Annotated in this window: 66 protein-coding genes (1 of these 66 running past the window's edge); 53 read left to right on the top strand and 13 right to left on the bottom strand. The window is 32.5% G+C overall.

What is annotated here, in order from left to right; genetic code table 11:
- Positions 1–72 precede the first annotated feature (72 nt).
- The 3 genes from CD135_RS02345 to CD135_RS02355 all read left to right on the top strand — a co-directional run bounded on the left by CD135_RS02345 (position 73) and on the right by CD135_RS02355 (position 3,737).
- Positions 73–753: an ABC transporter ATP-binding protein gene (locus CD135_RS02345; RefSeq protein WP_103268740.1), complete on the top strand. Its 681-nt coding sequence runs from the start codon at positions 73–75 to the stop codon at positions 751–753.
- A 170-nt stretch (positions 754–923) separates the two neighbouring features.
- Positions 924–2,315, top strand: a complete 1,392-nt coding sequence (locus CD135_RS02350) for an L-cystine transporter (protein WP_064204602.1) — start codon at positions 924–926, stop codon at positions 2,313–2,315.
- A 258-nt stretch (positions 2,316–2,573) separates the two neighbouring features.
- The gene (locus tag CD135_RS02355; RefSeq protein ID WP_103268741.1) at positions 2,574–3,737 is read left to right on the top strand and encodes an acyl-CoA dehydrogenase family protein; all 1,164 of its coding nucleotides are present in this window, start codon (positions 2,574–2,576) and stop codon (positions 3,735–3,737) included.
- A 69-nt stretch (positions 3,738–3,806) separates the two neighbouring features.
- Here CD135_RS02355 and CD135_RS02360 read toward each other — a convergent pair whose 3' ends face one another.
- Complete coding sequence (locus CD135_RS02360) at positions 3,807–4,745, bottom strand: EamA family transporter (RefSeq protein WP_082892494.1); 939 nt, start codon at positions 4,743–4,745, stop codon at positions 3,807–3,809.
- Between the two features lie 145 nt (positions 4,746–4,890).
- Between CD135_RS02360 and CD135_RS02365 the strand changes: the two genes are divergently transcribed.
- Together CD135_RS02365 and CD135_RS02370 are read left to right on the top strand one after the other, a co-directional pair.
- Entirely contained in the window at positions 4,891–5,262 is a 372-nt protein-coding gene (locus CD135_RS02365; RefSeq protein ID WP_017000934.1) for a YbaN family protein, read from the top strand.
- Positions 5,263–5,388: 126 nt separating this feature from the next.
- Positions 5,389–6,327 carry an ABC transporter substrate-binding protein gene (locus CD135_RS02370; RefSeq protein ID WP_064204600.1) on the top strand — a complete coding sequence of 313 codons (939 nt, stop codon included), beginning with the start codon at positions 5,389–5,391 and terminating at the stop codon, positions 6,325–6,327.
- Positions 6,328–6,453: 126 nt separating this feature from the next.
- Here CD135_RS02370 and CD135_RS02375 read toward each other — a convergent pair whose 3' ends face one another.
- Positions 6,454–7,962: a sodium:solute symporter family protein gene (locus tag CD135_RS02375; RefSeq protein ID WP_103268742.1), complete on the bottom strand. Its 1,509-nt coding sequence runs from the start codon at positions 7,960–7,962 to the stop codon at positions 6,454–6,456.
- A gap of 29 nt (positions 7,963–7,991) precedes the next feature.
- On the bottom strand, positions 7,992–8,861 hold the full coding sequence (locus CD135_RS02380; protein ID WP_103268743.1) for an N-acetylneuraminate lyase: 870 nt from the start codon (positions 8,859–8,861) through the stop codon (positions 7,992–7,994).
- A 152-nt stretch (positions 8,862–9,013) separates the two neighbouring features.
- Here CD135_RS02380 and CD135_RS02385 point away from each other — a divergent pair, with 152 nt between their 5' ends.
- The 5 genes from CD135_RS02385 to CD135_RS02405 all read left to right on the top strand — a co-directional run bounded on the left by CD135_RS02385 (position 9,014) and on the right by CD135_RS02405 (position 12,594).
- A complete protein-coding gene (locus CD135_RS02385) occupies positions 9,014–9,700 on the top strand; it encodes a FadR/GntR family transcriptional regulator (RefSeq protein ID WP_103268744.1) in 687 nt (228 codons plus the stop codon).
- A complete protein-coding gene (locus tag CD135_RS02390; RefSeq protein WP_017000349.1) occupies positions 9,697–10,344 on the top strand; it encodes a FadR/GntR family transcriptional regulator in 648 nt (215 codons plus the stop codon). The genes CD135_RS02385 and CD135_RS02390 overlap by 4 nt, the downstream gene beginning before the upstream one ends.
- 1 nt (position 10,345) lies before the next feature.
- Positions 10,346–11,203 (top strand): ROK family protein, encoded by an 858-nt coding sequence (locus CD135_RS02395; protein ID WP_103268745.1) that lies wholly within the window; start codon positions 10,346–10,348, stop codon positions 11,201–11,203.
- 73 nt (positions 11,204–11,276) lie between these two features.
- A complete protein-coding gene (locus CD135_RS02400; RefSeq protein WP_103268746.1) occupies positions 11,277–11,828 on the top strand; it encodes a biotin transporter BioY in 552 nt (183 codons plus the stop codon).
- A gap of 13 nt (positions 11,829–11,841) precedes the next feature.
- A complete protein-coding gene (locus CD135_RS02405) occupies positions 11,842–12,594 on the top strand; it encodes a GNAT family N-acetyltransferase (RefSeq protein ID WP_103268747.1) in 753 nt (250 codons plus the stop codon).
- A 73-nt stretch (positions 12,595–12,667) separates the two neighbouring features.
- Here the strand turns inward: CD135_RS02405 and fdhD are convergent, their stop codons facing one another.
- Positions 12,668–13,459, bottom strand: coding sequence for a formate dehydrogenase accessory sulfurtransferase FdhD (fdhD, locus tag CD135_RS02410; protein WP_103268748.1), 792 nt, complete (start codon positions 13,457–13,459; stop codon positions 12,668–12,670).
- A 272-nt stretch (positions 13,460–13,731) separates the two neighbouring features.
- Between fdhD and modA the strand changes: the two genes are divergently transcribed.
- From modA to CD135_RS02475, 13 genes are all read left to right on the top strand, one after another.
- On the top strand, positions 13,732–14,511 hold the full coding sequence (gene modA / locus CD135_RS02415) for a molybdate ABC transporter substrate-binding protein (protein WP_037539351.1): 780 nt from the start codon (positions 13,732–13,734) through the stop codon (positions 14,509–14,511).
- 10 nt (positions 14,512–14,521) lie between these two features.
- A complete protein-coding gene (gene modB / locus CD135_RS02420; protein ID WP_017000343.1) occupies positions 14,522–15,190 on the top strand; it encodes a molybdate ABC transporter permease subunit in 669 nt (222 codons plus the stop codon).
- Between the two features lie 6 nt (positions 15,191–15,196).
- The gene (locus CD135_RS02425) at positions 15,197–15,796 is read left to right on the top strand and encodes an ATP-binding cassette domain-containing protein (RefSeq protein WP_064204592.1); all 600 of its coding nucleotides are present in this window, start codon (positions 15,197–15,199) and stop codon (positions 15,794–15,796) included.
- A gap of 168 nt (positions 15,797–15,964) precedes the next feature.
- Positions 15,965–19,636, top strand: coding sequence for a nitrate reductase subunit alpha (locus tag CD135_RS02430; protein WP_103268749.1), 3,672 nt, complete (start codon positions 15,965–15,967; stop codon positions 19,634–19,636).
- Positions 19,626–21,182, top strand: a complete 1,557-nt coding sequence (narH, locus tag CD135_RS02435) for a nitrate reductase subunit beta (RefSeq protein ID WP_103268750.1) — start codon at positions 19,626–19,628, stop codon at positions 21,180–21,182. Before CD135_RS02430 ends, narH begins: the two co-directional genes overlap by 11 nt.
- Positions 21,175–21,750, top strand: coding sequence for a nitrate reductase molybdenum cofactor assembly chaperone (gene narJ, locus CD135_RS02440; RefSeq protein ID WP_017000339.1), 576 nt, complete (start codon positions 21,175–21,177; stop codon positions 21,748–21,750). The genes narH and narJ overlap by 8 nt, the downstream gene beginning before the upstream one ends.
- Positions 21,743–22,423 (top strand): respiratory nitrate reductase subunit gamma, encoded by a 681-nt coding sequence (gene narI / locus CD135_RS02445; protein WP_103268751.1) that lies wholly within the window; start codon positions 21,743–21,745, stop codon positions 22,421–22,423. The genes narJ and narI overlap by 8 nt, the downstream gene beginning before the upstream one ends.
- A 34-nt stretch (positions 22,424–22,457) precedes the next feature.
- Positions 22,458–22,901 carry a nitrate respiration regulation accessory nitrate sensor NreA gene (gene nreA / locus CD135_RS02450; RefSeq protein ID WP_017000337.1) on the top strand — a complete coding sequence of 148 codons (444 nt, stop codon included), beginning with the start codon at positions 22,458–22,460 and terminating at the stop codon, positions 22,899–22,901.
- Positions 22,898–23,932, top strand: a complete 1,035-nt coding sequence (locus CD135_RS02455; RefSeq protein WP_017000336.1) for a sensor histidine kinase — start codon at positions 22,898–22,900, stop codon at positions 23,930–23,932. The genes nreA and CD135_RS02455 overlap by 4 nt, the downstream gene beginning before the upstream one ends.
- Positions 23,933–23,948: 16 nt before the next feature.
- Positions 23,949–24,602: a nitrate respiration regulation response regulator NreC gene (gene nreC / locus CD135_RS02460; protein ID WP_017000335.1), complete on the top strand. Its 654-nt coding sequence runs from the start codon at positions 23,949–23,951 to the stop codon at positions 24,600–24,602.
- A 505-nt stretch (positions 24,603–25,107) separates the two neighbouring features.
- Positions 25,108–26,268: a nitrate/nitrite transporter gene (locus tag CD135_RS02465; protein WP_016998773.1), complete on the top strand. Its 1,161-nt coding sequence runs from the start codon at positions 25,108–25,110 to the stop codon at positions 26,266–26,268.
- A gap of 192 nt (positions 26,269–26,460) precedes the next feature.
- Entirely contained in the window at positions 26,461–27,462 is a 1,002-nt protein-coding gene (locus CD135_RS02470) for a ThiF family adenylyltransferase (RefSeq protein ID WP_103268752.1), read from the top strand.
- Positions 27,463–27,473: 11 nt separating this feature from the next.
- Entirely contained in the window at positions 27,474–27,974 is a 501-nt protein-coding gene (locus tag CD135_RS02475; protein WP_103268753.1) for a MogA/MoaB family molybdenum cofactor biosynthesis protein, read from the top strand.
- Between the two features lies 1 nt (position 27,975).
- Here CD135_RS02475 and moaC read toward each other — a convergent pair whose 3' ends face one another.
- A complete protein-coding gene (gene moaC, locus CD135_RS02480) occupies positions 27,976–28,455 on the bottom strand; it encodes a cyclic pyranopterin monophosphate synthase MoaC (RefSeq protein WP_016998776.1) in 480 nt (159 codons plus the stop codon).
- A gap of 69 nt (positions 28,456–28,524) precedes the next feature.
- On the opposite strand from moaC, the gene CD135_RS02485 reads away from it, so the two are divergent.
- Genes CD135_RS02485 through moaA form a run of 6 tightly spaced genes read left to right on the top strand, consistent with a single transcriptional unit; the run spans position 28,525 to position 32,583 of the window.
- Positions 28,525–29,784, top strand: a complete 1,260-nt coding sequence (locus CD135_RS02485; RefSeq protein WP_103268754.1) for a molybdopterin molybdotransferase MoeA — start codon at positions 28,525–28,527, stop codon at positions 29,782–29,784.
- Positions 29,781–30,245 (top strand): molybdopterin-guanine dinucleotide biosynthesis protein B, encoded by a 465-nt coding sequence (mobB, locus tag CD135_RS02490; RefSeq protein ID WP_103268755.1) that lies wholly within the window; start codon positions 29,781–29,783, stop codon positions 30,243–30,245. Before CD135_RS02485 ends, mobB begins: the two co-directional genes overlap by 4 nt.
- Before the next feature lie 8 nt (positions 30,246–30,253).
- The gene (locus CD135_RS02495; protein WP_103268784.1) at positions 30,254–30,700 is read left to right on the top strand and encodes a molybdenum cofactor biosynthesis protein MoaE; all 447 of its coding nucleotides are present in this window, start codon (positions 30,254–30,256) and stop codon (positions 30,698–30,700) included.
- 2 nt (positions 30,701–30,702) lie between these two features.
- The gene (gene moaD / locus CD135_RS02500; protein WP_016998780.1) at positions 30,703–30,936 is read left to right on the top strand and encodes a molybdopterin converting factor subunit 1; all 234 of its coding nucleotides are present in this window, start codon (positions 30,703–30,705) and stop codon (positions 30,934–30,936) included.
- Between the two features lie 7 nt (positions 30,937–30,943).
- Positions 30,944–31,534 carry a molybdenum cofactor guanylyltransferase MobA gene (gene mobA / locus CD135_RS02505; RefSeq protein WP_103268756.1) on the top strand — a complete coding sequence of 197 codons (591 nt, stop codon included), beginning with the start codon at positions 30,944–30,946 and terminating at the stop codon, positions 31,532–31,534.
- A gap of 26 nt (positions 31,535–31,560) precedes the next feature.
- Positions 31,561–32,583, top strand: coding sequence for a GTP 3',8-cyclase MoaA (moaA, locus tag CD135_RS02510; RefSeq protein ID WP_103268757.1), 1,023 nt, complete (start codon positions 31,561–31,563; stop codon positions 32,581–32,583).
- 68 nt (positions 32,584–32,651) lie between these two features.
- On the opposite strand, the gene CD135_RS02515 is transcribed toward moaA, so the two are convergent.
- Complete coding sequence (locus CD135_RS02515) at positions 32,652–33,692, bottom strand: SDR family oxidoreductase (protein ID WP_103268758.1); 1,041 nt, start codon at positions 33,690–33,692, stop codon at positions 32,652–32,654.
- A 150-nt stretch (positions 33,693–33,842) separates the two neighbouring features.
- Between CD135_RS02515 and CD135_RS02520 the strand changes: the two genes are divergently transcribed.
- Complete coding sequence (locus CD135_RS02520; RefSeq protein ID WP_016998784.1) at positions 33,843–35,042, top strand: putative multidrug effflux MFS transporter TcaB; 1,200 nt, start codon at positions 33,843–33,845, stop codon at positions 35,040–35,042.
- Positions 35,043–35,133: 91 nt separating this feature from the next.
- Here CD135_RS02520 and CD135_RS02525 read toward each other — a convergent pair whose 3' ends face one another.
- On the bottom strand, positions 35,134–35,391 hold the full coding sequence (locus CD135_RS02525) for a hypothetical protein (protein ID WP_016998785.1): 258 nt from the start codon (positions 35,389–35,391) through the stop codon (positions 35,134–35,136).
- A gap of 129 nt (positions 35,392–35,520) precedes the next feature.
- Here CD135_RS02525 and CD135_RS02530 point away from each other — a divergent pair, with 129 nt between their 5' ends.
- The 3 genes from CD135_RS02530 to CD135_RS02540 all read left to right on the top strand — a co-directional run bounded on the left by CD135_RS02530 (position 35,521) and on the right by CD135_RS02540 (position 41,414).
- Positions 35,521–36,771, top strand: a complete 1,251-nt coding sequence (locus CD135_RS02530) for a lipid II:glycine glycyltransferase FemX (protein ID WP_026023597.1) — start codon at positions 35,521–35,523, stop codon at positions 36,769–36,771.
- Positions 36,772–36,887: 116 nt separating this feature from the next.
- Positions 36,888–40,061: an efflux RND transporter permease subunit gene (locus CD135_RS02535; RefSeq protein WP_103268759.1), complete on the top strand. Its 3,174-nt coding sequence runs from the start codon at positions 36,888–36,890 to the stop codon at positions 40,059–40,061.
- Positions 40,062–40,256: 195 nt separating this feature from the next.
- Positions 40,257–41,414, top strand: coding sequence for an aminotransferase class I/II-fold pyridoxal phosphate-dependent enzyme (locus CD135_RS02540; protein ID WP_103268760.1), 1,158 nt, complete (start codon positions 40,257–40,259; stop codon positions 41,412–41,414).
- A 51-nt stretch (positions 41,415–41,465) separates the two neighbouring features.
- Here the strand turns inward: CD135_RS02540 and mspA are convergent, their stop codons facing one another.
- Together mspA and CD135_RS02550 are read right to left on the bottom strand one after the other, a co-directional pair.
- The gene (gene mspA, locus CD135_RS02545; protein WP_016998789.1) at positions 41,466–41,786 is read right to left on the bottom strand and encodes a membrane stabilizing protein MspA; all 321 of its coding nucleotides are present in this window, start codon (positions 41,784–41,786) and stop codon (positions 41,466–41,468) included.
- Positions 41,787–41,801: 15 nt separating this feature from the next.
- Entirely contained in the window at positions 41,802–41,969 is a 168-nt protein-coding gene (locus CD135_RS02550; protein WP_016998790.1) for an SE1832 family protein, read from the bottom strand.
- 50 nt (positions 41,970–42,019) lie between these two features.
- On the opposite strand from CD135_RS02550, the gene ybaK reads away from it, so the two are divergent.
- Both ybaK and CD135_RS02560 read left to right on the top strand, forming a co-directional pair.
- Positions 42,020–42,502, top strand: coding sequence for a Cys-tRNA(Pro) deacylase (gene ybaK / locus CD135_RS02555; RefSeq protein ID WP_016998791.1), 483 nt, complete (start codon positions 42,020–42,022; stop codon positions 42,500–42,502).
- A gap of 103 nt (positions 42,503–42,605) precedes the next feature.
- Complete coding sequence (locus CD135_RS02560; RefSeq protein ID WP_103268761.1) at positions 42,606–43,517, top strand: AEC family transporter; 912 nt, start codon at positions 42,606–42,608, stop codon at positions 43,515–43,517.
- Between the two features lie 87 nt (positions 43,518–43,604).
- Here the strand turns inward: CD135_RS02560 and CD135_RS02565 are convergent, their stop codons facing one another.
- The 3 genes from CD135_RS02565 to CD135_RS02575 all read right to left on the bottom strand — a co-directional run bounded on the left by CD135_RS02565 (position 43,605) and on the right by CD135_RS02575 (position 46,306).
- On the bottom strand, positions 43,605–44,390 hold the full coding sequence (locus CD135_RS02565) for a glucose 1-dehydrogenase (protein ID WP_103268762.1): 786 nt from the start codon (positions 44,388–44,390) through the stop codon (positions 43,605–43,607).
- 27 nt (positions 44,391–44,417) lie between these two features.
- Positions 44,418–45,275 (bottom strand): GRP family sugar transporter, encoded by an 858-nt coding sequence (locus tag CD135_RS02570; RefSeq protein WP_016998794.1) that lies wholly within the window; start codon positions 45,273–45,275, stop codon positions 44,418–44,420.
- Positions 45,276–45,439: 164 nt separating this feature from the next.
- Complete coding sequence (locus CD135_RS02575) at positions 45,440–46,306, bottom strand: GNAT family N-acetyltransferase (RefSeq protein WP_103268763.1); 867 nt, start codon at positions 46,304–46,306, stop codon at positions 45,440–45,442.
- A 143-nt stretch (positions 46,307–46,449) separates the two neighbouring features.
- Here CD135_RS02575 and CD135_RS02580 point away from each other — a divergent pair, with 143 nt between their 5' ends.
- The gene (locus CD135_RS02580) at positions 46,450–48,585 is read left to right on the top strand and encodes a DNA topoisomerase III (protein ID WP_103268764.1); all 2,136 of its coding nucleotides are present in this window, start codon (positions 46,450–46,452) and stop codon (positions 48,583–48,585) included.
- A gap of 206 nt (positions 48,586–48,791) precedes the next feature.
- Positions 48,792–50,126 carry an NCS2 family permease gene (locus CD135_RS02585; RefSeq protein ID WP_016998797.1) on the top strand — a complete coding sequence of 445 codons (1,335 nt, stop codon included), beginning with the start codon at positions 48,792–48,794 and terminating at the stop codon, positions 50,124–50,126.
- Positions 50,127–50,157: 31 nt separating this feature from the next.
- On the opposite strand, the gene CD135_RS02590 is transcribed toward CD135_RS02585, so the two are convergent.
- Entirely contained in the window at positions 50,158–50,526 is a 369-nt protein-coding gene (locus tag CD135_RS02590) for a hypothetical protein (RefSeq protein WP_016998798.1), read from the bottom strand.
- Positions 50,527–50,839: 313 nt separating this feature from the next.
- Here CD135_RS02590 and rpsJ point away from each other — a divergent pair, with 313 nt between their 5' ends.
- The 16 genes from rpsJ to rpsH all read left to right on the top strand — a co-directional run.
- Positions 50,840–51,148, top strand: a complete 309-nt coding sequence (gene rpsJ, locus CD135_RS02595) for a 30S ribosomal protein S10 (protein ID WP_103268765.1) — start codon at positions 50,840–50,842, stop codon at positions 51,146–51,148.
- Between the two features lie 32 nt (positions 51,149–51,180).
- Positions 51,181–51,843 carry a 50S ribosomal protein L3 gene (rplC, locus tag CD135_RS02600; RefSeq protein WP_103268766.1) on the top strand — a complete coding sequence of 221 codons (663 nt, stop codon included), beginning with the start codon at positions 51,181–51,183 and terminating at the stop codon, positions 51,841–51,843.
- Positions 51,844–51,872: 29 nt separating this feature from the next.
- A complete protein-coding gene (gene rplD / locus CD135_RS02605; protein ID WP_064204194.1) occupies positions 51,873–52,496 on the top strand; it encodes a 50S ribosomal protein L4 in 624 nt (207 codons plus the stop codon).
- Positions 52,496–52,774: a 50S ribosomal protein L23 gene (rplW, locus tag CD135_RS02610; RefSeq protein WP_103268767.1), complete on the top strand. Its 279-nt coding sequence runs from the start codon at positions 52,496–52,498 to the stop codon at positions 52,772–52,774. The genes rplD and rplW overlap by 1 nt, the downstream gene beginning before the upstream one ends.
- Positions 52,775–52,806: 32 nt before the next feature.
- Positions 52,807–53,640: a 50S ribosomal protein L2 gene (gene rplB / locus CD135_RS02615; protein ID WP_016998803.1), complete on the top strand. Its 834-nt coding sequence runs from the start codon at positions 52,807–52,809 to the stop codon at positions 53,638–53,640.
- Between the two features lie 63 nt (positions 53,641–53,703).
- Entirely contained in the window at positions 53,704–53,982 is a 279-nt protein-coding gene (gene rpsS, locus CD135_RS02620; protein WP_016998804.1) for a 30S ribosomal protein S19, read from the top strand.
- Between the two features lie 25 nt (positions 53,983–54,007).
- A complete protein-coding gene (rplV, locus tag CD135_RS02625; protein WP_016998805.1) occupies positions 54,008–54,373 on the top strand; it encodes a 50S ribosomal protein L22 in 366 nt (121 codons plus the stop codon).
- 28 nt (positions 54,374–54,401) lie between these two features.
- Positions 54,402–55,055 carry a 30S ribosomal protein S3 gene (gene rpsC / locus CD135_RS02630; protein WP_103268768.1) on the top strand — a complete coding sequence of 218 codons (654 nt, stop codon included), beginning with the start codon at positions 54,402–54,404 and terminating at the stop codon, positions 55,053–55,055.
- A gap of 2 nt (positions 55,056–55,057) precedes the next feature.
- Positions 55,058–55,492, top strand: coding sequence for a 50S ribosomal protein L16 (gene rplP / locus CD135_RS02635; protein WP_103268769.1), 435 nt, complete (start codon positions 55,058–55,060; stop codon positions 55,490–55,492).
- Positions 55,482–55,697, top strand: coding sequence for a 50S ribosomal protein L29 (rpmC, locus tag CD135_RS02640; protein ID WP_103268770.1), 216 nt, complete (start codon positions 55,482–55,484; stop codon positions 55,695–55,697). The genes rplP and rpmC overlap by 11 nt, the downstream gene beginning before the upstream one ends.
- Before the next feature lie 23 nt (positions 55,698–55,720).
- Entirely contained in the window at positions 55,721–55,984 is a 264-nt protein-coding gene (gene rpsQ, locus CD135_RS02645) for a 30S ribosomal protein S17 (protein ID WP_103268771.1), read from the top strand.
- A gap of 33 nt (positions 55,985–56,017) precedes the next feature.
- Positions 56,018–56,386: a 50S ribosomal protein L14 gene (gene rplN / locus CD135_RS02650; protein WP_016998810.1), complete on the top strand. Its 369-nt coding sequence runs from the start codon at positions 56,018–56,020 to the stop codon at positions 56,384–56,386.
- Between the two features lie 43 nt (positions 56,387–56,429).
- Complete coding sequence (gene rplX, locus CD135_RS02655; protein WP_064204193.1) at positions 56,430–56,750, top strand: 50S ribosomal protein L24; 321 nt, start codon at positions 56,430–56,432, stop codon at positions 56,748–56,750.
- Positions 56,751–56,775: 25 nt separating this feature from the next.
- Positions 56,776–57,315, top strand: coding sequence for a 50S ribosomal protein L5 (gene rplE, locus CD135_RS02660; RefSeq protein WP_016998811.1), 540 nt, complete (start codon positions 56,776–56,778; stop codon positions 57,313–57,315).
- A gap of 27 nt (positions 57,316–57,342) precedes the next feature.
- Positions 57,343–57,528, top strand: coding sequence for a type Z 30S ribosomal protein S14 (locus tag CD135_RS02665; protein WP_016998812.1), 186 nt, complete (start codon positions 57,343–57,345; stop codon positions 57,526–57,528).
- Positions 57,529–57,558: 30 nt separating this feature from the next.
- Positions 57,559–57,671 carry the start of a 30S ribosomal protein S8 gene (gene rpsH, locus CD135_RS02670; protein WP_016998813.1) on the top strand. The gene runs 286 nt beyond the window's last position, so the window shows 113 of its 399 coding nt (coding positions 1–113); its start codon is at positions 57,559–57,561; its stop codon lies off the right edge, out of view.

Raw genomic sequence — 57,671 nt, forward strand, 5'->3', positions numbered from 1 at the left:
ATTTATGGCTTTATTATGGGCAATAGCTATAAATATTGTATATGTATTTATACAAATATAGGTGGTGTATTGATGATTAAGATTAAAAACCTCAATAAAAATTATAAAAATAAACATATATTTAGCGATTTTAGTACAGAATTCAACGATAAGACATTAACTGTTTTACTAGGTGAAAATGGTGCTGGTAAATCTACTTTGCTGAGAATGATTGCTTCCCTTGAACAACCTACTAGTGGTGATATATTTTATTTTGGAAAAAAATTAAATAATCGACAAATAAAAAATAAAATAGGTTATATACCTCAAGACATTGCTTTGTTTGAACATATGACTGTTAATGAAAACATTAAATTCTTTAAAGCTTTGTATAAAAAGTCAATTACTGATGAACAAATAACAACTTACTGTGAAAAATTAAATTTGACTGAAAGACAGTCAAAAGTTTCTTCTTTATCAGGTGGAACTAAAAGAAAAGTCAATTTGTTAATTGGGTTGTTAGGTAATCCAAATATATTAATTTTAGATGAGCCGACTGTCGGTATAGATTTAAAATCAAGATATGACATACATCACTTATTAAATAGTCTAAAGTCATCATGCTTAATTATTTTAACAACGCACCATTTAGACGAAGTAGAATCAATAGCAGATGAAATTAAATTAATTGGCAAAGATCCTTTCTATAGAAATGTACTTGAGGAAAAAGGTTGGCAATTTGAAGATAGCTTAGAAGAGCTAAATAACGCATAATAAATCAAGCTTTGTAAATGCAACGGATATAAATTAGTTAGAACTTTTTGATTTTAGTTTTTATATAAAATCAGAATTTTTAAAATACTAATTATCTTGTTGCATTTACTTTTTTTTACGTGTATTCTTATTTAGTATATCGGAATTAAAAGAATTAGGAGGAAAACTAAATGGAAACATTATGGGTAATCATAAATATTGTTGTTTTCTTAATATTTATAGGGGTATTAGCCTACTTAAGTAAAAAACACGTGAAGTTTTCTAAGCGTGTATTAATAGGTTTAGGCATCGGGATATTATTAGGTTTAGTATTACATTTGATTTATGGCGTAGATTCTAAAGTGACAGAAAATACAGCTTCGTGGCTAGATGTAATCGGTACTGGTTACATTAAACTACTACAAATGATTGTAATGCCATTAATATTCATTTCAATCGTTTCTGCTTTTACGAAAATAGCTATAGGACAAAATTTTGCTAAAGTTGGTGCATGGATATTTACATTCTTAATAGGTACCGTTGCAGTTGCAGCTTTAGTTGGCGTTATATATGCAATGATATTTAATTTAGATGCATCACAAATAGACATGGGTGATGTTGAAAATAGTCGAGGACAAGAAATTCAACAAACATCGGACGATATGGAAGCAAACAATTTACCAAGCCAAATTATAGAGCTATTACCAGCTAATCCATTTTTAGACTTCACAGGTGCTAGAGGAACATCTACAATAGCTGTTGTAATATTTGCTGGTTTCGTTGGATTTAGCTTTTTACGTGTGATGAGAAAAGAACCGGAAAAAGGTAACTTACTTAAAAGAGGTGTCGATGCTATTTACGCTTTAGTAATGGGTATTGTGACATTTGTATTAAGATTAACTCCATATGGTATTTTAGCTATTATGACAAAAACAGTTATGACAAGTAATTTTGAAGCGGTTTGGACGTTAGGAAAATTTGTATTAGCTTCTTACGCTGCTTTAATAACGATGTTTATTATTCACTTAATTCTAGTAACAGTAGTTGGTTTAAATCCTTCTACTTATGTTAAAAAAACAGGCGAAACATTATTATTTGCATTTACATCTAGATCAAGTGCGGGTACGTTACCATTAAACGTGCAAACGCAAACTCAACGTTTAGGTGTACCTGAAGGAGTAGCAAACTTTGCTGGTTCATTCGGGTTATCAATAGGACAGAATGGTTGTGCAGGTATTTATCCAGCGATGCTCGCAATTATGATTGCGCCAAGTGCAGGTGTAGATATAGACTTACCGTTCATATTGTCAGTAATTGGCGTCGTTGTAATCAGTTCATTTGGTGTAGCTGGTGTAGGTGGAGGCGCAACATTTGCGGCAATTCTCGTATTATCTACATTAAATTTACCTATTGCATTAGCAGGGGTTTTAATTTCAGTAGAGCCATTAATTGACATGGGTAGAACAGCTTTAAACGTTAATGATTCTATGCTAGCAGGCACAGCGACAGCTAAACTAACTGGTCAATTAGATGAAGATAAATATAATGATCAAGACTTTGATGAACTAGGTGAATCATATTAAATCATTAAAATGAGAAATAATAGTGTTCTCAATGTATTCATTTAGTGCTAATTTAATTTTTGGGCTGGGGCATAAATACATGTCTCAGCCTTATTCATTATAATGACAGTAGTTGACAAGGTGGGACTACGAATTCTTTTTAATAAAATGAGATTTCTATCCCACTCTCTTTTATGCTTTAAACTTATCTATATAGTCGGATATGTATTGAAAGCATATTATGACAGTGATAAAGTGATACTAAGGAGCGTGAAAACGATGAGCAGAGATTTATTTATTAAAACAGAGTTTCAACAAAAATGGATTAATAAAATTGAAAATCATAAAGAGGCTTTACAAAAACATGCTGAAGAAAATGATTTACACTCAAAATTTCCTTATGAAAATATTAATTGGTTGATTAAAGAAGGTTACACAAAAACAGTATTGCCAAAATCGTATGGTGGAGAGGGTGCGACACCTGAAGATGTTATTATATTACAAGAAACTTTAGGCAAAATTGATGGTGCAACAGCTTTATCGATAGGATGGCATATGGGTGTCGTTGGCCAAATATATTCAGAAAATTTATGGGATAAAGAAATCATGGATGAATTTGCTGAAGAAGTTCTAAATGGTGCAATCGTTAATAGGGCGGTTAGTGAAGCAGATACGGGAAGTCCAACTCGTGGTGCTAGACCCAGTACAAATGCTAAATTAGTAGGTGACGAGTATATTATAAATGGTGTGAAAACTTTTACGACAATGAGCCAAAGATTGACTCACTTTTTAGTCGGAGCTTTTATACCTGAAAAAGAAGCTCTAGGATTTTTCTTAATACCTAGGGAAACTGAAGGATTAACAATTGCAGAAAATTGGAACATGGTAGGTATGCGTGCTACAGAAAGCCATGATCTAGTATTAGACGATGTGAAAATAGATAAAAAATATTTAGTAGAAGTATCTAAAGGTCCACGTGGCGCCGTACCAAATCCTTGGAACCTTCATATACCAGCTGTTTATTTAGGAATTGCACAGGCTGCACGTGATTATGCTGTTGATTTTGCAAACGAGTATAGTCCAGGTAGCATAGAAGGTGTTATTGCTGATATACCAGCAGTTGAGCAAAATATAGGAAACATGGAATTAGAGCTTACAACAGCACGCCATTATATTTATAGTGTAATCGATAAATATCAAAATCCACCTATAACAAACGCACGAATTAATGAAGAAATAGGTGCAGCAAAGCATGTTGTCGTTAATCACGCAATTAAAATTATTGATAGCGCCATGAGAATTGTTGGTGCCAAAAGTTTAGAGATGGAACGCCCATTGCAAAGATATTATAGAGATATTAGAGCTGGCCTTCATAACCCGCCAATGGATGATATTACTATTAAAAAGTTAGCTAAACAAGCACGAGAAGAAAGAACAAAATAAGAGAAGAAAATTTAACGCTCAACTCCATTTAATCTATTTAAGGAGATGAGCGTTATTGGTATTTTATGTTTATAAAGCTTTATTAACTTTATACTTTTTACGTTTTTTGCGTCTAGGTTTCATACCAATCGACATATAAAGTACTACTGTTAAAATGATAATCATACCGATTAATTGCCATAATCCAAATGAAACTTTTAACCAAATAACTGAAGAGATAACTGCAGTAACAGGTTCCATCACACCAAATAATGCTGTAGTTTGAGGACTTATGTATTTAACACTTTCTAGATACATCCAAAAAGCAAACATTGTTCCAAAAGTGATGACAAAAATAAAATATAAAACGCCTTTTAAATCGAGTAAATGCCAAGGAAATGAAAAGTCTAAATTAATGATAGATAAAGCTATACCGCCAATAAACATGGACCAACCGATAACTACTAGCGAAGGCCAATTAATGAATAATTTAGTAGCATAAACTGTATAAAAAGCTGCTGCACATGCAGTTAATAATCCCCAAACAACTGCATTACTTGGAACAGAAAGGGTAGAAAAATTACCATTAGTCAATAATAAACTTGTTCCAAATAATGAACATAAAATAATCGTAATATCTGCAATTCTAAATTTACTTTTTCTAGTTAGCAGTAAATAAATAAGAATGACTACAGGAGCTAGAAATTGTAATAATGTTGCCACAGCTACGTTACCTTTGTCTATCGTTGCCATAAATGTATATTGGACGCCTAACATACCAAATAAAGCATAGATAATAAGCTGAAATAATGAATGTTTTACTTTAAATATATGCATTAAAGGTTGTCGTTGAATAAGTTTAGCTATTAATAACAAGAAGAAACCACTCAGTGTTAAACGAACAGCTACAAACAATGAAACAGGTAAATGATAATCTGTAAATAATTTTTCTGTAACTGTTCCACCTATACCCCAGAAAGAAGCACCAAATAAGACAAGTAAAGTGCCTTTTAGCTGTTCATTTTTCAATATAAATCCCTCAATTCTAATCTTTTATAATTATTTTATTGTATCATTTGAAATTTAAACCAACAATATTCAAATAACTTTTACTTGCTTTTTTAACTTAGGCGTTCTTATAATGTACATAATCATTCTAAAGAGAGGTAGTTAAATGAAATATGTTTACATGTCGATCGGGATACTTGCAACTGCGCTCGGGTTTTTAGGCGCTGTATTGCCTTTACTACCAACTACTCCTTTTATTTTATTAGCAGTTTTTTGTTTCGCAAAAAGCTCTGAACGTTTTCATAAATGGCTTATAAATACTAAAGTATATAAAGAATATGTTGAAGATTTTCAAAAATATAGAGGATATACATTGAAAAAGAAATTCGAATTACTTATTAGTGTATATATTGTGGTTGGTTTTTCTATATGGATGGTTGATAACTTTTATATCAGAATAGGGTTATGTATAATGTTATTCTTCCAAACAGTAGTCTTATTCACTTTGGTGAAAACATTACCTGCCAAAAATAAATAAATTTTTAAACTACCTTTTTGTAAGGTAGTTTTTTTTATTTATTTAAAAATTCTTATTGATATATTTTGGAAAACAATATATAATTGCTTTATTGCAAATGATAATCGTTATCAACAGGAGGGTATTATGAAAAAGTTATTAACATTAGTTTTGGCTTTAGCTTTGATTGTAGCAGCATGCGGGAACAAATCAGAAGATAAAGAAGACAAAAGTAAAAATGATACAAAATCTAGTAATGATACAGTGAGTTACACATTGGATGATGGTAAAAAAATTGATATACCAAAAGATCCTAAAAGAATTGTCGTATTAGCTCCGTCTTATGTTGGTGGATTTTTACATTTAGGCGTTAAACCAGTAGGAGTTCCAGCATCAACAGATCAAACAAGTGTGTTAAAAGATAAAATTAAAGGCATTGAAAAAGTAAGTGAAGATAATGTTGAACAAGTAGCAAAATTAAAACCAGATTTAATCATTACATATAACCAAGATAAAAATTTAAACAAATATAAAAAGATTGCAGCAACTATTCCATATGACTACAACAAACACAATTATTTAGATATGCAAGTTGAACTAGGTAAACTTGTAAACAAAGAAGATGAAGCAAAAAAATGGGTAGAAAAATGGAAGAAACAAACTGCTAAAGATGGTAAAGAAATTAAAGAGAAAATCGGTGAAGATACAACTGTATCTGTAATCGAAGCTTTCCAAAAAGATATATACAGCTACGGTGAAAACTGGGGTAGAGGTACAGAAGTACTTTACCAAGCATTTGGTCTAAAAATGCCTGAAAGCGTTGAGAAAGACGTTAAAAAAGATGGATGGAAGAAAATTTCACAAGAAGAAATTGAAAAATATTCTGGAGATTATTTATTCTTACCATTAACAAAAGGACAAGAAAAACCAGAATTTATTAATACTGAATCATACAAATCTATACCTGCTGTTAAGAATGATAAAGTAATAGAAATTGATGCTCAAACTTTCTGGTATAATGATCCGTATTCATTAGAAGTACAACGTGAATTCTTAAAGAAAGAATTATTAAAAAAAGCTGATTAATCAACTTTAAGTCGTAAAATTAAACTTATAAATAATATTAAAACAGTGGAGCCCGAGACAAATTAATGTCCCGGACTCCACTGTTTTATATTTTTTAGTACTTTAGTTTAATTTATTATAATCGAACTATTTAGTTTCTTTTACGTATTGATCATTTATCGTATATATTGTTAAGCCTTTAATATTCTTAGTTTGTTTGTAGAATGGTAAGCTCGCAAGATAACCTACGATAAATGCAATAAAGAATCCTATTACTGATACTGTAAATGGTGTGATATCCGTTTTACCAATAAAGTACGAAGCAATTGCTGCAACGATTAAACCGATAATAACACCGATTGAGTTTGCTTTTTTAGTAAAGATACCTACAGCGAATACCCCTGCAATTGGTACACCAAATAGTCCTGTTACTAATAGGAATAGATCCCATGTTTCATTAGTTTCTTGATTGATTAAATATAATGAAGCTAATGTACCGAATACACCTGCTATTATAATGATGATTCTAGCTAAAAGTACATCATTTTTAGAATCATTATTTTTAGAAAATCTTTGTTTTAAATCGACAACGACACATGCTGAAATCGAGTTTAAACTAGATGAAATTGTTGATTGAGCAGCTGCAAATATCGCTGCAATTAATAGACCACCAACAAACGGCGGAATTTGTGTCAAAATGAAATAAGGTACTAATGCGGATGTGTTAAATCCTTCTGGTAAAGCTGCTGTATTATTATAGAAAGAATATAATACAGTTCCCATTCCATAGAAAATCGGAATTGTGATAAATGCTAGTAAACCGTTAGTCCAAAGTGACTGATTTGTTGAAGCTACAGAACCTGTTGTTTGATAACGTTGAACGATATCTTGACTGGCCGTATATTGGTGTAAGTTATTAAATATGGAACCAATAAAGATGATAGGTATAGCAGCTGCTGCGCCCCCAAGTTTCCAATTATCCATAGATATAAATTTCTTGTCTTGTACTGCTTCTTGAGCTACTGTTGCAAAGTTGCCATCAATTTGAAACGCACCTAAGAAGATAATTGCTACTGCGCCACCGATCAGAATAATACCTTGTATAACATCGCTCCAAATAACACCTTCGATACCGCCCATAAATGTATAAATCATACATAATAGACCTACCAATGCGGCGATTAAATAAGGATTAATATCAGAAACGGCTGTAATTGCTAATGTTGGTAAGTAAATAACGATTGCGACACGTCCAACATGGAATAATGTGAAAGCCAATGAGCCAATAACTCTTATAATAACGCCAAAACGTTCTTCTAAATATTCATAAGCAGTTGTTACATCTAATTTTCTAAAGAAAGGTATATAGAAATAGATAAGTAACGGTATGATTGCAATAATTGCGATATTCCCGGCAGCATACGACCAATCTGTATTAAACGCACGCTCTGGTGTACCCATATATGTGATGGCACTTAATGTAGTTGCATATATTGAAAAACCTACAGCCCAAGACGGTACTTTACCTTTTGCTTTAAAGAACGCCTCTGTATCTTGTCCGGCTCTCTTAGTAAAGTATACCCCGACTAATAGTGTTCCCAATAGATAAAGTATCAATGCGACCCAGTTTGCTGTACCAAAACCTACTTCATTCATGTATGACATCCCCTTTGTTCATCAATAAATTATAAGTTGTATTTTGAAACGAGTGATTTAACTTTTTCTAATCCCTCATTATCTAAAGGTGCTAAAGGTCTTTTTACTTCTCCAGCTTCAATTCCTTTAGCTGATAATACTGCTTTTAATGTAGGGTATATTCCTAAAGCAAGTACTTGTTCGATGATATCGTTTGTTTCATGTTGAATATCATAAGCTTCTTGAATGTTACCTTGTTTAGCTAATTCGAAAATTTTTCTTGCTCTCTGACCATTAATGTTGTAAGTAGAACCAATTGCGCCATCTACTCCAGATATAGCTGCTTGAATAAGCATTTCATCAAAACCAGATAAAATTAATTTATCAGGGAATGCTTTTCTAATTCTTTCTAATAAGAAGAAGTCAGCAGCAGTATATTTAATACCGATTACTTTTTCATTTTCAAAAAGCTCTTCAAACTGTTGAATGGATAAATTCACGCCAGTAAGCGCAGGAATTGAATAAATAATCATGTCATTTCCAGTCGCTTCGATAATTGCATTATAGTAATATTTAATTTCTTCAAAACTAAATGGGTAATAAAATGGTGTAACTGCTGATAATGCATCATAGCCAAGAGAAGTAGCAAATTTACCTAATTCGATTGATTCATTTAAATCTAATGCACCAACTTGAGCGATTAATTTAATTTCATCTCCAGCTTCATCTTTAACAATTTCGAATACTCGCTTTTTTTGCTCTGTGTTTATTAAGAAATTTTCCCCAGAACTACCATTGATATACAAACCATCAATACCTTGAACGTCGATATTTTGACGTACAATTTGTCTCAAACCTGATTCTAAAATATTTCCTTCTTTATCAAATGGTACTAGTAACGCTGAATATAAGCCTTTCATCATTAAAAACTCCTTTTTTATTTTTATAATTGATAATATTGTCAGACCAATTTATAATTATATTGTAAGCGATTGCATCATTAAGTGTCAATTGTTTTTATAAAACTAGATTTTTGTATGATAAAATAAACTTTAAAAAGGGGGGAGATACAATGATGAAAAGAACATCTTTAGTGGACGTAGCAGTTGAAAAATTAAAAGAATATATAACAATTCATCAATTTGAAAATGGTGATAAACTCCCTTCTGAAAAATTACTCATTGAAAAATTAGGTGTTAGTAGAACAGTAGTAAGAGAAGCAGTTAGTAGGTTACAACAAAGTGGTTTAATAGAAGTTAAATCTGGAAGTGGTATGTATATAACTGAAAAAGATAAGCATCTATCTATGCTTTTTGAGTCTCACATGAAAGTTCATGGATTCAAAATTAAAGAATTATTAGAAGTACGTAAAATTATAGAATTAGGTGCTATACGTTTAATTATCGAAGGAAAATTAAACGTAGACTCTCAAAAGTTGAAAGATATTAATAAGAAATATTATGACTCTATAAAACAAGCTGATCAATTGGCGCTATATGATTCGATTTTTCATGAAACCATCATTTTATTTACTAAAAATCAAACGCTTATTTCTATGAGTAAAGTTATTAAAGAATATTTTTCAAAGAATCAATTCAATAAAGTCGTAGTACAAGAAGATATAGAAAAATCTTTTTACGAACATGGTAAGATTATAGAAGCTATAGAATCGTTAAATTTAATTTTAGCGCATGAAATAATGAATAACCATCTTTCAAGAGTGTTTGAATGGATAGAAGATTTGGAGCGTAAATCATGAGTAATTTAAATAAAATAGAAGTACAAAGTTTAAAGGAACAAGTTTTACAAGAAATTAAACAATATATTTTATCAAATGGCTTAACTATGGGCGACAAATTACCTACAGAAAGAGCGCTTACTGAAATGTATGGTGTAAGCCGTTCTGTTGTACGAGAAGCACTTAGTTATTTAGAACATACAGGTGTTATAGAAACGGTTCAAGGTAGAGGTACAGTCATTAAAGCACCTGATGTAACGAGCTTAGTAGAAGGTTTTTTATTTAGTTTTCAAGTTGCAAATGGCTCGAAACAAGATTTATTATCTTTAAGAATTATTTTTGAATGTGCAGCTATAGAAGAAATTATTAAAAATAATAAAGATATTGAATTATTGTCTCAAATAGTAAATGAGGATGTAAAGAATCATTATGAGAATGATCGTAAATTCCATCAAGCAATTTTACATTCGACTGGTAACGCACTATTTGAACAGTTGAGTACAGTCGTACAATCATACTTTTATCATATTGAAAATCAACAGCAAGAAATTGACTATAAAGAAACATCTCAAACACATAAACGTATCGTAGAAGCAATCCATAATAAAGACATCACAACTGCAAAAGAATTAATGACTAAGCATTTATCACTTAAGGAGGGCTAACATGAAAATAGCTATAGATATAGGTGGAACTTATATAAAATCTGGAGTAATAGATGAAGCACAAAAACTTCATGGTTATCAAAAAGTCAAAACACCGGAAAATATTCAAAACGAAATACTTAATGAAGTTAAAAATATTATAGAAATGTATGTGAAGGACTTCGAGTTGAATAATCCCAAAGTAGGTATTTCAACAGCAGGAGTGGTTGACTCTGAAAAAGGTGTGATTACTTATGCAGGCCCGACAATACCTGGATATAATGGAACAAACTTTAAAGAGTCATTGGCATATATCACTCATAATGTTGAGATTCACAATGATGTGTCTTGTGCGTTGTTAGGGGAATTATCTGAGCATGATGGTAATACTCAATCATTATTTTTAATGACAATTGGTACTGGAATAGGAGGCGCTTATTACGAAGATAAATTATTAGAAGGTGCGAATTATAAAGCATGTGAAATTGGTTATTTATTATATGATGAAGAGACAAATACAACGTATGAAGACCGTGCTTCAACAAATGCTTTAAAATCAATAATTAATAAGCAATATAGAGAACCTGTTTCTGTAGAACAGTTATTTGAGTTGGCATATAGCGATGATGAAAAAGCAATGACTATATTAAAGAACTGGGCTAAAAAAGTCGCAGAAGGAATTGCACAAGTTCAAATAGTATTTGATCCTGAGATTATACTTATTGGTGGAGGTATCTCTAAACAAGAGGAGAAGCTGATTGATTTAATTGAACCATATATAAATCAATATTTACCAGAAGATTATGGGCATGCACGTATTGAAACAACTTCAAAAGGTAATGACTCTGCTTTATATGGGGCTGTAGCACTTTTTAATTGATTGTTAACTTGATATTTATTTTGGTTAACAATGTGATATAATATATCTTATCTTATTAATAGGAGTGAAAATTTTGAAGACAAAAGATATCGTTATTATCGCAATGTTTACCGCATTTATAGCTATGCTAGCATTTATACCACCAATTCCGTTACCCTTTATGCCAGTTCCAATAGCTTTTCAAAATACAGGCATCATGTTGGCTGGGTGTCTATTAGGGTATAAAAGAGGTACGCTTAGTGTAGTTATATTTTTATTATTAGTGGCAGTCGGATTACCTATTTTAACTGGAGGAAGAGGCGGATTAGGTGTATTTTTCGGTCCATCAGCAGGCTACATATTAGGATACCCGTTTATTACATTTCTTATTGGTTACTTTATCGATATAAAATGGAAAAAATTAACATTTGTTTACGTACTTATCATTAATATAGTAATAGGTGTACTATTATTGAATTTAATCGGTGGATTTATGATGGGGGAATTCATGAATATCTCTATTTCTAAGAGATATATTTTCGCAGCTACATTCTTGCCAGGAGATATCGTTAAAGCTATTTTAACAACTATGTTATTATTTAGTTTAAAACATATACCTGAAATTAAAAGGATAAGAAATAGTTAAGAGGTGAAGTAATGTGATATCGTTTAAAGATATAATTACTGACGGCGATATTTTAGAAACTACAAATCGATATATTCACTATCAAACTTTGCATAAAAGAATACAATATGATTCAAATAAAATAGTTTATAAAATTATGCCTGATTTACATACCTTTAAAAAAGATGAACAAATGTTAAAAGTATTACATGATCAACATAAGCAACCATTTTTAAAATTTGTATTCCCAGAAAATGAGCGACTTGAGGAACCATTAAGTTCATATTTAACTTATAGAGGTTATGAGTATAGTTGGATAGAATTATATGTAGTTACACCTCAAAAATTATTAAAAGAACCACATGATGATATAGAAGTAATGCCTACAGATGAAGATAATATTGTAGATTTTTTAAATATTTCTTATGAATTTGATAAAAAGTTTGGAACAGACTATGCAGAATTGAAAGTAGAAGATAATAAAAAGCAATTTAATTCGGACAATCCTATACAAGTCATTTCTTATTATAAAGGGAAACCAGCTGGGATTTTACTAATATGGGATAATGAAGCATATGTCGAACTAGATAGCTTTACTGTTAGAGAACCAATGAGAAGACTAGGTATAGGATCACAAATGCAATCATTTGTAGCGAATTATGCGAAAGGGAAATCCGTAATACTCGTTGCAGATGGTGAAGATACTGCAAAAGATATGTATAAAGCACAAGGTTATCAATATGGTGGATTCCAATATGAAGCTTTAAAAGAATTTACAGTAGAATAAAAAGTACAAAATGCTCTTTCTTTAAAATGCAGTTATGCATTTTTGAAAGAGCATTATTCATGTAAACTAGTAGTTAATCTATTTCTAGTCGTTCTGGGTGAGAATATACGTTAAAGCTACCATCTCTTATAAAACCTATAGCTGTTATGTTAAGATCATTAGCTATTTCAATAGCTAAATTAGTTGGTGCTGATTTGGAAAGTATAACACCAACGCCAATCTTTGCTGCTTTTATTAATATTTCCGAGGAAATACGACCGCTAAAAATAAGCACTTTATTTCTTACAGGTATATCTTCTTGGATGCAGTATCCATATAATTTATCTAGCGCATTGTGTCGACCAATGTCAGCTCGATGTTCATAAAACATGTCGCCATCACTAATAGCAGCGTTATGCAATCCACCTGTTTGTTGGAAAATTTTACTTTCTGTTTGAAGTTGGTCCATCATACTAAGAATTTGATTCGGCTTTATTTTTATTTTTGAATTCGATATTTTAGCAGTTAAAGCATCATTGTTAAAATAAAAAGAGCGACTTTTACCACAACAAGATGAAATCATACGTTGTGTGAATTTATTATCTTTAAGATTTATTTTTTTATTTAGTTCTACATGAGCAAAACCTTTCGAATCATCTATTGAAATTTGCATTAAATCACTTTTTTTGAATATAACGCCTTCTGAAGCTAAAAATCCTAGAACAAGTTCTTTGAGGTTTTTCGGTGAGCAAATTATTGTAGCAAATTCTTCACCATTAACCATAATGGTAATCGGAAATTCAGTGACATAATCATCTGTAGTTTCTCTTAATTCTTGATGTTCATATCTTAAAATGGGTTGGTTAAAAGTCATATTCTGCTCCATATATATTCCTCACTTTAATTATCGATTTATTTATGATTACTATTTTACTGTGAAGAATGAACTTTTAAAAGAAGAAAGCTTTTACATAACTTACGTTATATTCTAAAAATTAAATTAATTTAGGTTAGGTAAAGCCCTAAATTGTCAATCATATTACCCTGAAAATTAATTTGATTATTCTATTTAATACATATTTGTGAAAAAATATATAAGGAACTTTCATTAATCGATTGAAAGGTGTAAATTAAGTTTATACATATTTTGAAACGGAGATGAATGAGAAAATGAAGAAGGCCTTACTATTGATTCTGACATTACTACTTGTCTTAGCTGGATGTAGTTCAGAATCAAATCAGGACAAAGCTAGAAAAGAAAATGCTGACAAAACATTTACTGTTGCAGCAGCAGCGAGTTTAACAGATGTTACAAAAGCATTAGAAAAAGAATTTAAGAAAGAACATCCTAAAACAAAAATTAAATTTAACTATGGTGGGTCAGGTAGTCTTCGTAAACAAGTTGAAGCTGGCGCAGATGTCGATGTCATGATGTCAGCTAATACTTCTGATATCGATAAATTAAAAGATGAAGATAAAGTTTCTGAAGTTTATGATTATGCTGAAAATAAATTAATCATTATAAAATATAAAAACTCTCCAATTAAAAATTTAAAAGATATCAGTTCACCCAAAAAAATATCTCTTGGTGAAGAAAAAAGTGTACCAGCAGGTCAGTATGCAATTGAATATATGAAAAAAGAAGATATATATAATGGCATGACGAGTACTTTTGTATTTGCAAAAGATGTTAAACAAGTACTAAATTATGTACAAAATGAAAATGCAGAAGCAGGCTTTGTTTATGCTACAGATATTTATAAAGGTAAAAATGAAAAAGTGAAAAATATTGAAAAATTGTCTGATGCACCTTTAGACAGACCTATTGTTTATAGAGCAGGTCTTGTAACGGATAATAAAGAAGCAAAAGAATGGTTTGAATTCTTAAAAACAAAAGAAGCCAAACAAATATTTAAAGATTATCACTTTGAAGAATAGGAGATAAATTATGCCAGATTTAACACCACTTTGGATATCAATTAAAGTATCGTTAATCAGTACTATTATTGTATGCATATTAGGGATTTTTCTGGCGAAATTAATGCATAGATATAAAGGTAAAATGCGTCCTATTATTGAAAGTATTATTATGTTACCAATCGTTTTACCACCTACTGTGATGGGGTTTATATTATTGATTATATTTTCTAAAAACAAATTGTTTGGTGGCATTTTAGATGAAGTCTTTCATGTTCAAATTATATTTACATGGGTTGGAGCTGTCATAGCAGCTGTTATCGTAAGTTTGCCTTTAATGTATCAACACGTAATAAATGGATTTCAATCTATCAATCCTAAAATGTTAAACTCTGCGAGAACAATGGGAGCTAGCGAAAGTAAGATTTTTAGACAGATTATTTTACCATTATCAAAGCGAGCAATATTTTCAGGTATTGTAATGAGCTTTGCAAGAGCATTAGGTGAATTTGGTGCAACTTTAATGATCGCTGGCTATATACCTGGATTAACGAATACATTACCTTTAGAAATATATTTCTTAGTTCAAGCAGGAGAAGAACATAAAGCCTGGATATGGGTGCTTGTATTGATTGCATTTGCTATTTGCGTTATTAGCACTATTAACATATTGAACCAGAAGAATCATAAATGGGAGTAGATATTAGTGATTGATATTCAAATTAAAAAGCATTTCAAAACGCGAACGATTGAAATGAACGTTCAATCTAATGAACCTAAAATATACGCAATAGTAGGTAAGTCGGGAATAGGTAAAACGACGATGTTAAATATAATAGCAGGTTTGAATGAAGCGGATGACTGTAAGATTAAAGTTAACCACAATTTATTAAGTGATCATCACCATTTAGTAAAAGTACAAGATAGAAATATAGGTTATTTATTCCAAGATTATCAACTTTTTCCCCATATGACGGTAAATGAAAACATTCATTTTATGACAAGTCAAAATGAAAATACAAAACAATTAATTAAACATTTGCGAATTGAACATTGCTTAAAGCAATATCCTTCAACATTATCGGGTGGAGAATCACAACGCGTTGCACTTTGTAGAGTTTTAAGTGTGAAACCTAATTTATTATTGCTAGATGAACCATTTTCTAGTCTTGATGATGAAACTAAAGAAGAAGGGATGAACCTTATTAAATATATATTTAATACATGGCATATTCCTATCATTCTCGTAACACATTCTAAAAAAGAAGTTCAACGATTAGCACATGAAATAATAGAGATTAAATGAATATTTAACTTAATAATATTTGTAAGCTGAGGCATTTATCGATGTCTCAGCTTTTTTATCTTTAGTTAGGGATTTCGAGAAGCGGTATAGGTAATCCCCTAATACATATACTTTGTGAAAAAATGTACAATTTTATTAATAAAGGGCAAATATTAGGAGGTTCTATATATGGCTAAACTCGGTTTGAAATTCTTTAAACCTACAGAAAAATTTAATGGAAATTGGTCAATTTTAGAAGAGAAGAGTAGAGAATGGGAAAAAATGTACAGAGAAAGATGGAGCCATGACAAAGTTGTTAGAACAACACACGGTGTAAACTGTACAGGTTCTTGTTCATGGAAAGTCTTTGTAAAAAACGGTGTTATTACATGGGAAAATCAACAAATTGATTATCCTTCATGTGGTCCCGATATGCCTGAATTTGAACCAAGAGGCTGTCCAAGAGGAGCTTCTTTCTCTTGGTATGAATATAGTCCGTTACGTATTAAATTTCCATATGTAAGAGGGAAGCTATGGAAATTATGGAAAGCATCATTGAATGAATTTGGAGATCCAGTAGTAGCTTGGGCATCAATTGTAGAAGATGATGTGAAAGCTGAATCATATAAAAGTGCTCGTGGTAAAGGCGGGCACGTACGTGTTAATTGGCGAGATGTTACTCAATTAATAGCAGCTCAAATTATTTATACTGTTAAGAAATATGGACCAGATAGAATAGCTGGCTTTACACCAATACCAGCAATGTCGATGATTAGTTATGCTTCTGGTGCACGTTTTATATCTCTATTAGGTGGAGAAATGTTAAGTTTTTATGATTGGTATGCAGACTTACCACCAGCATCACCACAAATTTGGGGAGAACAAACCGATGTTCCAGAATCGAGTGATTGGTATAACGCAGGATACATTATTATGTGGGGGTCGAATGTACCTTTAACGAGAACGCCGGACGCTCATTTTATGACAGAAGTACGATATAAAGGAACTAAAGTCGTTTCGGTAGCTCCAGACTATGCAGAAAATGTGAAATTTGCGGACAATTGGCTTGCACCTAATCCAGGTACAGATGCGGCTTTAGCTCAAGCTATGACACATGTTATTTTGCAAGAATATTATGAAGATAAAAAAGAAGAAATGTTTATTAATTATGCTAAACAATATACTGATATGCCATTTGTTATTCAATTAGAACCCCATGGAGAAGGCTATAAAGCAGGAAGATTTTTACGTTCAAGTGATTTAGGTATAAAGACTGAACATGCTGAATGGAAACCTGTTGTATATGATCAAAATTCTAAACAACTCGTAGTTCCGAATGGCACAATGGGTCAACGTTATGAAAAAGATGTGAAATGGAATTTAAAATTAGAAAATGAAGATGGCACTGTCATTGATCCAGCTTTAACTTTTAAAGACGCCGATGCATCAATTATGACCATTCAATTTCCTTATTTTGATAACGAAGGAAATGGTATTTTTGAAAGACCTATATTAGTAAAAGAAATTGAAAATCAAAATGGAGAAAACATTTACGTATCAACTATTTATGATTTAATGGCTAGTCAATACGGAATAAGACGCTTTAATCATCCATTAGAAGCTACAGGGTATGATGATGAAAACTCTCTATATTCACCAAAATGGCAAGAAAAAATAACAGGTGTAAAATCATCAGTTGTTGTTCAAATCGCAAGGGAGTTTGCTCAAAATGCAATCGATACAGAAGGACGCTCGATGATTATTATGGGGGCAGGTATCAATCATTGGTTTAACTCAGATACGATTTATCGAGCTATTTTAAACTTAGTTATTTTATGTGGATGTCAAGGCGTAAACGGTGGTGGTTGGGCTCACTATGTTGGTCAAGAAAAATGTAGACCGATAGAAGGATGGTCAACAATCGCTTTTGCAAAAGACTGGCAAGGACCACCAAGATTACAAAATGCTACAAGCTGGTTTTATTTTGCTACAGATCAATGGAAATACGAAGAATCAGGTGTAGATAAATTACAGTCACCATTATCTAATGAGCTTAAACACCAACACCCGGCAGATTATAACGTTTTGGCTGCACGATTAGGTTGGCTACCTTCATATCCGCAATTTGATTGCAATAGCTTATTGTTTGGAGAAGAAGCTAAAGAATCAGGAGATGATTCCAATGAAGCAATTGTTAAAAGAGCAGTTGATGCAGTTAAATCTAAAAAAACAAAATTTGCAATTGAAGATCCTGATGCTAAAAAGAATCATCCTAAAACATTATTTGTATGGCGCTCTAATTTAATTTCGAGTTCTGCTAAAGGTCAAGAATACTTTATGAAACACTTATTAGGTACTAAAGATGGATTATTAGCAAATCCAAATGAAACGGAAAAACCAGAAGAAATTGTATGGCGTGAAGAAACTAACGGTAAATTAGATTTGTTAGTAGCTTTAGATTTTAGAATGACGACCACACCTTTATATGCTGATGTCGTTTTACCAGCAGCAACATGGTATGAAAAACACGATATATCATCAACAGACATGCATCCATTTATACATCCATTTAACCCAGCAGTCGATCCATTATGGGAATCAAAATCAGACTGGGATATTTATAAAACCATAGCAAAATCAGTATCAGAATTAGCTAAAACACATATGAAAGGCGTGTTTAAAGATGTTGTAACAACACCGTTAGCACATGATACACAACAAGAAATAGCCACACCATTGGGCTTAGTAAAAGATTGGTCTAAAGGTGAAATTGAAGCAATACCTGGTAAAACAATGCCTGGATTTGCAGTTGTAGAAAGAGATTATACTCAAATTTATGACAAATATATATCAGTCGGACCTTTATTAGAAAAAGGTAAAATAGGTGCTCACGGTGTTAGCTTTTCTGTGAAAGAACAATATGACGAATTGAAGTTAATGCTTGATACGTGGGAAGATGGCACGGTTAAAAATGGCTTGCCTAGAATGGATACTGCTAGAAAAGTTGCAGATGTAATATTAAATGTATCATCTGCATCAAACGGTAAAGTATCACAAAAATCATACGAAGATTTAGAACAACAAACTGGAATGGAACTTAAAGATATTTCTGCAGAAAGAGCATCTGAAAAAATTACATTCCCTAATATTACTGCTCAACCTCGAGAAGTTATACCGACAGCAGTGTTCCCAGGCTCTAACAAGTTAGGAAGAAGATATTCACCATTTACAACTAACATTGAACGTCTTGTACCATTTAGAACATTAACAGGTAGACAAAGTTACTATATTGACCATGAGGTGTTTCTACAATTTGGGGAGAACTTACCAATTTATAAACCGACATTACCACCTATGGTATTTGGTACGAAGGATAAACAGATTAAAGGTGGCGTTGATACACTTGTATTACGTTATTTAACACCACATGGTAAATGGAATATCCACTCAACTTATCAAGATAATCTACACATGCTAACTCTCTTCAGAGGAGGGCCGACAGTTTGGATTTCTAAAGAAGATGCACAATCTAATGATATTAATGATAATGATTGGTTAGAAGTTTACAACAGAAATGGGCTAGTAACAGCAAGAGCAGTAGTGTCTCATAGAATGCCTAGAGGCACGATGTTTATGTATCATGCTCAAGATAAACATATTGAAACACCAGGGTCAGAAATTACAGATACTCGTGGAGGTTCACATAATGCTCCAACACGTATTCATTTAAAACCAACGCAATTAGTCGGTGGATACGCACAAATTAGCTATGGATTTAATTATTACGGTCCAATCGGTAACCAAAGAGATGTATATGTAGCCATTAGAAAAATGAAGGAGGTAGATTGGCTTGAAGATTAAAGCGCAAGTAGCTATGGTTATGAACTTAGATAAATGTATAGGATGTCATACTTGTAGTGTTACGTGTAAGAGTACATGGACAAATAGAGAAGGTGCTGAATATATATGGTTCAATAACGTTGAAACTAAACCAGGGGTAGGATATCCAAAAAGATGGGAAGACCAAGAAACTTATAAAGGTGGATGGGTGCTAAATAAAAAAGGTAAATTAGAATTAAAATCAGGTAGTAAACTATCAAAAATTGCACTAGGTAAAATATTCTTCAACCCTGATATGCCAGAAATGAAAGATTACTATGAACCATGGACGTATAATTACAAGCATTTAACGACAGCTAAAGAAAGTAAACATTCACCTGTTGCAAAAGCAGAATCCGTTATTTCAGGAAAAAAGCTAGATATAAAATGGGGACCGAACTGGGAGGACGATCTTGCAGGTGCACACGTTACAGGTCCGACAGATCCAAACATACAAAAGATTGAAGAAGAAATTAAATTTAATTTTGACCAGACATTTATGATGTATTTACCTAGGTTATGTGAACACTGCTTAAATCCTAGTTGTGTAGCTTCTTGTCCATCAGGCGCTATGTATAAAAGAGATGAAGACGGTATTGTACTTGTAGACCAAGACGCTTGTCGTGGATGGCGTTACTGCATGACGGGGTGTCCATATAAAAAAGTTTACTTCAACTGGAAAACAAATAAAGCAGAAAAATGTACGTTTTGTTTCCCTAGAATTGAAGCTGGATTACCAACTGTTTGTTCTGAAACTTGCACAGGACGTATGCGTTATTTAGGTGTACTACTATATGATGCTGATAAAGTACAAGAAGCAGCTTCAACAGAAAATGAGCAAGATTTATACGAAAAACAATTAGATTTATTTTTAGATCCATACGATGAAGATGTTATTCAACAAGCTGAAAAAGACGGAATCACTCAAGATTGGATTGAAGCGGCTCAAAATTCACCTGTTTATAAATTAGCTATAGAGTATAAGCTTGCGTTTCCACTACATCCTGAATACCGTACTTTACCTATGGTTTGGTATTGTCCGCCACTTAGTCCAATTATGAATTACTTTGAAGGTAAAGATTCGATTAGAAATCCGGATATGATTTTCCCAGCTATAGAAGAAATGAGACTACCAGTACAGTATTTAGCTAACATGCTTACAGCTGGTGATACTAGAACTGTTAAATTAGCATTGCAAAGAATGGCTATGATGCGTAGCTATATGAGAGCAAAATCTAGTAACAAAGAATTTGATTTATCTAGATTAGACAGAGTAGGCCTATCAGAAAGACAAACTAAAGATATGTATAGATTATTAGCTATAGCGAAACATGAAGATCGATTCGTAGTACCAACATCTCATAAAGAAGGATACATGGATACTTATAGGGCACAAGGTAGCCAAGGATTTGGTGGAGAAATGTTTGGCTCGAATTGTGACGGATGTGGCGTACAAAGTATATCAAATGGTAAATCAGGGCAAGAGATTTATAATGAGAACTTCTATGGAGGGATTTTCCGTGATTAATTTAGAAGCTTTGAATCAATATAAAAAGAGTTTTGGTTTTTTTAGTAATCAACTTACGTATCCTGAAAAATTAGATTTTCATCCAAAAGCTTTTGAATCAGCGTTTGATGAAAAACATCCAGCTTATGATTCTATACAACAATACTGGGATAATATGTACGAAATATCACTAGATGACATTCAAGAAGTTTATACAGAGACATTTGATTTTGAAAAGAAAACAACTTTGTATATGACTTATAATAAGTTAACTGAACAAAAAGAAAGAGGACAAATGTTAGCAAGGTTAAAAGTTTTATATGAAATGTTTGGTTTAGAAATGCCTAAAAGTGAATTATCGGATTTTTTACCATTAATGCTAGAATTTTTATATGCAGCTGAATGGATAGGAGATAGTCGAGCACAAGAAAGTTTAACGCTCGTTGTGATGGTTATCGAAGACGGAACATATGAATTAATGAAAGTTTTAGCTCAGAAAAATAGTCCGTACTTCCATCTTATTAAAGCATTACGTGAAACATTAAAATCATGTGTAATTGAACAAGAGAAGGTGGCGAGTCATGATTAATCAATTTGTTTGGGTCATTTTTCCTTATTTATGTGTAGCCATATTTATAGTTGGGCATATATTTAGATTTAAATATGATCAGTTTTCATGGACCGCAAAATCAAGTGAATTCATTGAGAAAAAGCAATTAATGTGGGGGAGTATTTTATTCCATTTAGGTATTATTCCAGTTATTTTTGGGCATATTGTTGGTTTAGGTATACCTGCTGAATGGCTAAGTGCTATAGGTGTAAGAAATCATTTATACCATATAGGAGCGGTTTATATCGGAAGTATATTTGGTATAGTTACATTAATCGGTATGTTTTTATTAACAGCTCGTAGAATTACTAAACACAATGTAAGAAGAATGAGTTCATTTTCCGATATTTTAGTTAATATATTATTATTAGCGATTGTATTTATGGGATGTGTAGCTACTTTATGGACGAATGCAACGGTACCAGATTTTGATTATAGACAAACAATTTCTGTGTGGTTTAGAGGTTTGTTGATTTTTAGACCTAATGCGGAATTAATGACTACTGTTCCGTGGACATTTAAGACGCATATTATTTTAGGGTTATTGATAACAAGCATGTGGCCATTCACTCGATTAGTACATGTGTGGAGCGTGCCATTAACTTACTTTAGTAGAAGTTATATTATTTACAGAAAGCATAAAACGAATTAAACTAAAGGTGAAAAATGAGTTGAGGTGCTGAAAAATGTCTGATGATTTTAATTTTCAAGAAAAACTTGATCAAATTAGAAATAAGTATGATTTTGATTTTGCTGGTATCGCTATGGCTTTGGACACAAATTTGTCTAGTCACATAAAATGGCAGTATGTATCTGGAAATTTGAATCATAGATATAAAAACATCATTTTAAGAAACGGCAGGGGTATAGCAGGAATTGTAATTAAGAGTGGTAAAGAAATGATTCTTCATAATATTAAAGACAGCATTTACAATGACCAAGTCTTTAATTATCCGATTATTCAAAGCGAGGAATTAACTGCTCTTATTGCATTTCCATTATGGATTAAAAATAGAGTGAAGGGTGTTCTATTGTTAGGACAAAGAAACGATAAACGATTACCAAATTTAGAACAATTGCATTTTTCTAGTTTTGGCCCTTTTCAAAGAGAGGATATGATTAATTCATGAGTGTAGATAACGCTTCAAAATTAAACAATATTTTAAAGCAGTATTATGAAAAAACAAGTGAAATGATCGTCTTTTTAAATAGTAAAGGACAAATTATTGATATGAATAAAGCGGCTAGAAAAATCATTTCAGAAGATAATCAAGAGCCTTTGACACATGCTATATGTAGTAGGTGTGAAGGTTATTCAAATGAATACGCACTACAATCGTGTAGAGATTGTTTCTTAGAATCAACGAACATTGGTAATACAAGCTTCCAAGTATTTATGCAAACAAACAGTGGATCAGTAGAACCTTTCACTGCGACTTATCAAACGATTAGCCAAGAAGAAGATATCATGGTGTACACGCTACAAAATGTGTCCCCACAAATTGAAAGACAACAAAAATTACATCAACAAACAATGATGCAAAAGATCATTTCAGCACAAGAAAATGAAAGAAAAAGAATTTCAAGAGAACTACATGACGGTGTTGTTCAAGAATTATTAAATGTCAGTGTAGAGTTGAGATTACTTAAATACCAAGATGATATAGATCAATTGAAAACTCAGTCACAAGATATAGAAAGTATAATGTCTAGATTAATAGATGATATTCGCAATTTATCTTTAGAGTTAAGACCATCTTCATTAGATGACTTAGGTTTAAATGCTGCATTTAAATCATATTTCAAACAGTTGGAGAAGAACTTTGGATTTATAGTTCATTATCACTTTGATTCTGTTGAGCTTAGATTTAACCCAGAAATTGAAACAGTTGTTTACCGAATTGTCCAAGAAGCGGTATTTAATTCTTTAAAATATGCTAATGTAGATAGTGTTGATGTACACATGTTATTTGAAGACAATATGATTCAAGTAGAAGTGGCTGATCAAGGTGCCGGTTTTGTTATTGGAAGTCAACCTAAAGGGTCAGGGCTAGGTCTGTATGGCATGCAAGAGCGTGCAGAAATAGTAGGTGGTAGCGTTAATATTGAAAGCAAAATAGGTAAAGGTACTAACATTAAATTAAAAGTGCCAATAGCATAAACGTGGAGGAAGACAAATGAAACTCGTAATTGCAGATGATCATGCAGTTGTTAGAACAGGTTTTTCTATGATATTAAACTATCAAGAAGATATGGAAGTAGTGGCAACTGCCGCAGATGGAATAGAAGCATATCAAATGGTTGCTAAACATAAGCCTGATGTATTGATTATGGATTTAAGTATGCCGCCAGGTGAATCTGGATTAATTGCGACGGGTAAAATTTCAGAAGATTTTAAGGAAACTAAAATACTTATATTAACGATGTTTGACGATGAAGAATATCTGTTTCATGTTTTAAGAAATGGAGCTAAAGGTTATATCTTGAAAAATGCGCCTGATGAAGAATTAATTCATGCAGTAAGAACAGTTTATAAAGATGAAATGTATATTGATTCGAAAGTTACGAGTGCACTTGTTAATGAGCTTGTTAACCCAAGTAACCAATCAGATACTAACTCGAATGATCCATTTAAAATTTTATCTCAAAGAGAATTAGAGATACTTCCTTTAATCGCAAAAGGGTACGGAAATAAAGACATAGCTGAAAAGTTATTTGTCTCAGTAAAAACAATCGAAGCACATAAAGCACGAATTATGGATAAACTTAATTTAAAATCTCGTCCAGAATTAGTTGAATATGCTATGAAGAAAAAATTATTAGATTTTTAAATGGTTAATCACCATATCGTACGAATCAATAGGATATAAAGTTGTAACGTGCAAGGACATCGAGCCTTGTACGTTATTTTTTGATGATACAACTTATAGTGGCAAGAGATGACTTGCTTGTTGAATTAAGTATGACAATAATCCAAGTAGAACACCTTTTGTTGGATTAATTAAGTTGAAAATCCAATAAGAGCTCAATTTATTAGATTAACTATCAATTTAGCTTTGAATTTCACTTGAACGAATTTGTAAAGTGCTGACGCCCAAGGGAATAGTATGCGCGAGAGACTACAGGCTCGAGCCATACTCTAGATAACCATGCACTTTCAAATCAGCAGATTAGGAGAATTATTTTGAGTTAAGTACTTCTACCTCACACCCATTACTTTATAGGGAAATTACTGAAGGAGGTAAGGGGAATTCCTTATGTGCAGTTTTTCACAAATAACCTAAAATGTAGTTGAAAAGAGTTTTAAATTATCTACAAATAAAAAGGGTGAAAGTCATGAAAAACAACACAGGTAAAGTCCAATTACCGTTACAAACCTTAAGCTTAATGGCAGGATTTATGGTGTGGAGTATTTTAGCTCCTTTAATGCCATACATATCACAAGATTTTAACGTACCAGAAAGTCAGAAAGCTATTATTTTAGCGATACCTGTTATTCTAGGTTCAATTCTAAGAATTCCTATTGGTTATTACACAAACTTAATTGGATCTAGACTTGTCTTTTTAATTAGTTTTATTATTTTAATTTTTCCAGTATTTTATTTAAGTCAAGCAACTTCAACTACAGGACTAATGATAGCTGGATTCTTTATTGGTTTAGGTGGTGCGGTGTTTTCAGTTGGTGTTACATCGATTCCTAAATATTATCCGAAAGAAAAACATGGTTTTGCTAATGGTATATACGGTATGGGTAATTTAGGTACAGCTGTTTCATCATTTTTAGCTCCACCAATAGCAGGGGCTATAGGTTGGCAACATACTGTTCAATTATATGTACTAGTAATGGCGTTATTTGCTATTTTGATGTTTGTTTTTGGAGATAAACAAGAGCCTAAAGTTAAAGTACCTATGTTAAAACAAACTAAACAAGTAGCAAACAACTATAAACTTTACTATTTCAGTTTTTGGTATTTCATCACATTTGGTGCATTCGTAGCTTTCGGATTATTTTTACCAAACTTTTTAGTAGGACACTTTGAAATCGACAAAGTAGATGCAGGGATACGAACTGGTGTGTTTATCGCAATAGCTACAATATTAAGACCAATTGGTGGTATGTTAGGCGATAAATTTAATGCATTAAATATGTTGAAAATATTCTTTGGCATTATGATAGCTGGTGCTTTAATACTAGCATTATCAAATCATATCATGTTATTTACAATTGGTTGCTTAACAATCAGTGTGTCTGCAGGTATTGGAAATGGACTAATTTTCAAACTTGTTCCTACTTATTTCAGCAAAGAAGCTGGTGTAGTAAACGGAATCGTATCAATGATGGGCGGTTTAGGAGGATTTTTCCCACCACTTATTATTACTATGGTCACAGCCTTAACAGGTTCAAACCATTTAGCATTTTTCTTGTTAGCGATATTTGGTTTAGTAGCTTTAATCTCGATGATGCATATGACAAAAGTAGAAAAGAAAACAATTTAATGTTCTTAGGGGGTGGAACATAATCAATGTCTCAAACTCGTTAGTTATAGTAGCACTATAAAATCTTTTTAAAATTAGGATTTCTGTACCGCTCCCTAAATTATTATATTTCTGTTCAATTCCCTCTATTGATTGAGGATATTGCAATTTCAATCTATAATGGAGATAAAGAGTCGTGAAAGGTTGGTATAAATGAACGAACGATATTCTCGTCAAATTTTATTTGATAAAATTGGTGAAAAAGGACAAGAAAATATAGCAAAAAGTAATGTGACAATAGTAGGGATGGGTGCACTTGGAACGCATGTTGCGGAACAGTTAACACGCTCAGGGATAGCGCGATTAAATATTATAGATCGTGATTATGTAGAAGTATCAAACTTGCAAAGACAAACGTTATTTACTGAAAGTGATATAAAAGAAATGCTTCCAAAAGTAGTCGCTGCAGAAAAACATTTAAGAAAAATTAGAGAAGATATAACAATAAAAACTTATATCGCACAATGTGACGCTAAATTATTACAAGAAGTTGCAAGATATTCTGATGTCATCATTGATGCCACAGATAATTTTAATACGAGATTATTAATAAATGATTTTGCATATAAAATGAATATTCCATGGATTTATGGTGCTTGCTTAGAATCTACATATGTTCAAGCTACATTTATCCCAGAAAAAACACCGTGCTTTAATTGTTTATTACCAGAAATCCCGGCTATAAATCGCACTTGTGATACTGTTGGTGTCATTAATCCAGCAGTTACTATGGCGACGAGCTTACAAGTAACAGATGCGCTTAAAATTTTATCTGGAGAAGAGTTTACGCCGAAGTTAACATTCGGTGATGTATGGGAAGGTGACCATCAATCATTTGGTTTTACACAAATGAAACGAGATGAATGTGAAACATGCGGAGAAAATCCAACTTATCCTCATTTATCATCATCAAGTCAAATGATTACTGAGCTGTGTGGTCGCGATACAATTCAATATATTAATGAAAAGTTAAATCGCCCAGCTATTGAAAAGTTTATAGCTCAAAATGGTTTGTTGCATAAATCAAATGCTTATATGATTCAATATTTATATGATGATCACCGAGTTGTTGCTTTTAATAACGGAAGATTATTAATTCACGATATCGGATCTGTAGAAGAGGGTAAACAATTTGTAGAAAATATGTTTGGCTAGGAGGTTAAATAATGAGTGTGATTGATAAAATTGATAGAAATATAAACATTGCAGTTTTAACAGTTAGTGATACTAGAAATAAAGAAACTGATAAAGGTGGGCAACTTGTTCTATCTTATTTAAATGGTATGAATGTGTCGGTAAAAGAAGAGCATTATAAAATAGTTAGAGATGATGCATCTTTTATACGAGAAGCTATTCAAACATGGCTATCTCAAGATATTGACGCCATTATAACAACAGGCGGGACAGGTATAAGTCCACGAGATGTTACAATCGAAGCAATTACACCGTTATTTGACAAAGAAATAGAAGGCTTTGGAGAAATATTTAGATATTTGAGCTATACAGAAGATGTAGGTTCTCGTGCAATTTTATCTAGAGCAGTCGCTGGAACAGTAGGTGAGCAAATTATAATGTCTATACCAGGGTCAACTGGCGCTGTGAAATTGGCAATGGAAAAGCTCATAACTAAAGAATTAAATCATTTAGTGTATGAGCTTAATAAGTAAATTATTGACGATTGAAGTCTCCATTAACGCCTCCGGATTTATGAGATAAATAAGTCTCACCAATAATCATGCCTTTGTCTACAGCTTTACACATATCATAAATTGTTAAAGCTGATACACTGGCAGCCGTTAATGCTTCCATTTCAACGCCAGTTTGGCCTTTAGTCTTAACTGTTGCAGTTATATTTAAGTTATTCAAATCTTCAACATCCCAGTTAAATTCGATATCAATACCTGTAAGTTGTAAAGGATGACACATAGGAATAAGCTGACTCGTGTTTTTCGCAGCCATAATACCTGCAATTTGAGCAGTTCCTAGTACGTCACCTTTTTTGTTTTTACCATTTTGAATTTGGTTATAAATTTTTTCATTAACTTGAATACTTGAATGAGCGACAGCAATTCTTGTACTTGTTTCTTTATTTGAAACGTCTACCATTTTCGCTCGACCTTGTTCATTAAAATGTGTGAAATCTGACATGTATAATCATCCTTTCTTAAGTTTATTATAACATGTGAACATAGTTAAATTATGAATGGAGTGCATATTATGACAGTTGAAATTAGAAAACCAATACCAGTTGATGATGCGATAAAACGTGTTATTGAAGTTGTTGAGAATAAAGATCCTATTACAGTACATATTGATGATGCTCTGGATTATATATTGGCGGAAGATGTTATCGCTACATATGATATTCCTAGATTTAATAAATCACCATTCGATGGCTTTGCTATCAATAGCAAAGATTCAGAAGGGGCAGAAAGTAATAACCGAATACAATTCGACGTAGTTGATCACATTGGAGCAGGAACACCATCTAAAGTGCGTATTAAAGGTTACGAAGCGGTTCGTATTATGACTGGAGCTCCTATACCTGAAGGTGCAGATGCAGTCGTTATGTTTGAACAAACGACAGAAAATGAAAATGGATTTACAATTAGAAAATCTTTTAAAACTGGAGAAAATATTGCATTTAAAGGTGAAGAATGTACGGAAGATGATGTTGTATTAGAAAAAGGTCAATTGGTTAACAGTGGTGTTATAGCTGTGTTAGCTACTTTTGGTTATGAAAAAGTAAAGGTATTTAAAAGACCGACAGTAGCTATTATTGCAACAGGTAGTGAGTTAGTAGGACCTAATGAACCATTAGAACCAGGTAAAATCAGAAATTCAAATGGCCCAATGATTAAAGCGTTATGTGACCAAATGAATATTCAATCCAAAACTTATAAAATACAAGAGGATAACTTACAAGGATGTACTGAAAGTGTAAATAAAGCACTGTCAGAAAATGATATTGTCATTACTACAGGTGGTGTATCAGTAGGCGACTTTGATTATTTACCACAAGTATATAAAGAAATTGGTGCAGAAGTATTATTTAATAAAGTACAAATGAGACCTGGTAGTGTTACAACAGTAGCTTATAAAAATGACAAACTATTATTTGGGTTATCAGGTAACCCTTCTGCATGTTATTCGGGTTTTCATTTATTCACAAAGCCAACTATTCTAAGAATGATGGCAAGTAAAGATATATATCCAGTTATTATAAATGCTAAATTAGGTGAAGACTTTAAAAAACCAAATCCTTTTACTAGATTCATTCGAGGTAAACTCTCATTTACAAACGACGGGGTAATTGCTGTTCCATCAGGTTTTAATAAATCAAACGCTGTGGTTGCAATAGCAAAAAGCAACGGAATGATCATATTGCCGAGTGGTACTAGAGGTTACAGTAAAGGTGATGAAGTAAAGGTATTACTTACTGATCATCAATCATACGAAAGTAATTTAAATATATGAAAATCATGCAAATTGTAGGTTATAAAAATAGTGGTAAAACAACTTTGATTAATGAATTAATTAAAATATGCCAAGAATACCAGTTATCTGTTTCGACGATTAAACACCATGGGCATGGAACACAAGATATATCTTTAAATCATAAAGAAGTAGATAGTCTTTCATTTATTAATAATGGTGCAGAAGAAAGTATCGTTTTGGGACATGAATTAATTGAACGTGTCACAAAAGTTCAACGTTCATTAACAGAAATTATTAACAAAGATTTATCCATACAACCAGATATTTTATTGATTGAAGGATTCAAATCTGAAGATTACCCTAAAGTAGTATTGGGTGAAAATACAGATAATCTAAACGATAAATTAAGCAATGTAGTCTATAACTTTAATGCATACAATCAAGATGAAAGAAAACTATTTCTTGATTGGTTTAAAAAATGGTTATTCCAAAAAGAGTAGGTGCAATTATGAAACAATTTGAAATTGTCTCTGAACCAATAAATCCAGAAAAATATAGAGAATGGACATTAAACTCACGACAAGGAGCTATTGTAGTATTTACAGGACATGTGAGAGAATGGACAAAAGGCATCAAGACAGAATATTTAGCATATGAAGCTTATAAGCCTATGGCTGAGAAAAAAATGGCTCAAATAGGCGAAGAAATTGAAGAAAAGTGGCCAGGTACAATTATTGCAATTGCCCATAGAATTGGTGAGTTACAAATTTCTGATATTGCAGTTGTTATTAGTGTTTCTTCACCTCATAGGCACGATGCATATGCGGCAAATGAATATGCTATAGAGCGTATAAAAGAAATTGTACCAATATGGAAAAAAGAGATATGGGAAGATGGTGAAGAATGGCAAGGTTCCCAAAAACAATACCATTCTTCAATTAAAATGGAGGACTGATTATGAAAGTATTGTATTTTGCTCATTTAAAAGAATTATTAAACAAAAAAGAAGAGCAAATTACGCTCAATAAAACATACTCTGTGTTAGAATTTAAGCAATATTTATTTGAAAATTATCCGGAATTAAAAGGAGAAATTTTTCAAATAGCTGTTAATGAGGAGTTTGTGCAAGATGATGACACAATAACTAGTGATGCTACAGTTGCACTTATTCCACCAGTTAGTGGAGGGTAAAAGAAAAATGATAGCAATAATTCTAGCTGGAGGACAATCCAGTCGTTTTGGTTCACCAAAAGCTTTTGCAACAATTGAAGGAGAAATATTCTATAAAAAAATTATTAAAACTTTGAATCAAACCAACTTATTCGAGAGAATTGTAATAAGTACAAATGAAACTTTAAAAGATTCATTTGATTATAGTGATGTTGTAGTAGATGAACCAGTATATGCAAATAACGGTCCATTAAGCGGTATATACAGTGTAATGGAATCATACGATACCGAATGTTATTTTGTGATTGCATGTGATACACCGATGGTAACTGAAAAATCTATCAGTTATTTATATCAATTTTTTATATCTCGAGTAATGGAGGAACAGCTAGATATTGCTGGATATGAAGCGAATGGTTTTAAAATGCCAACATTAGCATTTTATAGTCATCGTGTTAAAAGTGAAATTAAACAATCTTTAGATCAAGGTCAATATAGAATGAAAGAAATATATGAAAATAGACCTGCACAATGGTTAGATGTGGATGAAATAAATAATCAACATAATTGGTATAAAAATATTAACTATCAAGAGGATTTGAAAGAAATAGAGCATTAACTGTTGTAGGTAGAGGGGGCGTTACGATGAATCAAGCAATCAAGGATAAATTAGGACGACCAATTAGAGATTTAAGAATATCTGTTACGGATCGTTGTAATTTTCGATGTGATTATTGTATGCCAAAAGAAATATTTGGCGATGACTTTGTATTTTTACCTAAACAAGAACTGCTCAGTTTTGACGAAATCATCCGTTTAGCTCGATTATACAGTAGCCTTGGTGTTGAAAAAGTAAGAATTACGGGAGGAGAACCTCTTTTAAGACGTGATTTGTATAAATTAATCCAAGGTATTAATGAAATTGAAGGTATTAATGATATTGGTTTAACAACGAATGGTTTGTTGCTAAAAAAACACGGCCAAAATCTATACGATGCAGGATTAAGAAGGATTAATGTCAGCATAGATGCATTAGATAATGAACTATTTAAATCGATTAACAACCGTAATATCTCTGCTTCACAAATACTTGAACAAATTGATTACGCTAAGAAAATAGGTTTTAAAGTAAAAGTAAACGTAGTTATACAAAAAGGTATTAACGATCAAGAAATTATACCTTTAGTAGAATACTTTAAAAATAACAATATTGTCGTAAGATTTATAGAATTTATGGATGTAGGAAATGATAATGGTTGGAATTTTGATAAAGTAGTCACGAAAAAAGAAATGCTAGAACAAATCGGTCAACATTTTGAAATCGAACCAGTAGAATCAAGTTATTTTGGCGAGGTCGCGACTTATTACCGACATAAAGATAATGGTGCTCAATTTGGATTAATTACAAGTGTATCTGCATCATTTTGTTCTTCATGTACAAGAGCAAGAATCTCCTCAGATGGAAAATTTTATGGTTGTCTTTTTGCTGAGAAAAATGGTTATGATATAAAAACTGAATTGCGAGATGGAAAGACAGATAATGAAATATTATCAACACTCAAATATTTATGGAATATTCGAGATGATAAATATTCAGATGAAAGAACGGAAGCAACAGTGGCGAGACGTAAGAAAAACAAAATCAACATGAATTATATTGGTGGTTAAACGTAAAAAAACAGCAACCTGTTAATTTTAAAATAACGGGTTGCTGTTTCATTTGTATAAAGAAACCTTTATTTTTCAAAATATACACGAATAATCATATCTAGTGCATCATGACTTAATTGTAAAGTGTCTTTACCTGCTTGATTCATCATATATGCTGTATTTTCATCGTTAAAGTTAATGGATTTTGAAAAATAAGGTGCAAATACATCTATAAAACTATTAAGCACTCTTTCTTCATCTGTAATGGTATTAATTTCAGATATAGGTGCGACTTCTAATTGATGAAAGTCTAAATGTTTTTTTATTGTTTCAAAAATAAAATCATTTGAAGGCGGATAATTATTTGTTGCATGATAAATTTTTTGATTTTCTGCATAATCACAAGCCACCGTCAAAACATCTACAACATAATCAACAGGTACAAAATTAGAAGTATGTGTGCTATCTCCAAATAATCTGTATACAGTTTCAATGTTTTTATTAGTGATTCTTCGTTTAAACACTTTTAAAGCTTTCATAAATCCATATAATGTAAATTTAGAATCTGCTTCTCCAGTTACTGAATCTCCTATAATGATAGCTGGTCTTATGATAGATGTTGCCATATCTTTTTCCTGAGCGACTAAATGTTCAGCTTGTACTTTAGAAGCTTCATATGGGTTGTTTGTTGGCGCATCTATCGGGTGAAGTTCTTCATAGGCTAATTCTTTTTCACCTATTGTGTAAGCAGTGGATACGTAAAGGAAATGTTTACTATTCAGCTTTTTCGCTAATTCTATTGCATGCTGAGTACCCGTATAATTAATTTGGAACAATTCATCAGCTAATTCAAAATTAAACTTCACTAAAGCAGCTAAATGATAAAATTTATCTATTTGTGGTATGTCTTTAATTTGATTTTCACTAACGTTACAATTTTCATTCGTAATATCACCATAAATAAAATGTATTCTTTCATGATATGATTCTTCCACTTTATTTAATAGCATTAATTTCTTTTGTTCAGATCTGTATAAAATGTAAAAATTCTTGTGCGCATCTTTAGCAAGTGATTTTATTAATTCAGCACCTACAAAGCCTGTTGCACCGGTTAAAAATATATTCATTATTTCACTCCGTTACTTTGTTTCTGACTATATTTTGAATGATGGTTTCGTGAAAGTAAAGCGTTTATATATCGTAATAAAATATAATATTGATATTTGAAATTTAAAAAGCATATAATAGAAAGTATTATACATAAAGGAGCATGTCTTATGATCGAACAAAAGAAGGCTAAACCTTCGTTATTTTTAATTATTATATTAGGCTTATTAACTGCTTTTGGTCCATTCTCTATTGATATGTATTTACCTGCATTACCTGAGATAAGTAATGATTTTAATACAAGCACATCGAATACACAGCTTACTTTAACATTATTTATGATAGGTTTAGCAATAGGACAAGTATTTGTAGGACCACTGTCAGATTTTATTGGTCGTAAGAAACCTTTAATGGTTGCGTTGGTTGTCTACACTATCGCTTCGATATTATGTGTGTTTGCTCCAAATATATATGTCGTGATGGCTTTAAGATTTGTTCAAGGTTTTACCGGCGGAGCAGGTGCAGTTATTTCCCGGGCAATGTCGAGTGATTTATATTCCGGAAAGGCTTTAACTAAATTTTTAGCTGTATTAATGCTCGTTAACGGTGTCGCGCCTATATTAGCACCTGTGCTAGGGGGGATAATACTTGAATTCTCTACTTGGAAAACTGTCTTTTTAGTACTGACAGCTTTTGGAGCGATAATGTTCTGCTTATCATTTTATAAATTAACAGAATCATTACCTGAAAATAATCGTTCTTCGGGTAGAATAAGCGAAATTTTAGGAGACTTTAAAGAATTATTAAAAAATCCAAAATTCTTATTACCATTATTTATACAAGGTAGTACTTTTGCATTACTGTTTAGTTATATTTCAGCATCACCATTTATCGTACAATCAGTATATGGCGTTTCCTCTTTTGCTTTTAGTTGGATGTTTGCTTTTAATGGACTTGGTTTAATATTTTCAGGACAGTTGGTTAATAAATTGGTTGATCGTTTTGATGAACATACATTGATGAAAGTATTCGCTTTTGTACAAATTATAGGCGTTATTATAGTATCTCTAACGTTGTTAAATAGTTGGTCAATTTGGATACTTATGATTGGTTTCTTTATTTTAGTAAGTCCTGTTTCTGCAATTGGTACTACAGGATTTTCAATAGCTATGGCAAACAATAAACGTGGTGCTGGAAGTGCTTCTAGTTTATTAGGATTATCACAATTTGCATTTGGAGGACTTGTAACACCACTTGTCGGGATAAAAGGAGAACACGATGTTATACCATATGTATTAACAATTGTCATAGTTTCACTCATTTTAATCATTTTATTCATGATTAATAGAAAAGTGTTTAAAGTTAATTAAACTTAATAGATATAATTAAATTCTCCCAGTCCAGTGGATTGGGAGAATTATGCTGAGCAGAGGTTAGCACCAAAACTCAAGATGTTTGAATTTAATTAGAATATACATTAAGGTATACATTCTGAATAATTATTGATAAATGACCTAAAGCAACAAGTGCACTTAAAATTGCTAAAGTTAGTGTGGATTTATTAGCATTTTCAAGGATGAATACTATGCTCAATAAAAAGCTGAATGCAACAAGTATAACACGGTAACTTAAAAAATTGATTTCAATATCAACGTTTAAACTTGTAACAATCATGATAGTATTGAGTATAATGAACAACACAAGTAATAATTGTCTCATTTATTTCAATCCTAACTTTATGGTTTTGTTTATTAAGTATAACAAATGTAAGGCTAATACGTGAAATTAATGAACGTTTCATTGTATAATTAAGAAACGAATTGATAAAAAGGAGATTTATAAATGGCGATTAAAAAAATGAATATCACTCATGAGCAACATGATGAATTTGTAAAGCAACATCCTAATGGTGATATGTTGCAACTTACAAAGTGGGCAGAATCCAAAAAGCTTACAGGTTGGTATTCTCGTCGTATTGCTGTAGGTGACGGTGAAACACTTACTGGTGTAGCGCAAATGTTATTTAAAAAAGTACCAAAATTACCTTACACATTGTGTTACATATCAAGAGGTTTTGTAGTAGATTACAAAGATGAAAAATCTGTAAAAATGCTTTTGGAACTCTCGAAAGAATTAGCTAGAAATGAAAAAAGTTATGCGATTAAAATTGACCCTGATATTGAAGTAGAAGAGTCAGAAGGTGTATTAGAATTTTTAACTTCTTTAGGATTCAAACATAAAGGTTTTGAAGATGGTTTAAGTAAATCATATATTCAACCACGAATGACGATGATTACTAAAGTAGATCAATCTGAAGAAGATTTAATGCAAAGCTTTGATAAGCGTAATCGTTCACGTGTGAGAAACTCGTTAAAACGAGGAACTGATTTAATTATAGGAAATAGAGACGATTTAAAAATCTTTGCGCAAATCATGGAAGAAACTGGCGAACGTGATAATTTCTTAACTAGAGATTTGTCATACTTTGAAAACATCTATGACCATTTACATCCAGATGGAGATTGTGAGTTATTCTTAGTCAAAGTTGTTCCAGATAAAGTTCTTAAAGATTTATTTAAAGAACGTGACGCTTTATTAGAAGAAAAAGAAAAACTAGAAAATAAACGTCAAAATAAGAAAGTTGTAAACCAACTAAAAGATGCAGAAGAAAAGCTAGGAAATTATGAAAAACGCATTCAAGAAATGGAAGAACTTAAAGAGAAAAAACCAGATGGCGTTTATTTATCAGGTGGTATTCTTATATTTAGTGGTAAAAAATCATATTATTTATATGGTGCTTCTTCAAACGAGTATCGTGAATTTTTACCGAACCATCGTATGATTATCGAAATGATGCGTTTTGCTAAAGAAAAAGGTGCAACTAAGTTTGACTTTGGTGGCACTGACAATAACCCAGACCAAGATCATGAACATTATGGTTTATGGGCATTTAAACGTGTTTGGGGAACATACTTAAGCGAAAAAATTGGTGAATTTGATTATGTATTAAATAAACCAATTTATACAGCAATAGAAAAGGTTAAACCGGCTGTTACAACTTATAAGAGAAAAATAGAGAAAAAAATAAAGAGAAATTAAGATTAATAAAGCACTAAAAATTAAAAATTTTTAGTGCTTTATTCTCTGTTAGTTGTATGAATAGTGACCGTTATATTATAGAATGAGTTAAGAAAAGATAAATAGGGGGAAAACGAGTGGTTCAAAAAATGATAAAGTTCTCACTCAATAATAAATTTGCCATTTTGTTAATGACAATTATTATATTATTGGGTGGCGTATATTCAGCTTTTAAAATGAAACTTGAGTTATTACCGGATGTAACAACACCCGTTATTACAGTCACAACGCCATATCCTGGTGCTACACCCGAAAGTGTACTTGATAATGTAACAGAACCTGTAGAAAAACAAGTACAAAACTTAGAAGGTGTAGAAAATGTAACGAGTCAATCGTTAGAAAATGCATCTGCCATCACATTAGAATATACATACCAAACAGACATGGATGAAGCAGAAACAGAATTAAGAAAGAAATTAGAGGAACTTGATTTACCTGAAGGCGTTCAAGACCCAGACATGAGTAGAATGTCTATGTACTCATTCCCTGTAGTCAGTTATTCAATTTCTGATAAAAATGATAATTTAGAAAAAGTTACAAAACAAATGGAATCAGATTTAATTCCTAAGCTTGAAAAAGTTGATGGAGTTGAAAGTGTGTCTTTATCAGGACAAACATTGGAAGAAGTTAACTTAGAATTTAATCAAAATGAACTTACTAAACGAGGTTTGTCAGAAGATGAAGTTCTTCAATATATCGATGGTGCTACAAAAGAATCGCCATTAGGGTTATATACTTTCGGAGATGACTTGAAATCTATAGTAGTCGATGGTCGTTTCACATCAATTAAAGCATTAAGAGATTTAGAAATTCCAATGACTGGCGGCGCTTCGAGTGGTGGAGACCAGCAAGCTAGTCAAGGAGGCGCTAGTCAAGCAGAACAGGCAAGTCAAGCACAGCAAGCAGGGCAAGGCGATGAAGAAAGTTCTGAAGCATCGCAAAGTATTCCAACAGTAAAACTGTCAGACATTGCTGATGTTAAAAAAGAAAAGAAACGAGATTCAATTTCAAAAACTAACGGCAAAAATGCCCTTGCGTTACAAGTTACAAAAGCTACGGATGCCAATTTAGTGGATGTAGTAGATAATGTAGATAAAGAAGTTGAAGCTTATAAGAAAGATCATAAAAATATTGAATCAGTACAATTAATGGAAACAGCTTCAACTATTAAAGACTCTGTATCTACAATGGTTGAAAAAGCGTTGATAGGTTCAATTGTAGCCGTAATCATCATACTCTTCTTCTTAAGAGACTTGAAATCAACAATTATAGCAATGGTATCAATACCAATGTCATTACTAATGGCCTTAATAGGGTTAAAGGCGTTAGATGTTTCACTTAATATTTTAACATTAGGTGCCTTAACAGTAGCGATAGGTCGTGTAATTGACGATTCGATTGTCGTTATAGAGAATATTTATCGACGGATGACGGATAGCGCTGAAAAGTTAACTGGTGGAAAATTAATCACGAGTGCAACTAAAGAAATGTTTATTCCAATTATGTCATCTACTATCGTTACAATTGTAGTATTCTTACCATTAGCATTTGTAACTGGTCAAATCGGTGAGATGTTTAGACCATTTGCTTTAGCAGTAGCATTTAGTTTACTTGCTTCATTACTAATCGCGTTAACGATAGTACCAGTGTTATCACACATATTCTTTAAAAATGGTATTAAAAAACGCAAAAAAGAAAAAGGCAATTGGTTAGCTGGTAAATATAAAAATGTATTAAAATGGAACTTAAATCATAAGTGGCTTGTTATATTACTAAGTCTTATACTTGTCGTAGCGAGTATCGTTTTAGTATTTACTCCGTATATTGGGAAATCATTTATAGATACTGGTGAAGACAAGATGTTAGCACTAACTTATAAACCTTCACCTGGTGAAAAAGAAGAACAAGTTGTTAAAAATGGTGAGCAGGCAGAAAAATATTTATCAAAAGATAAAAATGTAGACTTTGTTCAATATAGCGTCGGTGGAGAAAATCCATTCAATCCGTCAGCTCAAAATGATATGGCTTTAATGGTGAAATATGATAAAGATACTCCAAATTGGGACAATGTTGGTAAAAAAGTAATGGATCACATTGGAACATTTGATCATAAAGGAGAATGGAAACAACAAGACTTTTCTACAGGCGGTACAGCAAACGAAGTATCTGTTAAAGTTTCTGGACCATCAACTGAAGCAATAGAAGATACAGTTAAAAGTGTAGAAAAAGAAATTGCTAAAGTAAGTGGAGTTGAAAACGTAAGTTCAAACCTTTCTGAATCATATGAACAGTATGATATTGAAGTAGACCAAAATAAAGCAACGAAACTCGGCTTATCAGCTGGTCAAATTGCAATGACACTTAATCAAACAACACAAGATAAAGTCGTTACAAAATTAAATGACGATGGTAAATCTATAGATGTGAAATTGACTAAGGATGAAAAAACAGACTGGTCAGAAGACAAATTAAAAAATACAAAATTAACGACACCATTAGGTAAAGACATTAAATTGAGTGAGATAGCATCACTTAAGAAAACAACTTCACCTGATACAATTACGAGAGAAAATGATAAAATATCCGTTTCAGTAGATGCAAAAATTACTGCAGACGATGTTGCCAAAGTAACATCTGATGTTAATCAAAAAGTATCTAAATTGGATAAACCTAATGATGTAGATGTAAACGTAGGTGGTACCAATGATGATATTAATGAAGCAATAGAACAATTAGTGTTGGCAATGGCAGCTGCGATATTAATCGTTTACTTAGTTATTGTCTTAACATTTAAAGGTGGATTAGCACCATTTGCGATACTATTCTCATTACCAGTATCTATTATTGGTGTAGTAGCTGGATTGTTAATTACGCAAGAAACAATTTCAGTTCCAAGTATGATTGGTATGTTAATGCTTATTGGTATCGTTGTAACCAATGCGATTGTATTAATAGATAGAGTTATTAATATGGAACAAAGCGGTATGTCAACACGAGAAGCTTTAATTGAAGCAGCAGGAACACGTTTACGTCCGATATTAATGACAGCCATTGCTACAATTGGTGCTTTAGTACCGTTGTTATTCGGTGGTGGAAGTTCTGTACTGATATCTAAAGCATTAGCTATAACTGTTATAGGTGGACTTGTTTCATCTACGATATTAACATTATTAGTTGTACCAATTTCATATGAAATCATTATGAAATTTAAAAAGAAAATATTTAAAAACCCAAGTGAAAGGGTAGAATAAATATTTTATATAGTCATTAGAAATTAATCAGAGGTAATTCTTATTATTAAGAGTTTTCCTCTGATTTTTTAATTTTTAAATAAAATGATATAATTCTTAGTAAATTAATCAGCTAAAGCTTGTGTGATATATATACTCTGATAGAATATATTCATATAGTATTTATTCGAATTTATTTGATAAGGAGTCGTTATAATGGGAACATCTCGATTATTGTCTCAAATACCTGATAGTTATTTTGGTAAGACGATGGGGCGCAAAGTTGAACACGGACCGTTACCACTTGTTAACATGGCAGTAGGTATTCCAGATGGGGAAACACCTAAAGTGATCGTTGACGAATTTATTAATGCGATTCAAAAACCGGAAAATCAAAAATATGGAGCTTTTCACGGGAAATCGACATTTAAACAAGCAATAGTAGATTTTTATAAGAGGCATTACGATGTTGAATTAGATCCAGAAGATGAAGTGTGTATATTATACGGTACTAAAAATGGTTTAGTCTCATTACCAACTTGCGTAGTAGAACCTGATGAAAATGTCCTATTACCCGATCCAGGATATACAGACTATTTAGCTGGTGTTTTATTAGCGAGAGCCAATCCTTATCCGCTGGAGTTAAAGCCTGAACATCATTACTTACCTAAATGGGATGAAGTAAATCAGGACATTTTAAAAAATACAACATTAATTTATTTAACTTATCCAAATAATCCCACTGGTTCAGTAGCTACAACTTCATTCTTTGATGAAACAATTCAAAGGTTTAAAGACACGTCCACTCAAATTGTGCATGATTTTGCTTATAGTGCTTTTGGATTTGATGAAAAGAATCCGAGCATTTTGCAATCTAAAGATGCTAAAGAAACTGCAATTGAAATATATTCACTATCTAAAGGTTTTAATATGTCTGGTTATAGAGTAGGTTTTGCAGTGGGGAATAAAGAGATGATAGCAGCGCTAAAAAAATATCAAACTCACACACATGCTGGTATGTTTGGTGCATTACAAGATGCAAGCACATTGGCATTAAATGAATGTGATGACTTTTTAAATGAACAAAACGAAATATTTAAAGAAAGAAGAACAAAGTTTGAAGCTGCTTTAAATGAAGTGAATATACCATTTGAGCCGATGAAAGGTGGTATATTTTTATGGTTAAAAGTTCCACCGAAGTTTGATGGTGAATCTTTTGTAGAATATTTACTTAAAGAACAATCGATTTTAGTAGCACCTGGCATTCCATTTGGAGAAAATGGTAAATATCATGTAAGAATATCATTAGCCTTGGATGATGAACAATTATATGAAGGTGCGAAAAGATTACAAAGCTTAGCGGATTTATATTAATAAAAAAGAGTCCAGAACAATTATTTATGGCCCGGACTCTTTCGACATTAATTAAAAAATAATAAATATTAAAATAACATAAATAATGAGAATGAAAATTGTCATTAAATTAAGTAATTGAATACCTTTTTTATCTTTCACACGATATTTAAATGCTGTAATTTCTATATTTAAAACTAAGCATAGCAATACAGCTAGTAACCACCAGTATTGAAGTGGAAAAGTAAATATCATACTTCCTAAAAAGACTAATAACATAAGTCCCATGATAAAACGTAAAGCTTGAGTTAACATCGTATGAAGTTGATAAATACTTAAATAGCTTATGATAAGATAAATAAGTGTGAATAATAAAAGAATTAAAATTAACATGGTTGCTTCCTTTCGTTAATCTTGATTTAATTGAGCACGTACTTTACTAATTTCATCCTCAATTTGTTCGAGTTGCTTTTCTAACATTTGAGTTGCTTGACCTGTAGATTCTCGCTTTTCTAAATCATTTTGAATACGAATATAATCATATTTAAGTTCAGACAATTGTTGGTTTAAATCCATAATTGAAACACTCCTTTATATTATTGAATGAATTAAAGTTGGTGACAAAGATGAAAAAATTAAAAACGAATGCTATGCGTATACTTGATCAACACAATATATTTTATCATATCCACGAATTTAAAATAGGGAAAGAACATATTGAAGGGGATCAAGTTGCAAAACTTATACAAAAACCAGTAGAGCAAGTGTATAAAACATTAGTTCTAATGAATGATAAAAATGAGCATTATATTTTTGTAATACCAGTAGTTGAACATTTAGATATTAAGAAAGCAAGTAAGTCTGTTGGACAGAAAAAGCTTGAATTACTACCACTTGATCAACTTACAAAAGTAACAGGGTATGTAAGAGGCGGTTGTTCTCCAATTGGTATGAAAAAATCTTTCAAAACAATTATTGATGACAGTGCTCAGTCTTTATCAAGTTTTATTATAAGTGCTGGTAAGAGAGGGTATCAAGTTGAAATAGACCCAAATGACTTAGCAAGTATAATTGATATTGAGTTTCATGATATATTAAAACATAACTAAATTAATTTTAGTATAATTAAAAAGAATTTCAAACAAAAAGTGTGCATAAAAATTAAACAATGTTAACATATAAAAATGTGAGTTTTACGAGAGAAGTGATAAAATGACTGAAAATTTCATAATGATAATCTTATTGATTACATTAGGGTACATACTTAAAAAGTTGAAATTCTTTAAAGCTTCAGATGGTAATGTATTAGCTACACTAGTACTAAACGTAACTTTACCATCATTAGTTATCGTCAATTTGAACGGTTCAGACTTGGACTTATCTTTAGGTTGGCTACCTACATTAATGATTTTATACGGTGTTTTAGCTAAATTACTTATTATATGGTTATTCAAGAAAAAATATAATAATCAAATAAGAGGTACAGTAGGGATGATGGCCGCTTCTGTAAATATCGGCTTATTTGCTTATCCGTTGGTGGCACAAATATGGCCTAAAACAGGGTTATTATATTTTGGTATGCTAGATATCGGTACGGCGATTATTATGTTTGGAGTAACTTATTTTGTAGGCAGTTACTTTAATGATGGTGGAGACCAATTTGATTTCAAACAAATGGGCGTAAAATTATTAAAAACTGTGCCTCTAATGACTTATATTATTATGTTCATTTTAAACATATTAAACATACAAATACCAGGAAAAGCGATAAACTTCTTTGAAATTATATCCAACGCTAATATGCCATTGTCTATGATATTATTAGGCTTATTTCTTAACTTCAAAATTGAAAAGGCATATTTACCAATCGTTGTTAAATATTTATTATTCCATTATGGGTTCGGTCTATTAATGGGACTACTTGTCCATTTCTTCTTACCAGTTTCTGATCCAATGATTAAAACAACATTATTAATTGGCTGGTTGTTGCCGATAGGTGTATCAGTGCTTTCATACGCTATTACTTTCAAATATAAAACGTTGCCTATTGTCGGTATGGCCACTAATCTAAGTATTATTATTTCAATTGTGATTTTATATATGTATCAGTTATTATTTGTATAGAAAAAGCGTATGAGACATAAATAATTCAAGAAAAAAATGCTCCTAATTCGTTAATTAAAAATCTAACGAGTTAGGAGCATTTATATATTAACCTTTACCACCCATAAATGCTGGGTAGTTAGTCATTCCGCCATCTACATAAATAGTTGTACCGTGTACATAGCTTGCTTGTTCAGATGCTAAGAATGCATTAATGTTGGCTACTTGATATGCTTCACCAATTTCATTTAATGGTATCATTTCTAATGTTTCATCTCTTGTAGTGGGATCCGAAAATTTTTCACGTGTATGTTCTGTAACAATAGCACCTGGTGAAACGTTATTAATTCTAATACCGTATTTACCGTATTCCATTGACATTGTTTCCATCATTAATTTTAAACCGCCTTTACTTGCAGCGTAGTTAACGTAGTTTGGCCATGGAATTTTATCATGAACACTTGCTGTGTTAATAATTTGTCCTTTAATATCATGTTCTAAATAATATTTGACCGCTTCTCTACTACCTAAGAAAGCACCAGTTAAGTTGATATCTATTACTTTAGACCATTCTTCTGTACTCATTTCGTGTGTTGGTATAGGCTTTTCAAAACCAGCATTATTAATCATAACATCTATTCGGCCAAATTCTTCGTGAGCTTTTTGTATTAAGTTTTTAATATCTTCTTCTTTAGATACATCACCTTGAACAGCAATTGCTTTGCTGCCTGAATCTTGAATAGTTTTTACAACTTCTTCTGCTTCTTCTGAATTGTTAAGATAGTTAACAACGACATTAGCGCCTTCTTTTCCAAAACGTTCTGAAGTTGCTTTACCTATACCGCTATTACCTCCTGTAATGATAACGACTTTATCTTTTAAATCATTATACATATTAAACACTCCTTCTCTTTAATTTAATTATCCTTTAGCAAAACCTATAATAAATGCTGCGATAATTATGAGAACTATACCAATCCAAATGAAAGTCATTTGGCGTTTTGTTTTTTGTTCGCCTAATAAGAATATACCCCCTAAAGTGGAGACGATAACTAACATTTGTGAGAATGAGAAACTTGTTCCAACCCCAACTTTTGGTTGAGAGATAAATAGGAACATGTTACCTAATGCCCATACTATACCTGGTAATAAATTAAAAGTTGTATATTTAACGGATGGCTTATGTTTAAATGATAAAATCACACCACCGATAACCATACCTATAGATTGAGGGAATAAAGCATCCCATCCTTCTACGCCAAATACTTGGCCGATTACAACGTAAACTACATAACCAACAGTTGAAATAAGTAAAATCGGTATTGCTTGGCCGAATTTTTTAGAATTACCACTGCTAGTTGAACCTTTCTTCTGCACAGAAGTAAAAATAACACCGATGATTAAAAGAACTAATCCTGTTAATCCAAGTGCAACTTGTGTGCCAGTATCCCATTCACCTAAGAATGCGGCACTAAATAATGTTGTACCCAATAGTTGTAAACCTGTAGATATTGGCATTGTTAAAGAAACACCAATTAAATCAACACTCCGCAATTGGAATCCTTGTCCTAAAGCCCAGAAGGCACCGGAAATCATCCCTATAATAATAGTACGGAATGTAAATTCTACATCTCCAAAAATGAAGAGTAATATACCTATAATAAATGCACCGATAGTCGTACCTAAAATTTGATTATAAGGTCCGCCACCGACTTTCACATTAATTAATACAACGCTCCCCCAGAACAATGCTGGTAACAGAGCTATAAGATAATCCATATGGACAACTCGCTTTCTATAATTGAATTCATCTTACATTTTACCCATTATTAAATATGCAAAACAATTAATAAACTTAATAAATCGCTTACAATGTTAAATTACAATAAAAAAGTCTGGAACATAGATTATGTTCCAGACTTTTTTATATTGGCAGTACCTGACTAGGAGAGGCGAACGTACTTGAAATGATGCACTTCGTTTGTAATTTTAAATCCAACTTTCTCATATAGAAGCTGTATTTGTTCGTAGTTTTTACTGTCAACATGAATGCGTACTGTTTCAACTTCATTATGATTGAAAGCTTGAGTTGTAGCATAATGAATCATTTGAAAAGCGATGCCTTGTTTTCTGTAATCTCTATGTGAAGCAAGGTAAGGAATAGTTGCCAAGTGTTCTGGTATATCTATTGAAAGATAAATGTATCCTTTTACGAGACCTTCCGCCATAAATAAATATAAAGCGTGGTTATCATCTAAAGAGTCTATTATATCTTCAGAAGTTACTTCACTATCTATGAAACTTTTAGAATGAAGTTTATCGAACGAATAAAAATATGGTTTACTGTAATGAATCATTTGATGTTGTTCCTCTATTTCGTGAGGGGGCTGGTGTATTTCAAGTGTATATTGTGTTTCAACATAGCCTGCTCGCAATGCTTTCAACTTACTATTGTTGAGTATGTGGTTTTTATGTAAAGATATGTGACAATATTTAACTTCTGGATGATTATTTAAAAGCATATCCCAAGCTTCTTTTAATGATTGTAAAGTTTTTTCAGAAGTGTCATTTACGATAGGGCCCCATACATTTACAGTTTCTTTATCTACTTTTTCGAAACCTAGAATCCCGGTTATTTCTTCATTATTGTAAAGATAGAAAAAAGATTGTTCATCAAATTTGTTATTTAAAGATGACTTAATACTATCAATACGTTCTGGAATATATTGTACATGATTTTCATCTTGAATGTTTTTCTCTTGTATATACTGGGCGACAGGATCGATTTGCTTAAGTGGAAGTATTTGCATGAAAGTCACTCCTTTAATGGACATCGATTATTTATAATCTATTATACGATTAATTGTCTTGTTATAAAAGTTTTTGATAACTTTAGATGGATAATCATCCGTGTTATACTAATAAGAATGAAAAAAGAATGGGTGAAATAATTATGAAAGCATTAATTCTTGCTGAAAAACCATCTGTTGGTCGTGACATTGCTAAAGCAATGGGCGTTAATGATCAAAAGAAAGGTTATTTCGAGAACAAACAATATATTGTGACATGGGCGTTAGGTCATTTAGTTACGAATGCAACACCAGAGGAATATGATAAGAAATTTAAAGAATGGAAATTAAGTGAACTTCCTATTATCCCTGATTATATGAAACATGTTGTTATTAAAAAGACGCGCAGTCAGTTTAATACTGTACAACATTTAATGAAACGTGATGACGTTCAATCAATAATCATTGCAACTGACGCGGGGCGAGAAGGTGAGTTAGTAGCAAGATTGATTATCGAAAAAGCTAAAATAAAGAAACCAATAAAAAGATTATGGATTAGCTCAGTTACTGAAAAGGCAATTAGAGAAGGATTCAAAAATTTAAAACCTGGTAAAGCATATGACAATTTATATAAAGCAGCATTATGTAGAAGTGAAGCGGACTGGATTGTTGGAATAAACGCAACACGAGCACTAACTACTAAATACGATGCACAATTATCTTGTGGTAGAGTGCAAACACCAACATTGAATCTTGTTAAGATGAGACAAGACGAAATACAGTCATTTAAACCTGAAAGATATTATCAGATGAACGTTGAAGTGGATGGTTATAAATTCAAATGGCTTACACAAAATAGTGACCGAATTTTTGATAAAGAAAAAATCGAAAGCTTGAAAAATAAATTACAAAATAAAAAAGGCGAAATTAAAAAAGTTAATAAAAAGAAGAAAACTAAACACCCTCAAAAATTATACGATTTAACTAGCCTTCAACAAACAGCTTACCAACGCTATAAGATGAGTGCTAAGGAAACGTTAAACACTATGCAAACTTTATACGAACAACATAAAGTTTTAACTTATCCAAGAACAGACTCAAACTATTTAACAAGTGATATGGTCTCATCATTAAAAGATAGGGTATCTACTTTAACTGCTACACCATTAAAATCATATGCTGTACCGTTAATTAAAAAAGAAATACATGCAGGGAAACATTTTGTTGATAATACAAAAGTATCGGATCATCACGCAATTGTTCCAACAGAAGTTAGAGCAAATATGGATCAATTATCACCGAGAGAACAAAAAATATATATGCTAGTGGCTGAGCGATTTTTAGAAGTATTACTTCCACCATATCAATATGAAGAAACAACTGTTGATTTAACTGTAGAAGGTGAGACTTTTAAATTGGTTCAAGAAGTAGCAATTGATTTAGGTTTTAAAGCAATTCATCAAGAAGAAGCGGTTGTTAAAGCATTACCATTTAAGGAACACGAACAAGTGGTCATCCAAAAAGTAAATGTCATTGGAAAAGATACAGAGCCACCAGCTTACTTTAATGAAGGAACATTATTAAAAGCTATGGAATCACCACAATTATTCTTTAACTTGAATGATAAGAAAATGTCTAAAACATTAAATGAAACTGGTGGAATAGGTACTGTAGCTACAAGAGCAGATATTATCGAAAAGTTATATAGTTCTAATGTTATAGAATCTGTACAAGGTAAAATTAAAATAACACCTAAAGGCAAACAATTGTTAAACTTAGCACCTGAGCAACTAACATCTCCAGCATTAACTGCTGAATGGGAAATGAAACTCACACAAATTGAAAAAGGTCAGTATCAAAAAGAAGCTTTTATGAAAGAGATGAGAAGTTTTACGAAAGAGATTATCTCTGATATAAAAAATAGCGATGACAAATTTAAGCATGATAATTTAACGACTACAGAATGTCCTACGTGTGGAAAATTTATGTTAAAAGTTAAAACGAAAAATGGCCAAATGTTAGTTTGCCAGGACCCTACCTGTAAAACGAAGAAAAATCAGCAAAGAGTTACAAATGCTAGATGTCCAAACTGTAAGAAGAAACTTACGTTATATGGTACAGGAAAAACGGCAGTGTATCGTTGTGTATGTGGACATACTGAATCACAAGAACACATGGATAAAAGACTTAAAAATAAAAAGACAGGTAAAATCAGTAAAAAAGAAATGAACAAATATATGAAAAATGAAGAAGTTGAAAACAATCCATTTAAAGATGCCTTAAAAGATTTAAAATTATAAAATTAAACATCAACAATGTTACGTACGAAATATCATTGTTGATGTTTTTTATTTATATATAATGAAGGAATTACGATTCAAATTGCTTTCTAGTCACAAATACGAACATAATGTGAATGTTTTTAATCAATGTTCGTAAAAGTATTGATTTTTAAACATTACAGTAATACAATGTACAGTGTTGAAATTAATAAAGGAGTCTTGAAATGAAACGATACTTTAAATTTGATGAGCTAGGAACAAGTTATAAGCGAGAGATACTAGGTGGGCTAACAACATTTCTATCAATGGCATACATATTAGCAGTTAACCCTTCAATGTTAAGTTTAGCTAGTGTTGAAAATATACCTGATTCTATGAGAATGGATCAAGGTGCAGTATTCGTAGCGACAGCATTAGCAGCGTTAGTTGGTTGTTTATTCATGGGAATTATAGCTAAATACCCAATTGGTTTAGCACCAGGTATGGGATTAAATGCATTTTTTGCGTTTACAGTAGTATTAACTATGGGTATTCCATGGCAAACAGGATTAACGGGCGTACTATTTTCAGGTGTGATATTTGCTTTTCTAACAATGAGTGGGTTAAGGGAAGTTATCATTAATGCTATACCGTTTGAACTTAAGATGGCAGTTTCAGCAGGTATAGGTTTATTTATAACATTTGTAGGTTTACAAGGAGCAGGTATTGTTCAAAAAGAAGATTCTACTTTAGTAACTTTAGGTACAATGCACAATCCAGAAGTATTATTAGCAGTATTCGGGATTATCATCACTATTATATTGATGGCGAAAAAAATTCCAGGATCTATTTTTATTGGTATGGTATTAACGGCAGTTGGTGGATTAGTAACAGGCTTAATCGACATGCCAAGTAGCGTGGTAGGTAAAGTGCCAAGTGTTGCACCAACATTCGGTGCAGCATTTGAAGCTTTTGGAGATTTATCTACTATATTTAATGTGCAATTCTTAATCGTTGTATTAACTTTCTTATTTATTGATTTCTTTGATACAGCAGGTACATTAGTTGCAGTAGCAAACCAAGCAGGTTTAATGAAAGATAATAAGTTACCTAGAGCTGGAAAAGCACTATTCTCAGATTCATTAGCTACTATAGTAGGGGCTATTTTCGGTACATCTACAACTACAAGCTATATCGAATCAAGCGCAGGTGTTGCTGTAGGTGCAAGAACAGGTTTTGCAAGCGTAGTAACCGGTCTTTGTTTCTTAGCTGCGTTATTATTCTCTCCATTAATGTCAGTTGTTACAAGTGCTGTAACAGCACCGGCATTAGTTATTGTTGGTGTGTTAATGGTAAGCAACCTAGGTAAAATTGATTGGCAGAAATTCGAAATAGCAGTACCGGCATTTTTAACTATGATTATGATGCCATTAACTTATTCAATTGCGACAGGTATAGCATGCGGATTTATTTTCTATCCTATTACTATGATAGTTGCAAAGAGACACAAAGAAATACATCCTATAATGTATGGTTTATTCTTTGTATTCGTAGCATATTTCATGTTTGTTCATTCATAAAAAAAGTCACGTGCATAAGCGCGTGACTTTTTCAATCTTTATAAGTAGTTTTGAACGATTTAGATGGAATGTACACAGGGGCTATTATAATTGTAAATAAGAAAATAACCATTAATACGACCATTAATATGTGTAATAACCATCCAACAACGGGAATGATAGAAATAAAACTCGCAATTAATCCTATTAAAGGTATGACAAAAATAGCTTTGACAGAATTTTGATTATCTATTAACAATATCAATGTAGATATGAAATATAAAGAACCATTAAATACAAGGGCATTATAACCAGTTGAAAGAACAATGCTCCCACCTATAAAAGGAATAGCTAATAAAAGTTCAGAAATTACCAATATAATAGAAAGAACAAGTAATACTGACTTGATTCCTCTTTTCATGTTTTCACCACCTGTTAAAATACTTTTTACATTATAACATTTAGATTACAAATTATCTATTTTAAATTATCTATTGAAAAGGTAAAAGAATTCCGTTATAATACATGGGTATGTGCTAGATAAAACTTAGAGAAATATATGATTATCTATTGATTAATGGATGCAAATCATGTATCATATCTAATGTTGGACTTTAAGAAGCGATGAAGCGAGAGGTTACTGACACACCCGGCCGCTTTGCCATGGCGGTGTGTAAGAGAGTTTTCGTGGAGAAGTCTATCACTATAAAGTAGACGAACAAGGAGGGAAAATTATGGCAAAACAAAAAATTCGTATCCGTTTAAAAGCGTATGATCACCGCATGATCGATCAATCAGCAGAGAAAATTATTGAAACTGCTAAACGTTCAGGAGCTCAAGTGTCTGGTCCGATTCCGTTACCAACTGAAAAATCAGTTTATACAGTAATCCGTGCCGTTCACAAATACAAAGATTCACGTGAGCAATTCGAACAACGTACGCATAAACGTTTAATCGACATTCTTAACCCTACACCTAAAACAGTTGATGCTCTTATGGGCTTAAACTTACCATCTGGTGTAGACATCGAAATCAAATTATAATTCATTCAAAATAACAGGAGGTGCGACTTTCGATGACCAAAGGAATCTTAGGAAGAAAAATTGGAATGACTCAAGTATTCGCAGAAAATGGTGAATTAATACCAGTAACTGTAGTAGAAGCTAGTCAAAACGTTGTATTACAAAAGAAAACTGAAGAAGTAGATGGCTATAATGCTCTACAAATCGGTTTTGAAGACAAACAAGCATATAAAAAAGATCGTAAATCTAATAAATATGCTACTAAAGCTGCTGAAGGACATGCTAAAAAAGCTGGTTCAGCACCTAAGCGCTTCACTCGTGAATTCAGAAACATAGATGTTTCAGCATACGAGGTAGGTCAAGAAGTCACTGTAGATACATTCCAAGCAGGAGACATTATTGATGCAACAGGCGTTTCTAAAGGTAAAGGTTTCCAAGGCTCAATTAAACGCCATAACTTCGCACGTGGACCAATGAGTCACGGTTCTCATTTCCACAGAAGCTCTGGTTCAATGGGTATGGCTTCAGATGCTTCTAAAGTATTCAAAGGTAAAGGATTACCTGGCCGTATGGGAGCAAACACAGTAACTATGCAAAACTTAAAAATCGTTAAAGTAGATGCAGAGAACAATGTAGTCCTTGTAAAAGGAAATGTTCCAGGTCCTAAAAAAGGCTTAGTAAAACTTACAACTTCAATCAAAAAAGGTAATAAATAATTATTTAGGTGAAAGGAGGAAACAACATTATGGCTAATTTTGATGTATTAAAAGTAGATGGTTCTAAATCAGGATCTATCGAATTAAATGATAGTGTATTTGGTATCGAACCAAACCAACACGTATTATTTGAAGCAGTTAACTTACAACGCGCTTCATTACGCCAAGGTACTCATGCAGTTAAAAATCGTTCGGCAGTTCGTGGTGGTGGACGTAAACCTTGGAAACAAAAAGGTACAGGACGTGCTCGTCAAGGTACAATTCGTGCGCCACAATGGCGTGGTGGTGGTATCGTATTCGGACCAACACCAAGAAGCTATTCTTACAAAATGCCTAAGAAAATGCGTCGTTTAGCATTACGTTCTGCATTATCTGCAAAAGCAAATGATAACGAATTAGCAGTATTAGAAGCATTCAATTTTGATGCTCCTAAAACTAAAGAATTAAAAAATGTAATGAGCAATTTAGAACTTTCTAAAAAAGTATTATTCATCGTTGATGCTTTAGATAACAATGTTGAATTATCAGCTCGTAACATTCCAAGTGTAAAAGTTATTGACGCTCAAAGTTTAAACGTCTTAGATATTTTAGACGCTAACAAAGTCGTAATAACAAAAGCAGCTGTGGATAAAGTAGAGGAGGTGCTCGGATAATGGAAGCAAGAGATGTTATTAAGCGCCCCGTAATCACAGAGAAATCTTCATCAGATATGGGATTAGACAAATACACATTTGATGTAGATACTCGTGCAAATAAGACACAAGTTAAAATCGCAATCGAAGAAATTTTCGACGTTAAAGTAGACTCAGTTAACATCATGAACATTAAAGCGAAAGCTAAACGTGTTGGTCGTTACAATGGTTTCACTAACAAACGTCGTAAAGCAATCGTAACTCTAAAAGACGGTTCATCAATCGACTTTTTCAACTAATAAACAATTACCATTAAGGAGGTAAAACGACAATGGCTCTTAAAAAGTATAAGCCAATTACAAATGGTCGTCGTAATATGACTTCTTCAGATTTCGCTGAAATCACATCAACGACTCCTGAAAAATCATTATTACAACCGCTTCCGAGAAAAGCGGGACGTAACAACCAAGGTAAATTGACAGTTCGTCACAGAGGTGGCGGTCATAAACGTCAATACCGTGTAATTGATTTCAAACGTAACAAAGATGGAATTCCAGCTAAAGTAACAACAGTTGAATATGATCCAAACCGTTCTGCTAATATTGCATTAGTAGTATACGCAGATGGTGAGAAAAGATATATCCTTGCTCCTAAAGGTTTAAAAGTAGGACAAGAAATTTTCAATGGTCCAGAAGCAGATATCAAATTAGGTAACGCATTAGCATTACAAGATATCCCAGTTGGTACTACAATTCACAATATCGAATTAAAACCAGGTAAAGGTGGACAATTAGTTCGTTCTGCTGGTACAAGTGCTCAAGTACTTGGTAAAGAAGGTAAATACGTACTAGTTCGTCTTAAATCAGGTGAGGTTCGTATGATTTTATCTACTTGCCGTGCTACAATCGGACAAGTTGGTAATATTGCTCACGAATTAATCACAGTTGGTAAAGCCGGCCGTACTAGATGGATGGGTAAACGTCCTACAGTTCGTGGTTCTGTAATGAACCCTAACGATCACCCACACGGTGGTGGTGAAGGTCGTACACCAATCGGTCTTGATTCACCAATGTCTCCATGGGGCAAACCAACACTTGGTAAGAAAACTCGTAAGAAAAGCCAACGTTCATCTAAATTTATCGTTCGTGGTCGTAAGAAAAAATAATAATACCTTATTTACGTGTGCGGCTTAAATGCCGCGCGCAATAATAAGAAGGGAGGCGCCATAATGGCTCGTAGTCTTAAAAAAGGACCTTTCGTTGATGATCATTTAATGAAAAAAGTTGAAGCTCAAAACGAAGGTGAAAAAAAATCAGTTATTAAAACATGGTCTCGTCGTTCAACAGTATTCCCTAATTTTATAGGACATACAATTGCAGTATATGATGGTCGTAAACACGTACCAGTTTTCATTACTGAAGACATGGTTGGTCATAAATTAGGAGAGTTTGCTCCTACACGTACTTATAAAGGGCACGCTGCAGACGACAGAAAGACTAAACGCTAATTTCTAAAAAGAGGAGGAAGTCACAATGGAAGCAAAAGCGGTTGCTAGAACAATAAGAATCGCACCTCGTAAAGTGAGATTAGTTTTAGATCTTATTAGAGGTAAAGAAGTGGCAGAAGCAATTGCCATCTTAAAATTAACGAATAAAGCAACATCACCTGTTGTTGAAAAATTATTAATGTCAGCATTAGCAAATGCAGAACATAACTATGATTTAAATCCTGATACTTTAGTAGTAAGAGAAGCTTACGCTAATGAAGGACCTACATTAAAACGTTTCCGTCCACGTGCACAAGGTCGTGCAAGTGCGATTAACAAACGTACTAGCCACATTACAATCGTAGTTGGCGAAAAAGAAGTTAAAGAAGCTAAAGAAGTTAAAGAAGCATAATTAACCAAATCATTAAGGAGGGAATATAGTGGGTCAAAAAATTAATCCAATCGGACTTCGTGTCGGTGTAATTCGTGACTGGGAAGCAAAGTGGTATGCAGATAAAGACTTCGCAACACTTTTACATGAAGACTTAAAAGTTCGTAAATATATCGCAGAAGCATTAAAAGAAGCTTCAGTTTCAAGTGTTGAAATTGAACGTGCAGCAAACCGCATCAATATTGCAATCCACACTGGTAAGCCAGGAATGGTTATTGGTAAAGGCGGTTCAGAAATAGAAAAATTACGTAACAAATTAAACGCATTGACTAACAAAAAAGTACACATCAACGTTATCGAAATCAAAAAAGTTGATTTAGATGCTACATTAGTTGCGGGTAACATTGCTCGTCAATTAGAAAATCGTGTATCTTTCCGTCGTGCTCAAAAACAAGCAATCCAACGTGCAATGAAATTGGGTGCTAAAGGTATCAAAACACAAGTATCTGGTCGTCTAGGTGGCGCGGATATCGCTCGTGTAGAACAATATTCAGAAGGAACTGTTCCACTTCATACACTACGTGCAGACATTGATTTCGCACATGAAGAAGCCGACACTACGTACGGTAAACTAGGTGTTAAAGTATGGATCTACCGTGGAGAAGTTCTTCCTGCAAAGAAGTCTAGTGAAGGAGGAAAATAATAATGTTATTACCAAAACGTGTTAAATTCCGTCGTCAACATCGTCCTAAAACAACTGGTCGTTCAAAAGGCGGAAATGAAGTAACATTTGGTGAGTATGGCCTACAAGCTCAATCAGCAGCTTGGATTACATCTCGTCAAATTGAATCAGCTCGTATCGCAATGACACGTTATATGAAACGTGGCGGAAAAGTATGGATCAAAATATTCCCACATACACCTTACACTAAAAAACCTTTAGAAGTACGTATGGGTTCTGGTAAAGGTGCAGTTGAAGGTTGGGTAGCAGTAGTTAAACCAGGACGTATCTTGTTCGAAGTTGTAGGTGTTCAAGAAGAAGTAGCACGTGAAGCATTACGTCTTGCTGCACACAAACTTCCAGTTAAATCTAAGTTTGTAAAACGTGAAGAATTGGGTGGTGACACAAATGAAAGCTAAGGATATCAGAAATTTAACCACTACTGAAATTGAAAAAGAAATTAAAGAAGCTAAAGAACAATTATTCAACTTACGCTTTCAGTTAGCAACTGGTCAACTTGAAGAGACTGCTAACATTCGAAAAGTTAAAAAAACGATTGCACGTTTGAAAACAATCGTTCGTGAAAGAGAAATCGAACAAGAGAAAGCAGCAGATAATAAATAATCAAGTAAAGGAGGTTCATTACTGTGAGCGAAAGAAATGACCGCAAAGTTTACGTTGGTAAAGTAGTTTCAGATAAAATGGATAAAACTATTACAGTAGTTGTAGAAACTTACAAAACTCATAAATTATATGGTAAACGAATCAAATATTCAAAAAAATATAAAACTCATGATGAAAATAATTCAGCAAAAATGGGCGATATCGTTAAGATTGCAGAAACACGTCCTTTATCATCAACTAAGCATTTCCGTCTAGTTGAAATCGTTGAAGAATCAGTAATTATTTAATAGAAGTATAAAGATAAGGGAGGTCAAACAAAGATGATCCAACAAGAAACACGTTTAAAAGTGGCAGACAACTCTGGTGCTCGTGAAGTATTAACAATCAAAGTTTTAGGCGGAACTGGTCGTAAAACAGCAAACATTGGTGACGTTATCGTTGTTACTGTTAAAAATGCTACACCAGGCGGCGTTGTTAAAAAAGGTGAAGTCGTTAAAGCTGTTGTTGTTCGTACTAAAACAGGTGTACGCCGTGAAGATGGTTCATACATCAAATTTGACGAAAATGCATGTGTAATCATTCGTGATGACAAAGGTCCACGTGGTACACGTATATTCGGTCCTGTAGCGCGTGAATTACGTGAAGGTAACTTCATGAAGATAGTTTCTCTAGCGCCAGAGGTACTTTAATCTATAATGATAAAAAACAAAATTCCTAAGGAGGTGCCTACACATGCACGTACGTAAAGGTGACAACGTAATCGTTATCTCAGGTAAAGATAAAGGTAAAACTGGTAAAGTTTTAGAAGCATTACCTAAGAAAGAACGCGTAGTTGTAGAAGGTGTGAACGTTATTAAAAAACACCAGAAACCAACTCAGTTCAATCCAGAAGGTGGTATCTTAGAAACAGAAGGTACTATCCATGTATCAAACGTTCAATTACTAGATCCTAAGACAAACGAACCAACTCGTGTTGGATTCAAAGTAGTAGATGGTAAAAAAGTTCGTATCGCTAAAAAATCAGGCGAAGAAATTAAATCATCAAAAGAATAATTATTAAGTGAAAGGAGGATCCACTTTGACACGTTTAAAAGAAAAGTTTAATAATGAAATTTCATCTGAATTAGTTAAGAAATTTAACTACAGCTCAGTAATGGAAGTACCAAAAATCGAAAAAATCGTAGTAAATATGGGTATCGGTGATGCGGTTCAAAACTCTAAAGTTTTAGATTCAGCTGTTGAAGAATTGCAATCAATCACTGGTCAAAAACCAGTAGTAACTAAAGCAAAAAAATCAATTGCGACTTTCCGTCTTCGTGAAGGTATGCCAATCGGTGCAAAAGTAACATTACGTGGAGAAAGAATGTATGAATTCTTTGATAAATTAATCTCAGTTTCATTACCACGTGTACGTGACTTCCGCGGTATCTCTAAAAAAGCATTTGACGGTCGCGGTAACTACACATTAGGTGTTAAAGAACAATTAATTTTCCCTGAAATCGACTATGATAAAGTAAGTAAAGTACGCGGAATGGATATCGTTATCGTAACAACTGCTAACACTGACGAGGAAGCTCGTGAATTGTTAACACAATTCGGTATGCCATTTCAAAAGTAATCTCTAATTATAAAGGAGGCTAATTAAGTGGCTAAAAAATCAATGATCGCTAAACAACAACGTAAACAAAAATTCGGAGTTCGTGAATATACGCGTTGTGAACGTTGTGGACGTCCACATTCAGTATACCGTAAATTCAAACTTTGTCGTATTTGTTTCCGTGAACTAGCGTACAAAGGCCAAATCCCTGGCGTACGTAAAGCTAGTTGGTAAAACTCAAAAGAATGAAAGGAGGATACACAAATGACAATGTCAGATCCAATTGCAGATATGTTAACTCGCGTACGTAACGCAAACATGGTACGTCATGAAAAATTAGAGTTACCTGCATCAAACATTAAAAAAGAAATCGCTGA

It is taken from the genome of Mammaliicoccus lentus, from assembly GCF_002902755.1.
Lineage (GTDB): Bacteria > Bacillota > Bacilli > Staphylococcales > Staphylococcaceae > Mammaliicoccus > Mammaliicoccus lentus.

Coding starts and splice junctions, on each gene's coding strand:
- CD135_RS02345 (WP_103268740.1), top strand. CDS start 73: ATGATTAAGATTAAAAACCTCAATAAAAATTATAAAAATAAACATATA.
- CD135_RS02350 (WP_064204602.1), top strand. CDS start 924: ATGGAAACATTATGGGTAATCATAAATATTGTTGTTTTCTTAATATTT.
- CD135_RS02355 (WP_103268741.1), top strand. CDS start 2,574: ATGAGCAGAGATTTATTTATTAAAACAGAGTTTCAACAAAAATGGATT.
- CD135_RS02365 (WP_017000934.1), top strand. CDS start 4,891: ATGAAATATGTTTACATGTCGATCGGGATACTTGCAACTGCGCTCGGG.
- CD135_RS02370 (WP_064204600.1), top strand. CDS start 5,389: ATGAAAAAGTTATTAACATTAGTTTTGGCTTTAGCTTTGATTGTAGCA.
- CD135_RS02375 (WP_103268742.1), bottom strand. CDS start 7,962: ATGAATGAAGTAGGTTTTGGTACAGCAAACTGGGTCGCATTGATACTT.
- CD135_RS02380 (WP_103268743.1), bottom strand. CDS start 8,861: ATGAAAGGCTTATATTCAGCGTTACTAGTACCATTTGATAAAGAAGGA.
- CD135_RS02385 (WP_103268744.1), top strand. CDS start 9,014: ATGATGAAAAGAACATCTTTAGTGGACGTAGCAGTTGAAAAATTAAAA.
- CD135_RS02390 (WP_017000349.1), top strand. CDS start 9,697: ATGAGTAATTTAAATAAAATAGAAGTACAAAGTTTAAAGGAACAAGTT.
- CD135_RS02395 (WP_103268745.1), top strand. CDS start 10,346: ATGAAAATAGCTATAGATATAGGTGGAACTTATATAAAATCTGGAGTA.
- fdhD (WP_103268748.1), bottom strand. CDS start 13,459: ATGGAGCAGAATATGACTTTTAACCAACCCATTTTAAGATATGAACAT.
- modA (WP_037539351.1), top strand. CDS start 13,732: ATGAATGAGAAAATGAAGAAGGCCTTACTATTGATTCTGACATTACTA.
- modB (WP_017000343.1), top strand. CDS start 14,522: ATGCCAGATTTAACACCACTTTGGATATCAATTAAAGTATCGTTAATC.
- CD135_RS02430 (WP_103268749.1), top strand. CDS start 15,965: ATGGCTAAACTCGGTTTGAAATTCTTTAAACCTACAGAAAAATTTAAT.
- narI (WP_103268751.1), top strand. CDS start 21,743: ATGATTAATCAATTTGTTTGGGTCATTTTTCCTTATTTATGTGTAGCC.
- nreA (WP_017000337.1), top strand. CDS start 22,458: ATGTCTGATGATTTTAATTTTCAAGAAAAACTTGATCAAATTAGAAAT.
- CD135_RS02455 (WP_017000336.1), top strand. CDS start 22,898: ATGAGTGTAGATAACGCTTCAAAATTAAACAATATTTTAAAGCAGTAT.
- nreC (WP_017000335.1), top strand. CDS start 23,949: ATGAAACTCGTAATTGCAGATGATCATGCAGTTGTTAGAACAGGTTTT.
- CD135_RS02465 (WP_016998773.1), top strand. CDS start 25,108: ATGAAAAACAACACAGGTAAAGTCCAATTACCGTTACAAACCTTAAGC.
- CD135_RS02470 (WP_103268752.1), top strand. CDS start 26,461: ATGAACGAACGATATTCTCGTCAAATTTTATTTGATAAAATTGGTGAA.
- CD135_RS02475 (WP_103268753.1), top strand. CDS start 27,474: ATGAGTGTGATTGATAAAATTGATAGAAATATAAACATTGCAGTTTTA.
- moaC (WP_016998776.1), bottom strand. CDS start 28,455: ATGTCAGATTTCACACATTTTAATGAACAAGGTCGAGCGAAAATGGTA.
- CD135_RS02485 (WP_103268754.1), top strand. CDS start 28,525: ATGACAGTTGAAATTAGAAAACCAATACCAGTTGATGATGCGATAAAA.
- mobB (WP_103268755.1), top strand. CDS start 29,781: ATGAAAATCATGCAAATTGTAGGTTATAAAAATAGTGGTAAAACAACT.
- CD135_RS02495 (WP_103268784.1), top strand. CDS start 30,254: ATGAAACAATTTGAAATTGTCTCTGAACCAATAAATCCAGAAAAATAT.
- moaD (WP_016998780.1), top strand. CDS start 30,703: ATGAAAGTATTGTATTTTGCTCATTTAAAAGAATTATTAAACAAAAAA.
- mobA (WP_103268756.1), top strand. CDS start 30,944: ATGATAGCAATAATTCTAGCTGGAGGACAATCCAGTCGTTTTGGTTCA.
- moaA (WP_103268757.1), top strand. CDS start 31,561: ATGAATCAAGCAATCAAGGATAAATTAGGACGACCAATTAGAGATTTA.
- CD135_RS02515 (WP_103268758.1), bottom strand. CDS start 33,692: ATGAATATATTTTTAACCGGTGCAACAGGCTTTGTAGGTGCTGAATTA.
- CD135_RS02520 (WP_016998784.1), top strand. CDS start 33,843: ATGATCGAACAAAAGAAGGCTAAACCTTCGTTATTTTTAATTATTATA.
- CD135_RS02525 (WP_016998785.1), bottom strand. CDS start 35,391: ATGAGACAATTATTACTTGTGTTGTTCATTATACTCAATACTATCATG.
- CD135_RS02540 (WP_103268760.1), top strand. CDS start 40,257: ATGGGAACATCTCGATTATTGTCTCAAATACCTGATAGTTATTTTGGT.
- mspA (WP_016998789.1), bottom strand. CDS start 41,786: ATGTTAATTTTAATTCTTTTATTATTCACACTTATTTATCTTATCATA.
- CD135_RS02550 (WP_016998790.1), bottom strand. CDS start 41,969: ATGGATTTAAACCAACAATTGTCTGAACTTAAATATGATTATATTCGT.
- ybaK (WP_016998791.1), top strand. CDS start 42,020: ATGAAAAAATTAAAAACGAATGCTATGCGTATACTTGATCAACACAAT.
- CD135_RS02560 (WP_103268761.1), top strand. CDS start 42,606: ATGACTGAAAATTTCATAATGATAATCTTATTGATTACATTAGGGTAC.
- CD135_RS02565 (WP_103268762.1), bottom strand. CDS start 44,390: ATGTATAATGATTTAAAAGATAAAGTCGTTATCATTACAGGAGGTAAT.
- CD135_RS02570 (WP_016998794.1), bottom strand. CDS start 45,275: ATGGATTATCTTATAGCTCTGTTACCAGCATTGTTCTGGGGGAGCGTT.
- CD135_RS02575 (WP_103268763.1), bottom strand. CDS start 46,306: ATGCAAATACTTCCACTTAAGCAAATCGATCCTGTCGCCCAGTATATA.
- CD135_RS02580 (WP_103268764.1), top strand. CDS start 46,450: ATGAAAGCATTAATTCTTGCTGAAAAACCATCTGTTGGTCGTGACATT.
- CD135_RS02585 (WP_016998797.1), top strand. CDS start 48,792: ATGAAACGATACTTTAAATTTGATGAGCTAGGAACAAGTTATAAGCGA.
- CD135_RS02590 (WP_016998798.1), bottom strand. CDS start 50,526: ATGAAAAGAGGAATCAAGTCAGTATTACTTGTTCTTTCTATTATATTG.
- rpsJ (WP_103268765.1), top strand. CDS start 50,840: ATGGCAAAACAAAAAATTCGTATCCGTTTAAAAGCGTATGATCACCGC.
- rplC (WP_103268766.1), top strand. CDS start 51,181: ATGACCAAAGGAATCTTAGGAAGAAAAATTGGAATGACTCAAGTATTC.
- rplD (WP_064204194.1), top strand. CDS start 51,873: ATGGCTAATTTTGATGTATTAAAAGTAGATGGTTCTAAATCAGGATCT.
- rplW (WP_103268767.1), top strand. CDS start 52,496: ATGGAAGCAAGAGATGTTATTAAGCGCCCCGTAATCACAGAGAAATCT.
- rplB (WP_016998803.1), top strand. CDS start 52,807: ATGGCTCTTAAAAAGTATAAGCCAATTACAAATGGTCGTCGTAATATG.
- rpsS (WP_016998804.1), top strand. CDS start 53,704: ATGGCTCGTAGTCTTAAAAAAGGACCTTTCGTTGATGATCATTTAATG.
- rplV (WP_016998805.1), top strand. CDS start 54,008: ATGGAAGCAAAAGCGGTTGCTAGAACAATAAGAATCGCACCTCGTAAA.
- rplP (WP_103268769.1), top strand. CDS start 55,058: ATGTTATTACCAAAACGTGTTAAATTCCGTCGTCAACATCGTCCTAAA.
- rpmC (WP_103268770.1), top strand. CDS start 55,482: ATGAAAGCTAAGGATATCAGAAATTTAACCACTACTGAAATTGAAAAA.
- rplN (WP_016998810.1), top strand. CDS start 56,018: ATGATCCAACAAGAAACACGTTTAAAAGTGGCAGACAACTCTGGTGCT.
- rplX (WP_064204193.1), top strand. CDS start 56,430: ATGCACGTACGTAAAGGTGACAACGTAATCGTTATCTCAGGTAAAGAT.